This window comes from Dolichospermum sp. LEGE 00240 (assembly GCF_015207875.1).
GTDB lineage: Bacteria > Cyanobacteriota > Cyanobacteriia > Cyanobacteriales > Nostocaceae > Dolichospermum > Dolichospermum gracile.
In genome coordinates, this window is sequence record NZ_JADEVZ010000041.1 from 1 (window position 1) to 43,723 (window position 43,723).

A 43,723-nucleotide genomic window follows, 5' to 3' on the forward strand; every position below is an offset into this window, starting at 1 on the left:
CCCCTACCTCCCCCACATCCCCCACATTCTTCTCTCTATGTCCCCAGAAGTTTCGTCATCACCAACAAATAATAGCTTACCAACGCTTGTGTCCAAAGATAGGGAACTTTCCTGGCAGATTGCCTCTAATCTATTTGTTAGTTTTAAGTATGCTTGGGCTGGAATTACCTACGCTTTTCAGACTCAAAGGAATTTTCGGATTCATGTGGCTGTATGCGCCTTGGCTATTGGACTAAGTGTATTTTTACAGTTAAAAACAGTGGAAGTATCCATAATTTCTGTAACCAGCGGTTTAGTTTTAACCCTAGAGTTAGTGAACACTGCCATTGAGTCAATTGTAGATTTAACGGTCAAACAGTCTTATCATGAGTTGGCAAAAGTTGCTAAAGACTGTGCTGCCGGTGCTGTACTTGTTTCTGCCTTAGTAGCCTTATTGGTTGCTTCTACATTAATATTGCCTCCTTTAGCAACATTAATTCTATCTACTTTCTAAATGGTAGATTGTGAACAGTAGAGACGTTTTCAGGGAACATCTTGGATATTTTTAAATAAAATCAGGTAAAAATTGTGATATTAGTCATTGATAATTACGATAGTTTTACATATAATTTGGTACAATACTTGGGAGAATTAGCAGTAGATTTCCCAGTTGCTAATGACCTGCAAGTGGTACGAAACGATAAGATTACTATAGATGAAATTAGGGCATTAAACCCTGACGCAGTGGTAATTTCCCCAGGTCCTGGTCGTCCAGATGATGCGGGAGTTTCCCTGGGTGCGATCGCCCAATTAGGAGATAAACTACCGATTTTAGGCGTGTGCCTAGGACATCAAAGTATTGGTCAGGTTTTCGGTGGTAAAATTGTCTCCGCCCCAGAATTGATGCACGGAAAAACCTCTCAGGTCTCGCACACAGGCAGAGGAATTTTTCAAGGTTTAGAAAATCCTTTCACCGCTACCAGATATCATAGTTTAGTTATTGAACGGGAAACTTGCCCGGAAGTATTGGAAATTACAGCTTGGGTAGAAGATGGCACAATTATGGGCGTGAGACATCGGCAATATCCTCACATTCAAGGAGTCCAATTTCATCCAGAGAGTGTCCTAACTGCTTTGGGTAAGGAATTACTGAGAAATTTTTTGCGAACTTTGTAAAGCGAGTGTTCTTATGAAACGACGACAATTGATAGGCTATGCTGGAGTAGGTTTAGTAACGGCTATAGTTACCAATTTAGATGATCGAGTTCCAGCAAATGCCCAATCTAGTGGGGTATCAATTCAGTGGTTAGGCCATACTTGCTTTTTATTGATCGGTAATGGTATCAAAATTCTGATCAATCCCTTTAACAATTTGGGCTGTACGGCTAAATATCGTCCTCCAAAAGTTCCATCAGATTTGGTATTAATTAGTAGTCAATTATTAGATGAAGGGGCAATAGATAAAATATTGGGAAATCCCAAATTAGTTTATCAGCCAGGTGTCTATGAGTTTCGGGGCGTTAAATTTCAGGGAATTACCACAGATCATGATCGTAAGGGTGGAAAACAATTTGGGAAAAATATAGCCTGGAAATTGAACCAAGGCGGAATTAATCTGTTACATTTAGGGGGTGCTGCTGCACCGATTACCTTAGAACAAAAAATTCTCATGGGTCGTCCTGATGTATTATTTATTCCTGTTGGCGGCAGTGATAAAGCTTATAATCATCAAGAAGCAAAACAGGCAATTGATATCTTAAATCCTAAGTTAGTTATTCCTACCCATTATCGGACTCAAGCGGCTGAAAGTGGCAAGTGTGACATTACTCCAGTAGATGATTTTCTGAATTTGATGCAGAGTGCGAATATTAATGTCCGCCGCAGTAACAATGATTCTGTATTAATTAACTCTAAGAGTTTACCAGAAAAAACGGAGGTTCAACTTTTGAGTTATCAGTTTTGATTCCTTAATTCATTGTAGCGACTGTCTTGATTGTCAAGCGATGGTCAAATAAAAAGTTGAAGTCTAGGAAAAATGACCTAATTCTGGTAAGTCAGAAACTAAAGTAGTAGAAATAACTTGACCAATACCAGGAGTAGTTTTGAATAAGTGGGTGGTGGGTGAACACAATAAAACCAATCTGTGTAAAGAAAAGTAAAATTCCCCAAACCCTCTTCACTATTGCCTCTTGCCTTGCCATAAGGACGATTTTCAATGCTAACCTACTTAGATTGACTTTATCAATCCATTGTTGATTATTTTGGGTCATTGGGACGCTGAATAATTGTCTCTACTACCCGTCGTTTTGCTTGTGGGTCAATTCCTACCAAACGCACATATTCACCGCTATATTCAGATAAACAAGATTCTAAAGTAGAAATAGCATCGGAATGGGCATCAATATTAAAAGAACCACAACTTTGCCAAGAACCTGTCCGAAACCGTCTTTCATCAACGTGTTCAATGCCAATTTTACAACCTTGAGATAAAATTTGGCGAACTTGTTCTTGAGTTTCTAAACTTAGATGAGTAGGTTGATTAACCGTAGGTTTGCTAACTGGACTTTCGACAACAGCTAAACTTGCTTGAGAAGCTTTACCGCGATTTAAACGATTATATTCATCTACTAAATGAGAAGTTTCTACCCGTTTTTGTTCACTCACCATAAATTTGCCAGACTCAATTAAATGAGAGAGAGTAAAATCTGGCTTTTTAAATGCTGGTGGACCCTCCAAACTATTAACAACTCGTAAAGAGACATTTTCAAACCCAATTTGATGGATAAAACTACGAATTTGTTCATCATAAATCCGAGAACGCAAAGCACTAAAAAAGTCAATAGATTGATGGGGAAAAGTATCAACTAATTGGGTAATTTCTCGGTCTGAAAGTCCATCAGGTGCAAAAATTCCCCCCACAATTCCTATTTTATCATCACGGTTTGGTTCCCAATAAAATTTATCCATTCTCCCATCACGAATTAATGGTGCATAGAGAGTAGAAAAATCATTGCCGGTAACAATAATGGGGACACGACATAAAGGATTGGAATCATAACTTCCCGGTAGCTGCACATCTGTGGGATTATCAGCAATATTCATCAGTGTGGCATTTACCAACTGAGTATTTACTGTATATTGAGTTCCTTCGTCAAAACGTCCCGCACCGGCATCTAAATCATTAATCATCAGTACGCACATTTTCCCCCGCACTTTGATTAATTCTGCTGTTTCCCGATAACGTAATCGAATTAACCGTGCAGGATCTCCCGCGTCTGGACTTTCTAATTCTCCTCCAGATATTAAGGTGACTTCGATACCCATTTTTTCAAAGACTAATTCGCATTGAAAAGTTTTTCCCTCACCTTTGCGTCCATGAATACCTAAAATTAGAGGAACGCGAATTCCAGGAATATTTAAGAAGTTTTTGGTGATATGAACTGCAAGTTTATCAAGAAAACTAGGCGCAATGTAGTAACTCATAGAATGTATCCCTGGTTATGTTTTATTTGTTAGTTGTTAGTTGTTGGTTGTTAATTATCTAAGTCACTTTCGAGAACAGAGGCTAAAACTTGTTTTGTGTTAGTTTGAAATTCTGTAACATTGACTCGATTCAAAAACCAAATTGATATCAACATTCCCACAGCTTCTAATAGAAATACCATGCCATAAGCTAAGACTAAATCATCGGGTAAAAACTTGCGTCCTAAATCTAAAACAGTACCACCAATTACCGTAGCAATGCCTCTAGATAAAGACTGGGCAAGTCCCCAAGCACCAATAAATGTACCTGCGGCTTCAGCAATTGTTAAGTCTAACATTAAAGTAACGGCTGCGGTGGTGACAAAACCAGTAGATAAACCAAATAAAACTAAAGTTGATTTGAGGAGAGATGGATTTGCGGAAAATCCCGAAAAACCTATTAATAAAGCGGCAACTGCTACTAAGATACAACCTAACTTTATGGTCTTTTTTTTACCTAAACGGGGAACAATGAAAAAACCTGTGATTCCATAGGAAATTAATATCCCTGTACCGTAAAAAACGTTGAGTTTGGTACTTTCTGCTAAGGGCATTTTAAATACTTGCCCTGCATAGGGTTCTAAAATGGGATCTTGCATAAACAAGCTGATAGTCATCACTAATAAAAATGCGAAAAATAAGCCTGTTTGGGGACTAGCTGTTAAAATTTTCCAAGCACCTTTTAAGGTTATACCATCTTCCCGATTTCCTTTATTGGCACGATTCAAGAAACGGGAATATTTGTTTTCAACCCCTACAGTGGCCACAATTGCTAAACTAAAAACGATGCTGGGAACTATTATAAATAGACGATTAATTGCCGCTTGTAAAGTTTCTAGAGGTGCGTTTGCATCTAATTGTTTTAATAGGCTGGAACTGATGATTGCTCCCACTATAATCCCTACCATTAACATTGACCAAACAATACCCACAACTTGGGAACGGTTGTCTTCTTCGGAAATATCCACTAATAAAGCTGCAAATGCTGTACCACTGGCACAAATTGCTAAACCGTAAATTGCGAACACTAACCCTAAAACTGCTGTCCAACCGATGGTTTGGGTAGTCCATGTCCAGGTATCACCAATATTAGCGGCATTTAACTGCCACATTACTTGTACCGCTAAAAATGCTGCGATCGCAAATATTCCTGCTCCTCCCCATACATAAGCCGTGCGATGATAACCTAATAAGGGTTTAGCGTCGGACATTTGCCCAAATAAAATCCTGGTCGGTGCGATAAAATAGGGGATGGCTAATACTAAACTACCTATAGTTGCCGGAATTGCGATTTCCTGAATCATGACCCGGTTAAGCACTCCCAGAGTCAAGATAGACATCATACTCAACCCCATTTGAAACAATCCTAGCCGAAACATCGTCAAAATCTTGACCTTGGGGATAGATAAGGATTGATTTAGGGTGTCAAATGTATCATTCATTGCCATAGCTGCTTTTTATCTTGTTTTCTAAATAGTAGCACCCTGGGTATATTTCTAAAATCCAATATTATTCCTATATAATCTCAATTAAATGGTAAATTAATTTGAGAATCATCACATTTAATTTTCATTAGAATATAATTCTCTCTATGAATAACTCATCAATTACCATTACTCAGTTATTAGATACAGATTTGGGAGAACTCAGAAAAATCAGTCGAGAGATTTGGTATAGCCATTATCCGACAATTCTCAGCCATGCACAAATTGAATATATGCTCAATAAAATGTATGGAATAGGAGTAATTGAAGATGAAATTTATCACCAAGGCATATTTTATGATCAAGTTTTACATAATTCTGAATTGGTTGGTTATTTATCTTATAGTTCAGAAACGCTGAACAATATCAGTTATTTAAAATTACACAAATGTTACTTGTTACCATCATTACATGGTTTTGGCTATGGTCAAAAGATGTTATTTCATGTTTGCCAAAAAGCCCAAACAATGAACCTCAAACAAATAATCCTCAATGTCAATAAAAGAAATGAAAAAGGCATTAAAGCCTATTCCAGATTTGGATTTAAAATTATTGATAGTCAGGTAATAGATTTTGGAAGTGGCTTTGTACTGGATGATTACATCATGGGTTATGATATTTGAATAATTCAATAATTTGTGATTTACTCTATATCAATAAATTATCCAAATTACAAAAAAGGGAACAGGGAACAGATAAGAAACTAAAACAATACAATTGAGGGCGGGGAAACCCCTACGGCTTTTGGAATTTAATCATTACATCAGTTTGGCATCACTGAGAATGAGAAATTATTAATTGATTCTAAAGTTTTTTGATTCTCAAGATATTTCCTTGTACGGTTATCAACGCCAGAAATCTCTCCCTATTTCCACCCTAACCAAGAAAAGAGGCGGTAGATTAGAGATAGTGTCTTCTTCAAAACCGGGGAAGTGATCATAAAAATACAGTTGTCGCCATAAATGTGTTATGAGTAAAAAAATACAAGGATTCCTCAAACCCCTATTGAAAACCGTCTTTATCTTTAGCTTAGTGCTAACCTTAGCTTTCAGTCATGCTAATGATGCCTTAGCAGCCCGTAGTGGTGGCAGAATTGGTGGTGGTTCTTTTAGAATGCCTTCTAGCCGCACTTATGCACCCCGGACAAGTATGCCCGGTAATGGCGGCTACTATGCCCCTTATGGTGGTGGTTTTGGCTTTCCGTTTCTTTTACCCTTATGGGGTTTTGGCGGCGGTTTTGGTGGGTTGTTTGGGATTTTAATCTTTTTTGCAATGGCGAATTTTTTAGTCCAAACCTTTCGCCGTGTTACCAGTGGAGAAACCGAAGAAGTCAGCTATAGCAGCAATCCCTCGGTGTCTGTCACCCGGTTACAAGTTGGTTTATTAGCCCAAGCCAGAGATTTACAACCTGAACTAAATCGCATTGCGGAAACCGCTGATACCAATAGCCCAGAAGGAAGAACTGAAGTTTTACAAGAAGCTAGTTTGGCTTTATTGCGTCACCCTGAATACTGGGTATATGCGGGTGGTGGAACTCAACAAGCAAAACTAAATTCCGCAGAATCTCAATTTAATCGTCTATCTTTAGCCGAACGCAGTAAGTTTAGCGAAGAAACTCTCTCTAATGTCAATAATCAACTCAAGGCTGTTGCTAGTCGGGAAGCTTTAGCTGGTGAAGTGGATAACCCTACCCGCTTGATTAGCGAAGGACCAGGAGAATATATTATTGTCACCTTATTAGCAGCGACTTTGGGTAAATGTGAAATTCCGGCTATTAATAATGCTGATGATTTGCGTCAAGCTTTACGTCAAATTGGTAGTCTTCCCAGTGAACAACTGTTAGCAATTGAAGTTTTGTGGACTCCCCAAGCAGAAGGAGATACACTGACATCAGATGATTTGTTTGCGGAATATCCTGATTTGAAATTGGTTTAATTCGGGAATTGGGGATTAGGGACAACAGCCGTTGGAAATGACTTGTAATCGAAAATTGCGACATTCGTTTTAAGATTATTTATGTCACAATTGAGGAAACTACCATTTATAATCCTACTGCTGTACAAGCCCTAACCTGTCTGAGGGTTTGTGAAATGCTGTCTAACCGCCTTCTAGACATCCACCTAGTTCGATTTGATGAAATTGAGCGATATGTATACATTCTTGCAGGCGATGAAATGGAAATTTTAATCTTCCCTGAAGGAAATTGGAGGTTTAATGATGAAACCTAATTTTGTTCAAATGTCGAGGTCTGAGTTGAAAGACTATGTACGTAAACATCCCAAGGATTGGGAGGCTTTGAATATTCTAGTGAGTCGTCGTACTCCTGACTCGGAAGCTACATGGTATGCGCCAATGGTGACAGCAGAAGGTATACCAATAGAAGAAAATGTTCGATTAGCAGAAGAAGCTATTCAGGAACGGATTACCTTAGAGAAGCCAAAAAGAGTCTATTAGGAGTATAAGTGATTTCAAACTCTTACTCTCTGCGCCTCTGCGCCTCTGCGTGAAACAAATTCATTTAGGAAACTGTCCTTCGCGCACTTCCACAGCGTAATCTTGTACCGCTTTGGTAATTGTTTCTCGCAAATTTGTATAAACCTTAGCAAATGGTGGTTGTTTTTCCGAAAGTCCGAGAATGTCAGAAGTTACCAATACTTGACCATCACAGCTAGATCCTGCACCGATGCCAATAGTAGGAATACGGAGTTGTTGAGTAATTTGCAGTGCTAGTTTTGTGGGAATATGTTCTAATACTATCGCAAAAACCCCAGCTTGTTCGAGAGCGATCGCTTCATTGAAAATTCTCTCTCCTGCTTCCTGGGTTTTTCCCTGTTGTCGTAACCCTAATTGATGAATTGATTGAGGTGTTAAACCCACATGACCCATAACGGGAATTCCCGACTGCACCAACCGGGTAATAGTTTCCACCATTGCGGGATAACCACCTTCTAATTTTACCGCTTGCGCCCCCGTTTCCTTCAACACCCTACCGGCGGAGTGCATAGCTTGGGAAATACTTTCCTGATAGGTCAAAAATGGTAAATCCACCACAACTAGAGCGTTTTTGACCCCACGCCGCACAGCTTTAGCATGATGGATCATTTCATCCAAAGTTATTGGTAAAGTAGTTTCATAACCCAGGACAACGGCAAGAGAATCACCAACTAGGATCAAGTCTACACCAGCTAGATCCAAAAGTTGAGCGATCGCATAATCCCAGGCAGTTAACGCAACAATCGCCCGTCCCTGTTGTTTCCATTGAGTTAATTGTTGGGTAGTAACTGCCATAAAGAATTGATCATTGATAATTGTCAATTGTTAATTGTCAACTGATAATTGTCAATTAAGTAAGTAGGTGGGCGTTAAAAATTGTCGTTATGGTATGGTAAGGCAAGAGGCAATCATGCAAGAGGCAAAAGTCAAGAGGTCTTGGGGGATTTTACTTTTCTTCACACATTTTGGTTAGCTATCACCTTCTCAGAGGATGTTTGAAACGTTTTTAATGTATCAATAAACCCCTCTCCAAACCTCTCCCCGACGCGGGGAGAGGCTTTGAAACCCCCATTCCCTTGTAGGGAAGGGGGGAAGGGGGGTTAGGTTTCGGAGATTCTCGGTTTCATCTAATACTTTTCAAACAACCTCTCAGATTCGAGACTATTCTTATCTTCTTCTAATTCTTCCTCCTGACTCGGTGACTCCTATTTCACATACCGACCAAAACCAAAATGAGGTTGAGCCGTACCCACCGAAGGCATTAACCAAGCTAAACCCTCCGTTGTTCCCACCCATAACTTATTACCAATATCCGGAGCCAAAGTCAAAACTCGACTAGAAGGCAGTCCCGTAACTTGGTCTAATACTGCCCCTGTATATGGATTTAATCGCAGCAAACCATTATTAGTACCCACCCACACACTACCATCCTTGGCAAACCTCACCGATGTCACGTTGCGTCCACGCAAAGGAGTCACAGACCGTAACACAATACCATTTTTGGGGTTAATCACCAACAATTGATTTGGCATACCCGCCCAAATTAACCCCTGGGGACTAATAGCCAAAGTTTGGACAGTTCCCCCCGGTAGATTTTGGATTCTCTTCATCAGTAAAGCACTGGAAGTATTCACCTTAACAATTCCATCTAGCGTCCCCACCCACAACTGACCGTCAGCATCTAAAGTCATCGCATTAACACTGACACCGGGCATATTTTTAACCGTCGTCATAATTAAACCTTGGTCGGGACTAACCAAAGTTAACCCAGCATCAGTTCCCACCCATAAATAGCCGCGTTTGTCAAGTAACAGTGATAATACTCGTTTAGAGGGTAATAATAAATTCTGGGCTGTAATTTGACTGGTTTGGGGGTCTACTCTCGTTAACCCTTGATTATTTCCCACCCACAAACGCCCTACCTTATCTTGGACTAAAGCACTAATCGCAATATTTGGTAAACTCACACGGGAAATAACCCTGCCTGTATTGGGATTAATGCGTGATAATCCACGCCACGAACCTACCCACAGATTACCAGTGAAATCTCCCAATAAGTTACTAATGCGATAATCTACAGGTGTTTCTCCCTGTTGCAATTGTCTCTCATTGGGTAAGGGTTTAATTCGTTCTGGTGGTGGTGCGGCTGGATAGGTGGGGGTAGATTTAGGTTGATTCAGACTGGGATTTTTGTCTGTATTCTCAACCGTTTGGGCTGTAGCTGGTGTCACTGTGCTTGGGAAAGCTATTAATCCCAGCAAAGCGGACATTATTAATAATTTAGTATGCTTGTGAAATAAAGTCACGGTTATATTCCTGCTGATAGAAGTATCCAATTTTTTCCAACATCCGCTGAAAAATCAAAAATTTTGAATTATCCCCAATTCCCAATATCACCACAATTTGATACCCTAGCTTAAACAGTTTCGAGAAAAGTTAAAGCGTGGAAATTCAACTTGGGCGGGGAAAAGTGGCGCGTCGAGCCTATGGAATTGACGAAATTGCTTTAGTCCCTGGTAACAGAACTCTCGATCCGAGTTTAGCTGATACTAAGTGGCAAATCGGCAATATTGAGCGAGAAATTCCCATTATTGCCAGTGCAATGGATGGTGTGGTTGATGTGAAAATGGCTGTTCGCTTGTCCCAATTAGGGGCATTAGGAGTAATTAATTTAGAGGGTATCCAAACTCGCTATACTGACCCCGAACCGATTTTAGATCGGATTGCCTCCGTCGGCAAAGATGAATTTGTCAGCCTGATGCAAGAACTATATGCTGAACCAATAAAGCCGGAATTAATTGAAAAACGTATTCAGGAAATTAAACAACAAGGCGGCATTGTGGCAGTTAGCGCAACTCCAGCAGGTGCAAGCAAATATGGCGAAGTCGTAAGTAAAGCAGGAGCAGATTTATTTTTTATCCAAGCTACAGTAGTTTCTACTGATCACCTATCTCCAGAATCTATTACCCCCCTTGATTTGGCGGAATTTTGCCGTTCTATGCCCATCCCTGTGGCATTAGGAAATTGTGTTACATATCAAGTTGCCTTGGAATTGATGAAAGCTGGGGCATCGGCGGTATTGGTAGGTATTGGACCTGGTGCTGCTTGTACTTCTCGCGGAGTGTTGGGCGTGGGCGTACCTCAAGCTACTGCGATCGCTGATTGTACAGCCGCTAGAGACGATTATTATCGGGAAACCGGGAAATATATCCCCATCATCGCTGACGGTGGTTTAATCACCGGTGGAGACATCTGTAAATGTATCGCCTGTGGTGCAGATGGTGTCATGATTGGTTCTCCCTTTGCCAGAGCCGCTGAAGCCCCTGGGCGCGGTTATCACTGGGGTATGGCAACTCCTAGCCCAGTCTTACCTCGCGGGACCCGCATTCGCGTGGGTACAACTGGAACTCTAGAACAAATACTCAGGGGACCCGCTGGTTTGGATGATGGTACTCATAATCTTTTAGGAGCTTTAAAGACTAGTATGGGAACTTTAGGCGCTAAAAACATTAAGGAAATGCAGCAGGTTGAAGTTGTCATTGCTCCTTCTTTGCTCACCGAAGGCAAGGTTTACCAAAAAGCCCAACAGTTAGGTATGGGTAAATAACTCAAGGGGTCATTGGTCATTGGTCATTGGTTGGGGTTTTCTGCTAATACCTGACAACTGACAAGGAACAACTGACAACAACTTTGAGAATGACTGGAAAAATCACATATCTAGCCTACAATAGAGATGGCGGAGACAAAAGTTTCCGTTCACTCCTCACACCACACTCCGCCCGGACTAATGTTCGGGCGGTTCCTTATGTTGAGCATTCATTTTCTAATTTCTTGGAAATATACATCCTTTGCCTTTAAGACGACGTTTTTGCTATGGTAGAATTTTCACCAGGCTCAGAAATATCTTATGTGAGGGTTTTTAGGTATGTCAGCAGCAGCAGAAGTTAAAGATGATACGTTTAAGCAAGAAGTCCTCGACAGCGAAGTTCCCGTATTAGTTGATTTTTGGGCTCCTTGGTGTGGTCCGTGCCGCATGGTAGCTCCTGTTGTCGAAGAAATCGCTGTTCAATACGGAGAACAACTCAAGGTTGTCAAAGTTAACACGGATGAAAATCCTCAGATTGCTAGTCAGTACGGTATTCGCAGTATTCCTACATTAATGATTTTCAAAGATGGACAAAAAGTAGATATGGTGGTGGGTGCTGTACCTAAAACCACTTTATCTACTACTTTGGAAAAGTATCTTTAAGCTGAATAAACAATAAACTTAGCTTAAGTTATTCATTTACAGGATCAATTACAAAACGAAAATGGTGCTTCCCCTATCTTTTTTTAAGTCACAGAAAAAGTCTGGTGTCAGTACCACTTTCGGGCATTTTTGTTCTAATTGTTGGTCAACCAAAGATTAATTACTGAGAAGCCTATATTGTCATAATTACCATCAATATGGGAAATATCATGTAAAATAACGTCAGTTACTAGTACAGGAAGGCGAAAGTCAAAAAGCAAATGATATTAAGTCTTTTCGGGGTTTTTAATTATTGTTAGTTGAGTTACGCCCCATTGTACTAGTAACTTGAGTTAGAATATAATGCCATTATTGCGGCAGTAAGTATGACTTCTGAAGCGTCCTTTTCTTCATTGGATTCTCTCCAAGCGGATATTGCTGAACTAATAGACCGTTTACCGACACTAAAACATAGGCAATTTATTCAGCAATCACTCACCACAATTTTGCGTCTTGCTGATAGTGATATTGAACGTCTTGACTGGAAAATATTATCTGCCGCCTTAGCAGATATGGAATGTGGTTTCCAGTTGTTTTATAACTACCGCCATGTTCGGAAAATTACTATTTTTGGTTCCGCCCGCCTAGCACCACATACACCAGCATATCAAATGGCAGTTGCATTTAGTCGCGCTGTTTCTGCACTAGGATTTATGATTATGACAGGTGGTGGTGGTGGGATTATGCAAGCTGGTCAAGAAGGTGCTGGTAGGGAAAATTCTTTTGGTTTAAATATTCAGTTACCTTTTGAGCAACAAGCTAACCCAATTATTGAAGGTGATGCTAAACTAATTGATTTTAAATACTTTTTTACTCGCAAATTATTTCTTCTCAAAGAAAGTGATGCTGTGGCTTTATTTCCCGGTGGTTTTGGCACTCAAGATGAGGCTTTTGAATGTATGACATTGACCCAAACAGGTAAATTTGGTCCAGTTCCTTTGGTGTTAATTGATCAGCCAGGGGGTGATTATTGGCGTTCTTGGAGTCAATATATTGATGAGAAATTGGTAAAAACAGGGCTTGTTAGTCCAGATGATCAGAGTTTGTACACTATTACGGATAATCTTGAAGTTGCTTGTAGTGCCATTACTGGATTTTACCGAATTTATCATTCTAGTCGTTATGTTGGTGATCAATTGGTGATTCGCTTAAAAGAAGATTTATCCGATGCTCAAGTGGAATTACTCAATACTCATTTTAGTGATATTTTGCTGAGAGGTGAAATTGTTAAAAGTCAAGCATTACCCCAGGAAGAACAAGATGAAACGTCTAATTTACCTCGGTTAGTTTTAAATTTTAATCAACGAGATTTAGGGCGTTTATATCAAATGATTGGGGTAATTAATCAGGTGGGTGTTCCCACTCCAGAGGAATTGGCACATCCAGAAAGGAAGTAGCCTATACCAATTATTAATTAGCCAAAATATTTTATTCCTAATACACTAATACATAAAACTTGCACTATGGGAATAATAATTGATTATTCTCCTGTCATAATTCAGAGGGAACAGGGAACAGGGAACAGATTTTAGAGCTTCAATCAAAAAAAGATGTTTTTAAAAGTTGCGTATCCCTAAAAACAATGTCATTATTGCCGTCTCATGTTTACAAACATGAGTTTTTCTGTTCCCTCTGAATTTATTATGACTCAATACTGATAAATATAATCAGGCTCGTATATTGGTGTAAGTTGCTAGGAAAAGAGGGAATTAAAAGTTAAAAATAGTCTCACAATATAGTTGACGCTTAGGAAATTAAAGAAAACTCTTAGAGGATGTTTGAAAAGTTTTTAATGTATAAACAAACCCCTCTCCAAACCTCTCCCCGACGCGGGGAGAGGCTTTGAAACCCCCATTCCCTGGCAGGGAAGGGGGCTGGGGGGTTAGGTTTTTGGAGATTATCGGTTTCATCTAATACTTTCCAAACAACCTCTTACCAATTAACGAATAAAGGAATTTGAATATGCTGGAATTATTAGGATCAGGTTTGTTTTCTATGTGGTTAGAAATGGCTAAGGCGCAGATTCAACCGTTAGAAGCCTTGAGTGTCTTGGCTTGGCAAGGTAGTTCTAATTTGATTCTTGTCCCTGATCCAAGCCCAGCAGGTGCTATTACAGTCCACCAATATCTGAGTGAGTTAATTACATCAAAATTAATTGACAAAGATCTCATCTCTTCTCAGGGGATTTGGTTGCAGTCAGGACCAATGCTGATGGCTAATCATCAAGGTACTATACCTTTACCCGCTGCTTCTTTAACTAAGGTTGCTACTTCATTGGTGGCTTTGAAAGCTTGGGGTCCGAATCACCAATTTGAAACTTTAGTTAGTAGCACTGGACCGTTAGTAAATGGGGTGGTGCAGGGTGATTTAGTGATTACTGGTAGCGGTGATCCTATGTTTGTGGGGGAGGAAGCGATCGCTCTGGGAAATACTCTGAATAAAATGGGGATTAAGCAAGTTAAGGGCAATTTGGTAATTACTGGTAACTTTGCGATGAATTTCCAACGTCATCCCCTACTCGCCGGTCAATTACTCAAACAAGCACTAAATCACCGAACTTGGTCTCGTTCTGTGGTTTTCCAATACTCAGTTATGCCCAAGGGAACACCTAAACCTCAAGTGATTATTGCTGGTAATATTAAGGCGGACTCTCAGCCGAGAGTTGGACAGACTTTACTAATCCGTCATTTTTCCTTACCTTTGCAAAAAATCATTAAGGAAATGAATGTTTTTAGTAATAACGATATTGCGGAAATGTTAGCCGATTCTGTGGGCGGTGCAGATGTAGTTAGCACCACAGCATCCCAACTGGCTAGATTCCCAAAGTCAGAAATTCTCTTGATTAATGGTTCTGGTTTAGGGAAGGAAAATCGAATTTCTCCTAGGGGGGTTTGTGCTATGTTTATGGCATTGCAACGGGAAGCTAGTTTTTATCAGTTAACTTTAGCTGATTTATTTCCTACCTCTGGATTGGATCATAGAGGCACAATCCATTCTCGACATATGCCCAAAGCAACGGTAATGAAAACTGGTACTCTCAATGATGTGAGTGCTTTGGCTGGAGTTGTCCCCACACGCGATCGCGGTTTGGTTTGGTTTACAATTATTAATCGTGGTGGCAGTGTGTCAGCTTTTCGGGTTCAACAAGATAAACTTCTCCAAAATTTAGAAAAAGAATTAGAAGTATCTACTGACACTCCCGATCCTGTCACACCTCGATTAGATAATTCTTTACCAAATTTTGGTGCAGCTAATCGCAATCAAGTTTTGTATAAGCAATCGTAGGGGGAAGGAGTCAGGAGTTAGGAGTCAGGAGTTAGGAGTCGGAAGGAAGAAGGAAGAAAATAAATTTATACCCTGCTCCCCTGCTCCCCTGCTCCCCCTACCTACCTTCCTGGGGAATAATTTCTGTAACTACTCTGCTGTTGGCAGAATTACCACCTTTAACAACAATATTTTCTGTTTCTAAATTACCGACGGCTGTTTCTCCTTGAAAAGTTAGTTTTGGTTCAATTTGACGATAAATGATATTTCCTTGAGCTTCTAACAATTTTTTATCTAAATACCAAGTTAGTTGATTTGATTTTAAAGACTGACTGCGTTTTCCAACCGCATTCACATTACCAGTGAGATACACAGTGTTTTCTGGTATTTTCATTTTTCCCTGATTAGCAGTCACAGTCACATTCTCAGCAGATTGGAATATGCGAATAGGAGAATTTGTGGTAATATTTTCTTTATTAATATTCCAGGTGATAGAGTTACTAGTAACTTGCATTGGTGGAGCTATTAACTCTAATTTTGCCTGTGGTTTGAGAGTAGCAATTTGAGTTCTTAAATTAATTTCTGCGGCGTTACCCTGACCACGTGCAGTAATTTTGTTGTCTTTATATCTTTCTATTTGAATAGGGCGATCGCTAAATAATTTCTCCTCCTGAATATGCCACATTAAATGCTCAGTTCGCATTTGTAACTGTGGATCTGTGGATTTAGCAACTACTCCTTGTGAAAATTCTACCCGTTGTTCACGAGTTTTAATCTTGGCTTCTTGAGCTACAGCTTGTAATTGTTTATGACTACCATTTAACTGATTGCGAACAATTAATAAATCTTCTTGAGGTCGCCATTCTAACTCATTACCCTTGAAAACAATCCCATTACGGGGATCGGTAGCGACAATTTTACCTTGAAGAAATAGTTGTTTACCATCTTGCTTAATGTTAGCTTTTTCTGCTTTAATTTGGTAGACAACTTTTCCATCTTGGTAAAGTTCTCCTTCGGGCTTTTCCGCCTGACCTACCTGTTTATCTGTAGTATATTTTGCCTCTTTAGCTTTAACTTTCCAAATTGGTCTACCTACCTCATCAAATTGTTCAAAAACAATCCCAGAAAAAGTTATCTTAGTTTCATCATCTTTTGGAGATGAAGGATCAATTTTGGATTGGGTAGGTGATGGATTACCGCAACTCGACAAGCATAAACCTAAACATAATATCAAAGGTAGGTAAAACCAATTAGTTGGTAATGTTAACCCCAAAAATGAATAGAAGCGGGGAGAATGATTTTTAATTCCCCTCTGATGTTTTTCATCTTGTCTTCCATTCTCCCTAGCTTGTGAATATTGCATTATTCTGGAACTTCTAGATGTCTACTACTATCTCTAGGATCGTCTAAAAAGCCCATACTAGACAATGGCCGATATGGATAACTTTGACGGGGGGTTTTTTGGATATCTTCTTTGATGGCTTCTAAATCAATATAGCGATCGCTCACATTAATTAAACTATCACTAGTCATAGAACGCAAACTCACCACCTCTACCCTCACCCCACGATAGCTGACAGAATTGACAGCATAAGCCAAATCGCCGTCACCGCTGACTAAAACTGCGGTATCATAGGAATCGCACAATGCCATCATATCAACAGCTATTTCCACATCTAAGTTAGCTTTTTTAGAACCATCCGGTAATTGCACCAAGTCCTTAGCAATCACCCGATAACCGTTACGACGCATCCACAACAAAAAGCCCTGTTGCTTCTCATTTGTCCGATCCACTCCTGTATAGAAAAAAGCCCGCAATAGTCTTGATCCCCCAGTCAAACGGCACAATAACTTAGTATAATCAATTTCAATTCCTAGTTGGAGCGCCGCATAAAATAAGTTTGAGCCATCAATAAAGATAGCCACCCGACCCCGATTTTCCAAAACCTGTTCTGGGGTAAATATTGAGTCGTTTTCAAAATTGTTCAACATTGTTGTCATACCTTGTGTTGTTATCCCTGTTATGATAGAAAGTTCTAACTATCTACTTGTTAGAGTTGCTTATGATAAGAATTCGGGAGTATGGCTAACGCCACGCTTCGCTATCAGAAGGCAAGAGTTATTAATTTTTGGATTTTGGATTTTGGATTTTGGATTGTTTTTGTTATCTTCAATCTAAAATCTAAAATCTAAAATTTTCCTCCCTTTTCCCCGAATTCTTTGGTTTTTTAAGAAATTCGCAGTTCCCAAAATGAATCTTTTATTTTGATGTTTCTATCCGTTTAAAAACTGGTTTTGGTGTTCCCAATATTTGTTGATCGGATAATATTCCCCAGGTGGAGTGGGTACAAAAAGGAGCTAAAATTGCACTTTCCTTTTGTTCATTGAAATTAATCCCCCAGCCTAATTGCTGATAAATATCACTACTGATATTAGGAATAATTGGGGAGAGAAGATAAGCTGCTAGTCTGACAGATTCTAGAACCGCATATAGCACCATTTCCACTTCTGACTGTTTACCTTGTTTATATAATGACCAAGGAGCTTGATCATCAATAAATTTATTACTGGCTTGTACCAGAGATAAAACATAGTGACAGGCTTCATTAAAAGCTAATGCTGTGTATGCTTGTTTCACCCTTTCTCCCAACTGTAACCCCATTGCTTTCAAAGGATTTTCAATGGGAATAGCTGATTGGTTAATGGACGGTACTTGACTAGCACAGTATTTCTTCACCATGTTTAAAGTCCGATTTAACAAATTACCTAAATCATTCGCTAAATCTGCATTCAAAACATTAATGAACCTTATTTCATTAAAATCGCCATCCTTCCCAAATTCGATTTCCTTAAGGAAGTAATAACGAACGGCATCACTACCATAATTTTCCACTAAAGTAATAGGATCAAGGGTGTTACCTAAAGTCTTCCCCATTTTTTGACCATCTTTAGTTAGGAAACCATGTCCAAATACCCTGTCTGGTAAAGGTAAACCTGCGGACATCAACATTGCGGGCCAGTACACAGCATGAAAGCGTAAAATATCTTTACCAATCAAGTGCAGGTTAATCGGCCACCATGCTTGTAAAGCATTAGCTAAGGTTGGTTCTGCATCTGGTTCTAACAATGCTGTTACATAACCCAGCAAAGCATCAAACCATACATACAATGTATGTTGAGAATCCACAGGGACAGGAAAACCCCAATCCAGATTTACCCGGGAAATTGAAAAGTCCTGTAAACCTTGAGCGACAAAATTGAAAACTTCATTTCGTCTGCTGACAGGCTGGATAAAATCTGGGTGGGATTGGTAAAACTCCTCTAACTGGGTTTGATACTTAGATAAGCGGAAAAAATAGTTCTGCTCATCTCGCCACTCTACTTGTTTGTTAGTATGGATGGGACAGTGTTTGTCTGCAAGTAAATCCCGTTCTTCCTTAAACTCTTCACAGGAAACGCAGTACCAACCTTTTTGTTCTCCTTGGTAAATGTCGCCATTTTCCCAAACTCGCTGAAAAAACTCTTTAACTATCCCTTGGTGACGAGGCGCTGTAGTCCGACTAAAGCGATCATATTGAATGTCGAGTAAATCCCACAGGTTAATAAAACTGGGAACGATTTCATCACAGAAATCTTGTGGTGGTTTTCCTAAATTTGCTGCTGAACGCTGAATTTTTTGCCCGTGTTCATCCGTACCTGTAATTAGTAGCACTTGATGTCCCTGTAAGCGATTAAATCTGGCGACTACATCCGCTGCTATAGTTGTATAAGCACTGCCAATATGCGGAACATCGTTGACATAGTACAATGGTGTGGTCAGTGCAAAAGTCTTTTCTGTTTTATTCACAAGATTCATGGACTATAAAAGCAAATTATTAATCAGTTTTCTCTATTAATAATCTAGATGATTTAGACAAAACTACGTAATTATATAACATTGCTACTGTTTTTTTCAAACTCCTGGCGATGGATAACAAGTTTATGGACTGAAGAATTGTTTAATTACTTCTATAAATCCATCTGATTTTTAACTAAATCAGAGAAAGTATTTACTAATAATCATGGTAAAACCTGTTTCTTTCCTTAGTAGTTACAGAGAATACACTAACTGAAACTCTAGCAATATAACTAATTGCGTGGATAATTGACCAAACTGTTAGTTTCAATTTTGAATAATTTACTAGGTTGTTGTTGGAGAAGTTCCTAATTTAGTGAGCCTTATTTGAGAATTCTCAATTCGTTAATTATGAAAATAACTATTAAAAATTTACTCAAAGCATTTAGCTAATGTCTAGGGACTGAATGCTGAATCACATACTTATATATGATGAATACAAATTGCGATAAATTCTGTAATTATGGTTTCAGAGTGGATGATTTTTTATCTGGAAAGGTTGATTTTAGACAGATGACAAAAGATAAAAATTTCGTCACAATCTCTATCTGGATAAGGGAAAGGGTACAGTTAAAGATAGAGTAGATGAATAAAAATAAGTAAAATGCCAGCAGTTGATCCTCAACCTTGTTTTTTAACGCCAAATCCAGTACAATCAAACTCTCCCTTATTTGTCTATTTGCCAGGTATGGATGGGACTGGTGAGTTATTGCAATCTCAAATCCCAGGGTTAGCCTCTGGTTTAGATATTCGTTGCTTGTCCATACCCAAAAACTGTCTGGCCACTTGGGATGTTTTAGCGAAGAATGTTTTGGACTTGGTTCACGCTGAGTTGGAAAAAAGCTGTCAACGGACAATATATCTATGTGGTGAATCTTTTGGTGGTTGTTTAGCAATACAAGTCGCAATCCAGTCACCGCAGTTATTTAAGCGTATTATCTTAATTAATCCTGCTTCGGCTTTGCAGCAGCAATCTTGGTTTAATTGGATATCCCCGGCTACTCAGTTTGTGCCATCATTTCTATTTAATGTTGGTGCGTTGGGTTTGTTACCGTTTCTAGCATCATTAGAACGGATTTCTCCAAGCGATCGCCATACACTACTTACAGCTATGCGTTCCCTCCCATCAGAAACCGTAAATTGGCGCTTATCCCTACTGCGAGATTTCCAGGTTGATAGCAAAGAGCTACAACAGCTAACACAACCAATTTTACTCATTGGCAGTGGTAGCGATCGCTTATTACCCTCTGTGAGTGAAATCAACAGATTGGCAAATATTTTCCCCAATACCCAGTCGTTCATCCTACCACATAGTGGTCACGCCTGCTTACTAGAGAAAGATGTCAATCTCTATCAAATTCTCAAAGACAATGATTTTTTAGAAGTTAATATTAATGTACCAAAAATTATCAAATCAACGGACAGCCCTATCTTCACCAAGTCTATCTGAAACCTGGTCATATTCAGTATAGGGTCAAGATACAGCAAGTTTTACTCCTGATTCGGTGACTCCTGAATTTTGCTGTGTGTAGCTTGCTTCCGAAAGGGTCTTGCCCTTATAATGTGTGGTTCTACAGAGATATTCTAGGCCTATCTTCATCCTCTCACAGGTAACAGAAAATAGCAGCCTGAAATACCAAGATAGTGTCAGGAGATTATCGGTGAGTTTTCATACTTCCCACTGCATTCTGTAAGATCCGTTTACTCTTCGCAGATGAATGCTCAGTATCCTTAGAGTTTCGCATCGCCTCTTTAACAAGGGTAGCTAGTTCCTCTAACTGATTAATCGCTTCTGCACCCTCTAACTTCATTAACTCTCGATCATCACGCATTTCTGTCCAAGTAATCCCATAATCAGATACTAAAAACCGGATTAAATGATTATCGCCTAAGCTGACCATAAAAGATGCACTGTTCATTTGGTCGCCGCAAGTATAACAAGAAGCTGGATAACCATACCTCTCTAGTACAACTGCTAAAGCTTGCAAATTCATTACCAAATCTTGAACAAATTGTCTATGCTCGTTTGCTAATCTTAAAAACACTTGTCCCTCCAGACACCACAGTCATTTGAGTTTATTTTATATTTTCTTTAGATTTTCTCATGAACTGGTATTGTAGAATAGTTTTTACAATTTTTGGTGTTTCATGAGTTCGTTAGTTAGTTAACTCGTCCAGGTTAGTAGATAACGATTCTTAAAGAAGTATCAAACTATTCAATTTATCAGGTAGTTATCACAGACTTAGTTACTAAAATTCACATTTTGGCTTTCTCGGTCTGTCAGAACTATACTTGATAAAATTGAGACCTTATCAGCCTAACTTAAATTCGTTTATAGTCAAGTTCGTTAAACCTATATATGGCACTATTACAGGTGATGTAGAGCCACATTAAGATGATTTATTCAGTCTAACGCTTATTTTCGTTCCTTGTGTTTTTATCTCCATCTTAAATAAGCCTCAGATCATATAACATAGATTGAGATTAACACAAGTGTTGAATATACTTAATTAGGGGTTGCTGAAAAAGTTATCTGTGATAGCGCAGCGTGACGTGAGTCAGGAGTCAGGAGTCAGGAGGAAGAATTAGAAGAAGATCAGAATAGTCTTGAATTTGGTCAAGTGATAGGGTTTCGGTAGTTTCAACGCTTATTCCTTGCACTTGTTTCACCTTTTTTACCTTCCAACTCTTGATATATCTCAGTTCTAAGTTTATTCCGCAAACCCTAATTAATGTATAGTCTTGCATACATTTTGACACCTTCCCTAATACTGCTGTTAGCATTACGAAAGCTGATTTGATTATTTGAAGAACTATAGAAATTCTAAATTTTGCCAAAGCAAATATTGATTGTTTATAAATTTAGGTCATGTTGTCAGAATCAGGGTAACCATGATTAGAGGATTTACAGGATGGTTATTGCAAAATTTATTTAGTCCGTTTTAACGGACTTTAGCTATGAGACTGGGAATTTATTCCCAGGCGGGTGATGATGCTTCACGAAGCATAGTATTTTGTCAGAATCAGGATAACCAGGATTAGAGGATTTACAGGATGGTTATTTGATAGTTAATGGCTGTTGTTTTATCGTCCCCCATTATCAACTAACAAAAGGATTTTCAATCTTTAGTCCAGTAATTCCTTTAAAATCACCGACATTTCTTGTTACTAAAAATGCGTCTTGATTTATTGCTGTAGCGGCGATAATTGCATCAGGAAGTTTAATTTTATATTGTCGTTTGATTTGGATTGTCTGATTTTCAATTTCTCGTAACAATGAAACTGTGTTAAACTGGGATAGTAAATCTTCAATGGACTGTTGCTCTTCTTTTGATAAGCCGACAAAACTCAGTAATTCAATGCGGATAATTGGTGAAACTAGAATTTCGTGCAAATTCAAAAACTCTTCTGTAAACCATGAATTAACTGTTATATCATCGGCTAAATAGTAAATAAAAATATTGGTATCATAAACATATTTCATTCTTCCCATTCCTGACGCAGAGTATCTAAATGATCTAACATTGCTGCTTTTTTATGCTTTAAAATTCCTTTGGCTTGAATAATTTTTTCATAGTCTTTTTTCCAATGTAATAGCATGGATTCAGGTACATCTACTGTAATTGAATCTTCATCTTGAGATACAAGATAATGTCTTGGTATTTTGATTAATGGCATAGTTTTATGCTCCTGTTTCTCTCAATTCAGATTGTAACATATTGTCTGATAGCGTAGCGTAAGCCATATCAGGATAACCAGAATTATAAGATTTACAGGATAATTAATTGCATTCACAATATTTTTAGCTATTAATACTTTGAGGATGAATAATTGTAATTTCGGTAACATTCCTGAGATTGAGAATTTGCAAATCTAAGAACAATATTGGTATCCAGTAAATATCTTTTCATATTCCTCTCTCATCATAAATATTTTCTCGACGCAGTGCTTCATCTGATAGGGTAATACTACTTTGAGGAAATTGAGATAACCATTCTTGAAATTGTGCTACTTTTTCTGCTGATGTTAAATTTTGCTGTTCTGCTGAGGGAATTATATTTCTAGGACTTACGCATTGACAGGATCAACCAAATATGAGGTATGGGTTTTGGGCATTTTAACGTGATTTTTTGATTATTTTTGAGCGATAGCGAAGCGCTGCTGCAAGCAGTTCGCTATTGAACAGAAGTTAATCGCCTAAAGCCTGAAACGACGGATTTTCGTTCATTCACATCATGGTTAATTTGTATAGTGCGTAAGTCCTAATTATTTATGTCATTTACTAAGTTATAGGCAATATTACACTATATATTAATTATAAACTCTAAACTGCTAAATTATTTTAGTCCGTTTTAACGGACTTTCGCTATGAGACTGGGAATTTATTCCCAGGCGGGTAATGATGCTTCATGAAGTATAATATTTTGTCAGAATCAGGATACCCAGGATTATAAGCTGTTGTGCATTTAGTTTGTATAATTCTAGCGGGCAAGATGCCCGCACTACAAAGTTCAAGTAAATTATGGTTATCAAATTTAGCTGCGTAACAGCTTAGGATTTACAGGATTGTTATTTGATGGTTGATAGATGAGACTCATGTATTTATTCTTACATCTCACTTCATAAATATTCGTTTTTCTCTATACTAATCATCAACACCTAACCAATAATTAAACAATCACATCCTCTACATCCTCAAATCCTGGACATCCTGATTCTGACAACCACAACATTCACCACACAACAAAAAATTATCCAATCACATCCTGTACATCCTTAAATCCTGGACATCTTGATATGGCTTTACCAAATTTTAAAAATGCTGCACTTGCTAATTGTGCCTGTTCTACAGTAAAAGGTACAATAGTTATAGACAATGCTGCAATTAATAAACTCAAATTTTCTACACCTTGCTGACCATGTTTAGTACCTAAAACAATGGATGCTTCCACATAACCTGGAGAAGAAAGTAAACATTCTGCACTTTCGTTAATAAGTTCAATAAATATCAATTCTTCAGGTTCAGCATAAATAATTGCCATAATAGCAGAAGTATCAATAACCATTATTCTGGGATTCCAAACTCGTTATAACCAATAATTTCATCAGGAGTTCTGCTATCAAGAACTGGTAAATTTCTAATCTGATGACAAATACTCCGAACAAGATTAATATCAATTTTATTCTCTTGGCGATTTGGTAAGGAAATAGGATGAGCTTGATATAAAAGTTTTCCTGTTATTTCCATTCCGGCAAAATTTGGGGGAAGTTTCAGATATAAACAACCATTTTCATCTACACGAGCATCAAAATTAATTTGTTGCATTGTCTTTTCTGATCAATTTAATTACGGAATTTTTGATTTTACCTCTATTCCGATTGTAACATATTGTCTGAATCAGGATAACCAGGATTATAGGATTTACAGGATGGTTATTTGATGGTTAATGAGTATTAACTTAATATTTTGTCTGAATCAGGATAACCAGGATTAGAGGATTTACAGGATTGTTATTCGATGGTTAATGACTCAGTTTATAATATTTTGTCTGAATCAGGATAACCAGGATTAAAGGATTTACAGGATTGTTATTTGATGATTACTAGACGTGAATCATGTATTGATTATTACATTAATTTCATAAAAATTAACCTTTCTTCATACTAATCATCAACACCTAACCAATAATTAAACTTAACTTAAATGGACTAGGAAAAGAACAATTAATCAAAGCCTGTCAAGGATTAAGTCGGGCGAGAATTAGAAGAGTTTTAGCTGCCGCTTTAGCAGCAAAAGGACAAGTCAACGAAACAGATATTGATAGAGTTTTAGAAGAGAAGAAACAAGCGGTTAGACAAACAGGAATCTTAGAATTTTACACATATTATGAGTGTCAATAGTAAAACTCAAATAGCTAAAAGTCGTATATATCCTGATGATTTGAAAGAATTTCCCGTTAAAAATATTTCTTTAGAAGAACAACAGCCATTTATTGATTATGTTAATCATTTAATAGAATCGAATTTGAATTTATATACATTGACACAATTAGGACATAAAATTAAGTTCGATTATAGTGATAGTGATCCAACAATCGAAGTTAATTTTCGGCAAGTTTTTGAAAGTCTAAATTTACCTTGTTGGAATTTTTTAAACGCAGAACCGCACAGATTTGAAATTATCGGTGAACGTAATCAAAGTATCACGAAAATAAAAGTAAAAGATGATAAACTTTTAAATGGTCGTCAAGAATGCCTATCTTCAGAAAGTACAATGGTTTTAGAATTTCTGAAAATTTATCTTCAACAATATGAAAAACGGGGCTTAACTTGGACAGATTTAATCCAGGAAGGTAAAATACCTAAAACAGATGAATATATCCAGCAAATATTCGATGAATGTACTCGGTTACAAACAGCAATAACTGATACCATTTCTGATATTCGTTCAACTTATAAACAATTGGATGAGATGGTAAGTCAGTTATATGAACATTAGTGTTATTGCGGAATCAATACCCATAGCCATTAACAGTAACGGTTTAGTATTGCTAAACCCTACGAATAGACAGAATTTATTTTTTGCCCAAAATCCCCCCATCAGCTAAACTCAGAGATGCTGAGTTACTCCTAATCATGTCCGACTCCCAAGTAAGTGCTGCTGTTGCGAAACTCTACGATACCTACCCTTTCCCCCCCGAACCTATCCTCGACGAACCACCACCAGGTTACAATTGGCGTTGGAATTGGTTAGCTGCTTATAGCTTCTGCACAGGTAGAAAACCGCAAAGGCAAGATATCCACATTTTAGATGCTGGTTGTGGTTCAGGAGTCGGCACAGAATATTTAGTACATCTCAACCCCCAAGCGCAGGTAGTGGGCATAGATTTAAGTGCTGGTACATTAGAAGTCGCAAAAAAACGCTGTCAAAGTTCCGGTGCTGACCGTGTGGAATTTCATCACTTAAGTATCTATGATGTGGAACAAATTCCCGGACAATTTGATTTAATAAATTGTGTTGGGGTGCTTCATCATCTCCCAGATCCCATTCGTGGTATCCAAGCATTAGCGAAAAAACTCACTCCAGGTGGACTAATGCACATTTTTGTGTATGGAGAACTGGGAAGATGGGAAATACAACTTATGCAAAAGGCGATCGCTCTTCTTCAAGGTAACAAAAAAGGCGACTATCGTGATGGTGTCGAAGTCGGACGACAAATATTTGCTTCCCTACCAGAAAACAACCGCATTGTCAAGCGGGAAAAAGAAAGATGGTCAATGGAAAACCAGCGAGATGAATGTTTCGCCGATATGTACGTCCATCCCCAGGAAACAGACTACAATATTGATACATTGTTTAAATTCATAGACGCTTCCGAATTAGACTTTGTAGGTTTTTCCAATCCCGGATTTTGGCAACTAGAAAAGCTGCTAGAAAAAGCCCCAGAACTAATTGAACGAGCATCTGAACTCACAGAACGTCAACGTTACCGTTTGATAGAATTACTGAATCCTGAAGTAGCACATTACGAATTTTTCCTCAGTCGTCCTCCCCTACCCAAAACCGACTGGTCAGCAGATAACACATTATTAGCAGCCATACCTGAACTTAACCCTTGCATAGATGGGTTTCCCAGTCAATGCTTATTTAACTATGATTACCAAATAGTTAACTTATCAACAGCCGAATTTGAGTTTATGCAAAAATGTGATGGTAAATCTACCGTAGCAGAGATTTTAACCACAGTGCAGTTTGATTTACATGGAGTCAGAAGTCTTTTGCAACAACAAATGATCTTACTGACACCCGATTAATTAGAAGAGAACCAAACTTCGGGAAGTTCATCTACATCTTCCACCAAAAAATCTCGATACACCCAGATTCGAGAAGCATTGTAGAGATCATTAAGAATAGGTTTTAATACCCCATTTTTATCCCAAGGTTGAAGATCAGAATCTAGTTCACAAAAACCTACCCATGAATGTCCTTGTTGCTGCAAATCCTCAGCCCTGACAAGGATTGCAGCCAATACAGCCATATCATAAGGTTTTAGGGAAGTATCCATTGCCCCAATAGAAACTTGCCGTTCTAGCATAGACTCTGAAAGAGGAAAAACATTCAAATTTGGATGCTGGGCTAATTCTCTCAATCTTTCTGGGACTTTTGTTAATTCATTTGTAACTAATCCATCAAACTTATCAAAGACTCGAAACGCTGCATTAGCGTCTTCTGTAGTCAGTTTCCCTTGTCTTTTAGCCCATTGGACAAATTTACGTAGATCGTTAGAATCATTACGTGGAGTAAATCGTCGGGGTATAGTTTCACGTGCTTCTGTGAGGCAGATAGCAGGTAAATGTAACTCAAACTCTCCAGCTTCCGCAAGTTCAAGTAATTGAGCCGCTTGGGGAGTCTGTAAATGTTCAGGTTTAAGAATATCTACAACCCAGTTTGTTTCGACAAAAACCGCTTGAGGCTTCATTTTGCAACTTTGCTCCACCTTGGTCCACCAGCCCTGACTTCACCAAGTCGTAGAAGATTGATTATCCGTCCGCCAAACAAATTTCTCAAATCATCTGGTAAACTGTCTATACTAGTTTGCAATTTCAATTTCTCTAGCCATCGCTGAACTTGTGATTCAAACTCAAGGTAAGGGTTTCCCCTCCATTGCTCATCTACTGGTGGTAATAAGTAATTTGGAAGTCTTGCTTCACCAACTACGCGAATTGATGAACCCTGAGAATCATCAAAAGAATCTCGTAGGACAATAACACGCTCTCCCGCCACAAGCAAACCAAGAGAGCAACCAAGCTCAATCATGTAGCGTTTTAGCTGATTCATAGCATATTGACCTTGCTCTCTGACATCATTGAGTTTTACTTCAACAATCATCAAATATTCTCCATCTGGGCTGGTGACGATAATATCTGGATGTGATGTTTTCATAGAAATATCGAAATATTGAACTTGAGTTCATGAACAAATATGATTGTTCTGCCATATTGACTAACATTCTAGCCCAAGTCGAGCTAGACTTAGACGCAGTAAGACACCTCCTCAAACAACAACAACTCTTACTAAACCCCACCGAGAGGGAGTAACAGCAAAGGGAAAAATTAATTCTTTCTCCTGAACTCCTGAACTCCTGACTCCTGACTCCTGACTCCTCAAAAAATAAGTTAATTGTTTTTTTCTAAAGTAGTGTTACCGGATCGTGATATGATTCAACTGACTGAATGTGCAGTCATCTCATATTAGCTGTACTGGTTTCAAGTCTCGTGAGCTTGTCAGAAGAATCAATTGCACCGACTCAGACAACACAACAAGATGAGGAATCTGGTTTTGCTCAAACAGAACCAGTAAACTCTTCCATGCAAGAGTTCTATCAACTCTATCAGAAGTTGCTAGTAATCACACTTGTGTTGACGGGGATTATTTTTATCTCTGTGTGGATTTTTTATTCCTTAAACATAGCCCTAAATTATTTGATTGGGGCGTGTACAGGTGTGGTTTACTTAAAAATGCTGGCTAACGATGTCGAGAGACTTGGTGGTGAAAAACAAAGTTTGAGTAAAAATCGTTTTGCTCTGATCATGATACCGATTATATTGGCGAGTCAATGGCATCAGCTACATATCCTGCCGATATTCTTGGGATTTCTCACCTACAAAGCTACCCTCCTCATCTATATGGTGCAAACTGCATTCATTCCTGAAGCTTAAAGGGTGTAGGGGTAAAGTACAGTGCTAAACCTCTACAGACTACAGACAATCCTCCAATCCTCGATTTTTGGGGAAAAACCTTGAAGAACGCCCATGCTTAGTGTATTAAACGCTTTTAACGCTTTTCCCCTCGCCGAATTAGAAGTAGGTCATCACTTCTTGTGGCAACTGGGCAGTCTCAAAATACATGGGCAAGTATTTCTCACCTCATGGTTTGTGATTGCTATCCTAGTAATAGCATCACTAGCTGCCACCAGAAACGTCCAAAAAATTCCTAGAGGCATCCAAAATTTGATGGAATATGCCCTAGAATTTATTCGGGATCTAGCGAAAAACCAACTCGGAGAGAAAGAGTATCGCCCCTGGGTACCATTTATTGGTACGCTATTCTTGTTTATCTTCGTATCAAATTGGTCAGGAGCATTAATTCCCTGGAAGCTAATTAAATTGCCTTCTGGTGAACTAGCAGCCCCTACCAACGACATCAATACAACAGTCGCATTGGCATTGTTAACCTCTTTAGCGTATTTTTACGCTGGATTTAGCAAGAAAGGTTTAGGCTACTTTAAGAAATATATTGAGCCAACACCAGTTTTATTGCCAATTGCTATTCTCGAAGATTTCACCAAACCCCTCTCCCTAAGCTTCCGTCTATTTGGAAATATATTGGCGGATGAATTAGTAGTGGCGGTATTGGTATTGCTTGTGCCTCTCTTTGTGCCTTTGCCAGTAATGGCGTTGGGTTTGTTTACTAGTGCCATTCAAGCCCTAGTATTTGCTACCCTAGCCGGGGCGTATATTCATGAAGCCTTAGAGGGACACGGCGAAGAAGGACATGAGGAGCATTAACGCCCTCAGTTGATCGCACAGTATGGCTTGCGCCACTTTGCACTATCAGACGAGCAGACTTGCTCAAAATATCGCTTAGGCGACTTAAGAAGCTAGTGTAGTGTAAAAACACAAATCTAGTTCGTTACGTACATTTGTAATTTTTGTAGTTAAAGCAAGGAAAATCGTCATGGATCCATTAGTACAAGCTGCCTCAGTTCTAGCTGCTGCTCTCGCTATCGGTTTAGCTGCAATTGGACCTGGTATTGGTCAAGGTAATGCAGCAGGTCAAGCAGTAGAAGGTATTGCACGTCAGCCCGAAGCAGAAGGCAAAATTCGCGGCACACTACTTTTAACATTAGCCTTCATGGAATCCTTGACAATTTACGGTTTGGTAATTGCCTTGGTATTGCTATTCGCTAACCCTTTTGCCTAAGACCGAAAAAGTTTTGTTAGTGTAGAGACGTGAAAGATGTCACACGATTTTGGATTTTAGATTTACGATTTTGGATTTACGTTAGCGAAGCGTACGCAGCGCAGCGAGTATGTTTCCGTCTTGAAGGACAGGGTTTATACCAAATTTTTTGAATCTAAAATCTAAAATTCCCTGTTACAGACAGCGAAAAGCTAGACATCTACACGCCTCTACAAACTGGCAACTTATTGATCATTGGTGAGAACGGGATTCGTAAAATTATCACAGGCTGGATCATCTTACTAGCCAAGAAAATTAGTATTCCAGCCAAAGAGGAGAGAAATGTTTGATTTCGATGCTACCTTGCCATTGATGGCATTGCAATTCCTGTTGTTGGCAGCTTTGTTGAATGCAATTTTCTACAAGCCTATGACTAAGGTATTGGATGATCGGGATAATTATGTCCGTACCAATAACCTTGATGCTCGCGATCGCTTGGCTAAAGCTGAAACCTTAGCAAAAGAGTATGAGCAGCAACTGTCATCTGCGCGTAAGCAGTCTCAGTTGACTATAGAAGCTGCCCAGAATGAAGCTAAGAAAATTACGGCAGAAAAAATAGCCCAAGCCCAACAGGAAGCACAAGCTCAACGCGAACAAGCTGCTAGGGAAATAGAGCAACAAAAGCAAGCAGCTATGGCTACCCTAGAAACGCAAGTTGATGCCCTCAGCAACCAGATTCTAGAAAAACTATTAGGACCTGCTTTGGCGAAATAATATAGCAGGAGTCAGGAGTCAGAAGTCGGGAGTCAGGAGTAAAACCCGTTTGTGGTCAGAGTTCCATGATGAGTTGATTTTCTTGCTACCTGGGCGATGGTTATATGACCAAATTGGTGCTACGAAAGCATAAACACTTAAGGGTATTTGCCTAGAAAGTGGTGAAATTTAGGTGTCCAAAAAATTGGCACTTTTTTCCCTATCGGGAAAAATTAAGGAATTACCAAGCGAGCAGCGCACTTGTAGATGGGTAACATGGGCAATATTTTATTACTTGCCGCAGAAGCTGTTCACTCTGAAATGGCAGAAGGCGGTTTCGGTCTAAACCTAGACATCCTGGAAACCAATCTAATTAACTTAGTAATTCTGATTGGCATACTATTCTACTTTGGACGCAAAGTTTTAACTAATATCTTGAATGAAAGACGCTCTAATATTGAAAGCGTTATTCAAGATGCGGAAGGACGCTTGCGGGAGGCTCAAACTTCTTTGGCTAAAGCCCAAGGACAGTTAACCCAAGCACAGCAAGAAGCACAGAGAATCACTCAAGTAGCTGAACAAAATGCTCAAGCTGCTAAAGAGGCTATTTTAGCTAAGGCGAATCTGGATGTAGCCCGGTTGAAAGAAACCGCAGCATCGGATTTGAATGCAGAACTAGAAAAAGCGATCGCCCAACTTCGACAAAAAGTAGTTGTACAAGCACTGCAAAAAGTGGAAGGACAACTCAAGGGTGGTATTAGCGCAGATGCTCAACAAACTTTAATTGATCGTAGCATCGCACAACTGGGAGGCGAGATATGAAAAGTGATGCAGCTACCGCTGAAATATCTCAGCCTTATGCACAGGCATTGTTATCCATTGCTCAATCTCAAAACTTAACAGAAGAAGTTGGGGGAGACGCACGGACATTTATTGGCTTATTAACAGGGAGTCAAGAACTCACTAACTTTTTAAGCAATCCCTTTGTGAAGCCAGAGAACAAGAAAACTGTTCTCAGACAATTACTTGGGGAAGGTGTAAACCCCTGCCTACGTAACTTTTTACTGCTGTTAGTTGACAGAAGACGCATTGCTTTCTTAGAACCAATTTTAGAGCAGTATTTGGCGCTCTTACGCCAGCTAAATCAAACTGTATTGGCTGAAATTACTTCTGCGGTTCCCCTCACAGAAACCCAACAGCAAGCAATTACAGAAAAGGTAATTACTCTGACCAAAGCTGTAAGAGTGGAATTAGCCACCAAAATAGACAGCGATTTAATTGGTGGTGTAATTATCAAAGTTGGTTCTCAAGTAATTGACGCTAGTTTGCGTGGTCAACTACGTCGTCTCTCTTTGCGTTTAAGCAGTAACTAGGAAGTTCTGATAAATGTCAGTAGTCAATAAAAACAAATGACAACTGACAAATGACAACTGACAACTGACAACTAACAACTGACAAATGAGCATTTCCATTAGACCTGACGAAATCAGCAGCATCATCCAACAACAAATCGAGCAATATGACCAAGAGGTTAAAGTTGCTAACGTTGGTACAGTGCTACAAGTAGGTGACGGTATTGCCCGGATTTATGGCTTGGAAAAAGCTATGGCTGGGGAACTCCTAGAATTTGAAGATGGCACAATTGGTATCGCCCAAAACTTAGAAGAAGATAACGTTGGTGCGGTATTGATGGGCGAAGGTCGGAGTATTCAAGAAGGTAGCTCTGTAACCGCTACTGGTAGAATTGCCCAAGTAGGCGTAGGTGACGCTCTCATTGGTCGCGTTGTTGATGCTTTGGGTCGTCCTATTGATGGTAAAGGTGATCCTAAAACTACTGAAACTCGGTTAATTGAATCCCCAGCCCCTGGGATTATTGCCCGTCGGTCTGTACATGAACCGATGCAAACAGGGATTACCGCTATTGACTCCATGATTCCTGTAGGCCGTGGTCAACGGGAATTAATCATTGGCGATCGCCAAACAGGTAAAACAGCGATCGCTATTGACACCATCATCAACCAAAAAGGTGAAGATGTAGTTTGCGTTTACGTTGCTGTGGGACAAAAAGCTTCCACCGTTGCTAACGTAGTCCAAACCCTACAAGAAAAAGGCGCGATGGATTACACAGTAGTTGTTGCTGCTAACGCCAGTGACCCAGCTACCTTGCAATTCCTCGCTCCCTACACAGGCGCTAGTATTGCTGAGTATTTCATGTACAAAGGCAAAGCGACCTTAATCATCTATGATGACCTTTCCAAGCAAGCTCAGGCTTATCGCCAAATGTCCTTGCTCCTCCGTCGTCCACCCGGTCGGGAAGCTTATCCTGGAGACGTATTCTACATTCACTCTCGCTTGTTGGAACGTGCTGCTAAACTCAGCGATGAATTAGGTAAAGGTAGCATGACTGCATTACCTATCATTGAAACCCAAGCTGGTGACGTATCCGCATACATTCCTACCAACGTAATTTCCATTACCGACGGTCAGATTTTCTTGTCTTCTGACTTGTTTAACTCTGGTATCCGTCCCGCTGTAAACCCTGGTATCTCAGTATCCCGTGTAGGTTCTGCGGCCCAAACCAAGGCAATGAAAAAAGTTGCCGGTAAGATTAAATTGGAATTGGCGCAATTTGACGACTTACAAGCTTTCGCTCAATTCGCTTCTGATTTAGATAAAGCCACCCAAGATCAGTTGGCGCGTGGTGTGCGTTTACGGGAACTCTTAAAACAGCCCCAAAACGATCCTCTCTCCGTAGCTGAACAAGTAGCGGTTCTTTACGCTGGTATTAATGGTTATTTAGATGACATCGCCGTTAATCAAGTAACTACCTTTGCTAAGGGTTTACGTGATTACTTGAAAAATGTTAACACCGCTTATTACCAAGCAGTACAAGGTACAAAAGTCCTCGGTGATGCAGAAGAAGTTTCTTTGAAAGCAGCACTAACCGAGTTCAAAAAGACCTTCCAAGCAGCAGCGTAGGGGAGAGTACAGGTAACAGGTAATAGGTAGTGGGTAATAGGTAATAGCAATAACTTTTACCCAATTACCAATTACCAATTACCAATTACCAATTACCAATGACCTAAAAATTATGGCTAATCTCAAATCAATACGCGATCGCATCCAGTCGGTCAAAAACACCAAAAAAATCACGGAAGCCATGCGGCTTGTAGCAGCGGCGAGAGTCCGTCGCGCTCAAGAACAAGTAATTGCTACCCGTCCCTTTGCGGACCGTTTGGCGCAAGTATTGTATGGCTTGCAAACCAGACTGCGGTTTGAAGATGTTAACCTCCCCCTACTGAAAAAACGTGAAGTTAAAACAGTAGGTTTGTTGGTAATTTCTGGCGATCGGGGTTTGTGTGGTGGTTACAACGGTAACGTCATCCGTCGTGCCGAAAATCGTGCCAAGGAACTCCAAGCTGAAGGCGTAAACTATACTTATGTATTGGTTGGTCGCAAAGCTACTCAATACTTCCAACGACGGAATCAGCCTATTGATGCTACCTACAGCGGTTTAGAACAAATTCCTACCGCCGCAGAAGCGACAAATATTGCTGATGAACTACTTTCTCTCTTCCTTTCGGAAAAAGTAGACCGGATTGAGCTAGTTTATACAAAATTTGTCTCCTTGGTTAGTTCCCGTCCCGTCATCCAAACCCTTCTACCTTTGGATACCCAAGGTTTAGAAGCAGCGGATGATGAAGTTTTCCGTTTAACTACCCGTGGTGGTCAATTCCAAGTAGAACGGGAAAAGGTAGCTAGTACAGTGACAGCCTTACCTAGTGACATGATTTTTGAACAAGATCCAGTGCAAATTCTGGATTCTTTGTTGCCATTATATCTGAGCAATCAGCTATTAAGAGCGTTACAAGAATCAGCAGCTAGTGAATTAGCCGCACGGATGACAGCAATGAGTAACGCCAGCGATAACGCCGGTGAATTGATTAAAAGTCTATCTTTGTCTTACAACAAAGCCCGTCAAGCCGCAATTACCCAGGAACTTCTGGAAGTTGTCGGTGGTGCGGAAGCGTTGACTTAATTTGGTGATTGGTGGTTGGTGATTGGTAGAATTAACCATAGCCAATCATCAGTTATTAATAATAATGTGATAATTTATGATATTTTTCTTCATATTTTTCACGAGCATCTACAAATCAGGATAAATGTTTAACATTGGTAGTAGCAACAATTACTTGATTTCCATTTAATTCTTCTATTTTTGCTTGTGCTGCTAAAATAACAAATTTTATCTGTGTCGTTGATAAAGTGAAGATTCACCATGGGATGGAATACTGGTATTGTATGGTGCGTTAATGAAATGTAACGCACCACTCTTATAATTACTTTGTTGCGATCTCACTTCCTACATCTCCAAAATGCGATCGCAAACCACACTAACAAAAAATTTCAAAAGGCCAGCAGTTGGATTTGAACCTACGACCTTCCGATTACAAGTCGGATGCACTACCACTGTGCTATGCTGGCGGTTTGGGTAAGAACGTTTTTCATTGTCCCACCGATTCCATATTATAGCATAGGCATATTATTTGTCTAGAGGGTAAACAAAATATTTTTCCAGTTGCCAAGAATCGCTAAAACTAGCTGTCGTGCTGTAGATTGATGCAAAAATATTTGGTACAGTGCAATTGGAGTATTCCTGGTGACACGGCTATACCAAAGCGCAGGAACATTTGTTCTTTATAGATAATCAAGCATGGCAGCATTGATAGGCAGAGATTTATTAAGTCTAGCGGATCTGAGTTCTGAGGAACTGCAAGAACTTCTGGAATTGGCTACTCAACTCAAGTCAGAAAAACTCAAGTTGCATTGTAACAAGGTTCTAGGTTTGTTATTTTCCAAAGCTTCAACACGCACTAGAGTCAGTTTTACAGTCGCAATGTACCAACTGGGCGGACAGGTAATTGATCTCCATCCTAATGTCACTCAGGTGAGTCGAGGAGAACCTATCCAGGATACTGCTAGGGTGTTAGATCGTTATTTAGATGTTTTAGCAATTCGTACCTTTGCTCAACAGGAGTTGGAAACTTTTGCCAAATATGCGAAAATTCCTGTAATTAATGCCCTCACGGATTTAGAACACCCCTGCCAGATATTGGCAGATTTACTCACCATTCAAGAAAAATTTGGCAGTTTGGCAGGTTTAACATTAACCTATGTCGGTGATGGGAATAATGTCGCTAATTCCCTGATGTTGGGTTGTGCTTTGGTGGGAATGAATGTCAGAATCGCTTTTCCGTCAGGATATGCCCCAGATGCAGAAATTGTGGAAAAAACTAGGGAAATAGCTAATAAAAAAACTGAAGTTATCTTGACTCACGATCCTGAAGCAGCAGCAAAAGGTGCATCCGTACTTTATACTGACGTTTGGGCAAGCATGGGGCAAGAAACACAAGCCAATAATCGCTTCCCTGTTTTTCAACCTTATCAAATTTCACAACAATTATTAAGTCTTGCAGATCCAGAAGCAATTGTTTTACACTGCTTACCAGCCCATCGCGGTGAAGAAATTACTGAAGAGGTAATTGAAGGTTCACAATCACGGGTTTGGGATCAGGCAGAAAATCGCCTCCACGCTCAAAAAGCTTTACTTGCAAGTATTCTTGGGGCAAAATAACAGTATTGGTAATGGGTAATTGGTAATTGGTAATGGGTAATTGGTGAAATTCTTATCTGTTCCCTGTTCCCTGTTCCCTATTCCCTGTTCCCCGTTCCTTCCTGTTCCCTATTCCCTATTAGTTACTAATTACCATGAATTTTTAATAAAAACTTGTTAAGGGAAGAATTTTGTAGTACCAATGTTCTAGGGACATTTATTATTTACTTCCCAAAAAAATTATGGAACGTCTCACAGAACCCCAAAAAGAACTATACGAATGGTTGGTAGAATATATCAGGTTGAATCAACATTCTCCATCAATTCGCCAAATGATGGAAGGGATGAATTTGAAATCTCCCGCACCCATTCAAAGTCGGTTAGAACATTTACGCAATAAGGGCTATATTGGCTGGAATGAAGGCAGGGCAAGAACTTTGCGGATAGTTCATCCTGTTAAACAAGGTATACCAATTTTAGGAACTATTGCCGCTGGTGGTTTAATTGAACCGTTCACTGATGCGGTGGAACATTTAGATTTGGCTAATTTATCATTACCTCCTCAAAGCTATGCCTTAAGAGTCGCGGGGGATAGTATGATTGAGGATTTAATAGCAGATGGTGATGTCGTATTTTTGCGCCCTGTAGCCGAACCAAATCAATTAAAAAATGGAACTATCGTCGCGGCGAGGGTGGAAGGACATGGAACAACTTTAAAACGATTTTATCGCCATGATGATCTTGTCACTCTTAAACCTGCAAATCGTAATTATCACCCGATAGAAGTATCAGCAATGCAAGTAGAGGTACAAGGTTCTTTGGTGGGTATTTGGCGTAATTATAACTAAAGAGGGTAATGGGTAATGGGTCATAAATTCTTACCACCAATTACCAGTCACCAATTACCAATCACCAATCACCAATTTGCAAATTTATGTACCTAACGCGAAATGTAGTACCGAAATTGCCTACTTTTAAGCTCAAGTTACCTTATGCGGGGGAGAAAAAGGGCAGTTATCAAGTTAAGAAATCATTACCGGGATGTCCAAAAATGCCTTTATCTCTGCAATTGCGGGGATATCAACGCCAAGCAGTGACCAGCTGGTTTGCTAATCATGGTAGGGGGACATTAAAAATGGCTACTGGTAGTGGTAAGACTATTACTGCATTAGCGATCGCTTGCGAATTGTACCAGCAAATTGGTTTACAAGTCCTGTTGGTGGTGTGTCCCTATCGTCATCTTGTTACCCAATGGGGCAGAGAATGTGGGAAATTTAACTTACAGCCGATTTTAGCATTTGATAATTTACGCAGTTGGCAAAGTCAACTTTCTACACAAATCTATAATTTGTCTTCTGGTTCTCAAGATTTCGTCACGGTAATTACCACTAACTCGACTTTAATTAGTGATGGTTTGCAGACACAACTTAAATATTTTCCGCCAAAAACTTTGATTATTGGTGATGAAGCCCATAATTTAGGCGCACCAAAGTTAGAAGAAAGTTTACCCCGCAATGTCGGGTTACGTCTAGCTTTATCCGCCACACCAGAAAGATATTTTGATGATGATGGCACAGAATCTTTATTAGATTATTTTGGCAATATTCTTCAACCTGAATTTAGCTTACAGGATGCCATTTCTCAAGGTGCATTAGTTCATTATATCTATAACCCTGTATTAGTAGAATTAACAGAAAATGAGAGTATCGCTTATTTAAAATTAACCAAAAAAATTGGGCGTTCTCTGCTTTATCGAGATCGAGATATGGGAGAAATAGGAGATTTTGAAGACAACGAAGATATCAAATCATTATTAATGCAAAGGGCGCGATTAATTGGCACAGCGGAAAATAAATTAATCGCCTTAAAAGAATTAATGTCAACTCGTCGAGAAACTACTCACACACTATTTTATTGTAGTGATGGTTCTCAAGAAATCGGACAACGTTATTCTCTACGCCAACTCAAAGCCGTTTCTCAACTTTTGGGAGGAGAATTAGGTTATAAAGTCAGCACCTACACAGCAAATACTTCTTTAGAAGAAAGGGAAACTTTACGTCGTCAATTTGAAAGTGGAGAATTACAAGGTTTAGTCGCAATTCGCTGTTTAGATGAAGGTGTAGATATTCCCGCAATTCAAACCGCAGTCATTTTATCAAGTTCAGGAAATCCCCGCCAATTTATCCAACGTCGAGGACGGGTTTTACGTCCTCACCCTGGCAAGGAACGGGCAACGATTTTTGATATGATTGTGTTACCACCAGATTTGGATAGAGAAACTATTGAAGTGGAACGGAATTTATTAAAGAAGGAATTAAAGAGGTTTGTGGAATTTGCTGATTTAGCGGATAATGCTGGGGAAGCGAGGATGAAGTTATTAGCTTTGCAAAAACGATATGGGTTATTAGATATTTAATTTTGTGGAAATTTATCAATAGTTATTGACTTTATGTACCAGAAAAAGGTAAGATACTGTTTAGTAAATACTGTTGAGGAGAAAAGGTAATGAAAACAATAGAAACAGTTGTGAATGTTACCCCAGAGCGGCAAATTATAGTGCAATTACCTCCAGATATCCCCGCAGGTGAATATCAAGTAGTTATAGTTCTTAATGAAAGTGTTAAATCAGATCAATTAGTAGTGAAAAATCAAGCAAAAAGGTTTGAATATTCAGATTATCCTGTGGGTTTAGTTGCTGATAATTTCACGTTTCGTAGAGAAGATTTATATGATAGATAAAGCGGTTTTTATAGATACAAATATTCTGATTTATAGCAATTTAGCTTTATCACCATTTCACACACAAGCAATACAAAAATTACAATATTTTGCTGATCAAGATATGGAGATGTGGATTAGTCGGCAAACTTTGCGAGAATATTTATCAGGAATGACAAGACGTAGTGATTTAACTGGAACAATTCCTATTACTTCTTTAGTGGCTGATGTTAAATATTTTAGTAGTTATTTTCATGTTGCTGAAAATACTGCTTTAGTAACTGAAAGATTATTGAAATTAATGACAGAAATCAACATTGGTGGTAAGCAGGTACATGATGCTAATATAGTTGCCACAATGTTAGTCTATGGCATTCCTCGGTTGCTGACCCACAATATAGGCGATTTTGCTAGATTTTCTGAATTAATTACTATCTTATCGTTAGAAAATTAATAAATGAAAATAAATTTTCCAGTCATTACTAATAAACTTACTCATCCTCTAATTGCACACCTTCAATTAGTTTATGAGCAGCTTCAGACATTTCTGTTGTATAAGGTTGTAGTGTATTATCTTTCAATGCTTCTGTGGTAGCAAAATCAAGAAACAGCCGCATTAATAGCGAGTCTTCTGCATCTTCATCATCATGCAATTGAGGAACAATATATTTACCAGCATCACCCCCACCAATCATCATATAACTTTCATCATCAACTTCTAAACTAACTAAAGTTTTAGTATTACCATCTAAATCACAAATAGCTGTTTTAAAATGTAGATGATTTTTAGATGGACAGTTAGCTATTGATCATCCTGTCATCCTTAACAAGCAACTGCACTAAGTATATCTATACTTATTTGAGCCGCTTCTCTAACATCAGGATGGGGGTCTTTTTCCATTTCAACGGGACAATTACCGATTCAAAATTCCCAACTCTGTACGCATAATGTTTTGCTCTCAAGAGCCTCCCATTTCTGGGGTAATGTTAGCTGATGCCTACGGCACGCCGCGCGAACGACCAGTTATCAGAGCTTTTTAGACTTGCAACACTGTTTCTGTTACCTTAAAACTGTTTAATTGCAAATGACAGAGCAGGGAACTAGTGAAGCAGCGCGGTCTTGGGGGTTTCCCCCATGAGCGACTGCTGAACCCCGGAGGGGCTTCGCATTCCGGGGTGTCGTGACTCAAATAACGGCTACCATGAGAGTAAACTCAGGGTGGTCTGGTCAGTATGGCTTGCTTGATTTCTCTTACAAGCCCAGTCCCTTTAGGGCTGGGTTACTGACTAATCTTATATCAATTATCTCTAACTTGGGACTATTGACAGAATTGCTTCTATCTTAACTTGTGACCAATGGTGTGGCATCTAGGTTCGCCCTGGGTGCTTATTCAGCAAGCCCTACTTAAAGGGGATATACGGATGTAAAGACGCAGGTTATTAGCTCCTGGCCTTATCTAACTCAGAGGTGGGACTCTCCGGTCAACTTTCGGTCTGCCCGACCGTAGTTGCATGACTGCAAGTCCTATTGAGGATGAAAATTTTTTGTTTCAAAATTCTGATTCGTCTAGTGCCTATAAATCTCTTACCTACTGCTTGTTGAAACTAGAACAATGCAGTAGAACCCCATAGATTTAATTGTCAAGGTACAGACTACCGTTAGGCAGTTAGGTTTTTATACAGGTTGATTACTTTTCCTGTCAATTGAGATTATAACATCAAATATAATCAACTTATCACTGGGGATAAATCCCCTCTTACAGCTTTCATCCCCGGATGAAAAGACATTGACCCCTAAAAATTTTGGGGATTTTTAGGGATCAATTCCGGGGTTTTTAGCCTATCTTCTTATAAGTTAAGGATGGAGATGACTGACAAATTGACTCTCAAAGGTTGCTTCCAGCATTCTCATGCCTAATCACCGCACCTGAAGTTGATAAAATTCCCCCCTGTTGGGTAGTTTGTGTAAGGATACAATCACTGCTGAGGCGTGGTATTTCACCTTGACATTTCGCAAAAATTAACCCAACTTAACTATTTAGCTGCATAGCTATTATTCTTTTAAATTTCCATGTCAACTCTCGTTATCGTCGAATCTCCCACAAAAGCTCGTACCATTCGCAACTACCTACCAAAAGACTATCTGGTAGAAGCTTCAATGGGTCATGTCCGTGACCTTCCCCAGTCGGCCAGTGAAATTCCCGCAGCCGTTAAAGGGGAAAAATGGGCGCAGCTTGGGGTCAATGTAGAAGCCGACTTTGAACCGATTTATGTAGTTCCCAAAGACAAAAAGAAAATTGTCACTCAGCTTAAAGAAGCCCTCAAAGGTGTAACTGAACTGATTTTAGCAACTGACGAAGACCGGGAAGGTGAAAGCATTAGTTGGCATTTATACCAATTGCTCAAGCCCAAAGTGCCAACAAAGCGCATGGTCTTTCATGAAATTACCAAGGAAGCCATTCAAAAAGCTTTGAAAGACTGCCGTAATATTGATGAGCAAGTAGTTCGCGCTCAAGAAACTCGAAGAATTTTAGACCGGTTAGTAGGATATACCCTATCACCGCTACTGTGGAAAAAAATTGCCTGGGGATTATCCGCTGGGCGAGTGCAATCTGTAGCAGTGCGACTATTAGTGATTAAAGAACGCCAACGTCGGGCTTTCCATGAAGGAACATACTGGGATTTAAAAGCTAGTTTAGAACAGGAAAAAAGTCCATTTAGCGCGGTTCTGGTGACTCTTGGCGGCACGAAAGTTGCCACAGGCAGCGATTTTGACTCAACAACGGGCAGAATTACCGCAGGCCGCAATGTCATTTTACTTAATGAAGAGCAAGCGGAAGCTCTGAAAGCCCGCATAGAAGGGAAAATCTGGACAGTGACGGATATGGAAGAACGTCCTGTCACCCGCAAACCTGCGCCACCGTTCACTACTTCTACACTGCAACAAGAATCTAACCGCAAGTTACGCTTATCGGCACGGGATACGATGCGGGTGGCTCAGAATTTGTATGAGCAAGGGTATATTACCTATATGCGGACAGATTCAGTACATTTGTCCGACCAAGCGATTACCGCTGCCCGTGCTTGTGTGGAGCAAAAATACGGAAAAGAATACCTCAGTCCCCAGCCTCGACAATACACAACTAAGTCTAAAGGCGCACAAGAAGCTCACGAAGCCATTCGTCCCGCTGGTAGTAGTTTCCGCACACCCCAAGACACAGGTTTAGCTGGACGAGAATTTGCTGTTTATGATTTGATTTGGAAGCGCACCGTCGCCTGTCAAATGGCTGACTCTCGCCAAACTCAGGTTACTGTACAAATCCAAGTGGAGGACGCTGGTTTTCGTTCCTCTGGTAAGCGGATAGATTTTCCTGGCTACCTCCGCGCTTATGTGGAAGGTTCGGATGATCCTGAAGCCGCTTTAGAAGATCAAGAAGTAATTTTACCTGCACTGAAGGTTGGTGATCATCCCCAATGTCATGAACTGGCGGCGGTAGACCATGAAACCCAACCTCCTGCCCGTTACACTGAAGCAACTTTGGTGAAAACCTTAGAAAGTGAAGGCATTGGTCGTCCTAGTACCTACGCCAGCATTATTGGCACAATCATTGATAAAGATTATGCTCAGTTATTGAATAATGCTCTAATTCCTACTTTCACGGCTTTTGCTGTGACTGATTTACTGGAAAAACATTTTCCAGATATTGTTGACCCTAGTTTTACTTCTAAAATGGAGCAAACCTTGGATGAAATTTCCACGGGTGAAGCTCAATGGCTACCCTACTTAAAGAAATTCTATCTTGGTGAACAAGGTTTAGAAACTTTGGTGAGGGAAAGAGAAACAGAAATTGATGCCGGCAAAGCTAGAACTGTAGAACTAGAAAATTTAGATGCTAAAGTCCGTATTGGTAAATATGGCCCTTACATTGAAGTTACCAATGGTGAGGAAGTAATTACCGCTTCTATTCCTAAAAACCTGACTCCGGCTGACCTTGATCCTAAACAGGTGGAAATTCTCCTCAAACAAAAAATTGTGGGACCTGACCAAGTTGGTCGTCACCCAGAAACTGGAGAACCTATTTATATCAAGATTGGTACTTATGGACCTTATGTGCAGCTAGGCGATAAGACCGAGGAAAATCCTAAACCCAAACAAGCTTCTTTCCCCAAGGGTGTGACACCGGAAACACTCACTTTGGATATGGCTGTTGGTTTGTTATCTCTTCCCCGCGCTTTGGGAACTCACCCGGAAACTGGTGGCAAAGTCCAAGCGAGTTTAGGAAGATTTGGTCCCTATGTTGTCCATGATCAAGGAAAAGAGGGAAAAGATTATCGTTCTCTCAAATCTACTGATAATGTCTTGACAATTTCTTTAAATCGTGCTTTAGAATTATTGGCAGAGCCGAAAAAGGGTCGGGCTGCTGCTAAGGGTAAGTCTAAGGAAGCTTTACGGGAGTTGGGTACACATCCAGAAGATGATGCACCAGTTAATATCTATGATGGTCCTTATGGTCCTTATATTAAACATGGGAAAACTAATGCCAGTATTCCTGAAGGTGAGTCAGTGGAAAATATAACTTTGTCTACAGCTATTGAATTACTTTCAGCTAAAGCATCTACAAAATCTACAAGGAAAACTACTAAATCAACCACTACTAAGTCAACTACTACTAAATCAACAAAGACGAGAGCGAAAAAGACAGACGCAGCAAGTTAGGGCAGGGAGCAGGGGGCAGGGGGGCAGGGAGC

42 protein-coding genes and 1 tRNA gene are annotated in these 43,723 nt (G+C 39.5%); 27 read left to right on the forward strand and 16 right to left on the reverse strand.

Translation table 11 applies throughout. From position 1 onward, the window contains the following. Positions 1-37: 37 nt before the first annotated feature. The 3 genes from IQ226_RS14475 to IQ226_RS14485 all read left to right on the forward strand — a co-directional run bounded on the left by IQ226_RS14475 (position 38) and on the right by IQ226_RS14485 (position 1,942). Positions 38-493 (forward strand): diacylglycerol kinase family protein, encoded by a 456-nt coding sequence (locus IQ226_RS14475; protein WP_193896494.1) that lies wholly within the window; start codon positions 38-40, stop codon positions 491-493. 74 nt (positions 494-567) lie between these two features. After that, positions 568-1,155 (forward strand): aminodeoxychorismate/anthranilate synthase component II, encoded by a 588-nt coding sequence (locus IQ226_RS14480; RefSeq protein ID WP_193896431.1) that lies wholly within the window; start codon positions 568-570, stop codon positions 1,153-1,155. A 13-nt stretch (positions 1,156-1,168) separates the two neighbouring features. Next, positions 1,169-1,942, forward strand: a complete 774-nt coding sequence (locus tag IQ226_RS14485) for an MBL fold metallo-hydrolase (protein ID WP_193896433.1) — start codon at positions 1,169-1,171, stop codon at positions 1,940-1,942. Between the two features lie 293 nt (positions 1,943-2,235). Here IQ226_RS14485 and IQ226_RS14490 read toward each other — a convergent pair whose 3' ends face one another. Together IQ226_RS14490 and IQ226_RS14495 are read right to left on the reverse strand one after the other, a co-directional pair. Then, on the reverse strand, positions 2,236-3,462 hold the full coding sequence (locus tag IQ226_RS14490; RefSeq protein ID WP_193896435.1) for a ribulose bisphosphate carboxylase small subunit: 1,227 nt from the start codon (positions 3,460-3,462) through the stop codon (positions 2,236-2,238). Between the two features lie 50 nt (positions 3,463-3,512). Then, a complete protein-coding gene (locus tag IQ226_RS14495) occupies positions 3,513-4,949 on the reverse strand; it encodes a BCD family MFS transporter (protein WP_193896437.1) in 1,437 nt (478 codons plus the stop codon). A 143-nt stretch (positions 4,950-5,092) separates the two neighbouring features. Between IQ226_RS14495 and IQ226_RS14500 the strand changes: the two genes are divergently transcribed. The 3 genes from IQ226_RS14500 to IQ226_RS14510 all read left to right on the forward strand — a co-directional run bounded on the left by IQ226_RS14500 (position 5,093) and on the right by IQ226_RS14510 (position 7,439). Continuing rightward, on the forward strand, positions 5,093-5,608 hold the full coding sequence (locus IQ226_RS14500) for a GNAT family N-acetyltransferase (protein WP_193896439.1): 516 nt from the start codon (positions 5,093-5,095) through the stop codon (positions 5,606-5,608). Between the two features lie 346 nt (positions 5,609-5,954). Beyond that, on the forward strand, positions 5,955-6,920 hold the full coding sequence (locus IQ226_RS14505; protein WP_193896441.1) for a DUF1517 domain-containing protein: 966 nt from the start codon (positions 5,955-5,957) through the stop codon (positions 6,918-6,920). A gap of 279 nt (positions 6,921-7,199) precedes the next feature. Next, complete coding sequence (locus tag IQ226_RS14510; protein ID WP_228039451.1) at positions 7,200-7,439, forward strand: hypothetical protein; 240 nt, start codon at positions 7,200-7,202, stop codon at positions 7,437-7,439. A 60-nt stretch (positions 7,440-7,499) separates the two neighbouring features. Here IQ226_RS14510 and panB read toward each other — a convergent pair whose 3' ends face one another. After that, a complete protein-coding gene (gene panB / locus IQ226_RS14515) occupies positions 7,500-8,273 on the reverse strand; it encodes a 3-methyl-2-oxobutanoate hydroxymethyltransferase (protein WP_193896443.1) in 774 nt (257 codons plus the stop codon). A 410-nt stretch (positions 8,274-8,683) separates the two neighbouring features. After that, the gene (locus IQ226_RS14520; protein ID WP_193896498.1) at positions 8,684-9,748 is read right to left on the reverse strand and encodes a two-component regulator propeller domain-containing protein; all 1,065 of its coding nucleotides are present in this window, start codon (positions 9,746-9,748) and stop codon (positions 8,684-8,686) included. A gap of 173 nt (positions 9,749-9,921) precedes the next feature. Between IQ226_RS14520 and IQ226_RS14525 the strand changes: the two genes are divergently transcribed. The 4 genes from IQ226_RS14525 (at position 9,922) to IQ226_RS14540 (ending at position 15,051) form a co-directional block, all read left to right on the forward strand. Further along, complete coding sequence (locus IQ226_RS14525) at positions 9,922-11,085, forward strand: GuaB3 family IMP dehydrogenase-related protein (RefSeq protein ID WP_193896445.1); 1,164 nt, start codon at positions 9,922-9,924, stop codon at positions 11,083-11,085. Between the two features lie 318 nt (positions 11,086-11,403). After that, positions 11,404-11,727 carry a thioredoxin gene (gene trxA, locus IQ226_RS14530; protein WP_193896447.1) on the forward strand — a complete coding sequence of 108 codons (324 nt, stop codon included), beginning with the start codon at positions 11,404-11,406 and terminating at the stop codon, positions 11,725-11,727. A 365-nt stretch (positions 11,728-12,092) separates the two neighbouring features. After that, positions 12,093-13,163: an LOG family protein gene (locus tag IQ226_RS14535; RefSeq protein ID WP_193896449.1), complete on the forward strand. Its 1,071-nt coding sequence runs from the start codon at positions 12,093-12,095 to the stop codon at positions 13,161-13,163. A gap of 565 nt (positions 13,164-13,728) precedes the next feature. Next, the gene (locus IQ226_RS14540) at positions 13,729-15,051 is read left to right on the forward strand and encodes a D-alanyl-D-alanine carboxypeptidase (RefSeq protein ID WP_193896451.1); all 1,323 of its coding nucleotides are present in this window, start codon (positions 13,729-13,731) and stop codon (positions 15,049-15,051) included. A 97-nt stretch (positions 15,052-15,148) separates the two neighbouring features. On the opposite strand, the gene lptC is transcribed toward IQ226_RS14540, so the two are convergent. The 3 genes from lptC to metG all read right to left on the reverse strand — a co-directional run bounded on the left by lptC (position 15,149) and on the right by metG (position 18,886). Then, entirely contained in the window at positions 15,149-16,393 is a 1,245-nt protein-coding gene (lptC, locus tag IQ226_RS14545) for an LPS export ABC transporter periplasmic protein LptC (RefSeq protein WP_193896453.1), read from the reverse strand. Further along, a complete protein-coding gene (locus tag IQ226_RS14550) occupies positions 16,393-17,022 on the reverse strand; it encodes an NYN domain-containing protein (RefSeq protein ID WP_096664423.1) in 630 nt (209 codons plus the stop codon). Before IQ226_RS14550 ends, lptC begins: the two co-directional genes overlap by 1 nt. 268 nt (positions 17,023-17,290) lie before the next feature. After that, positions 17,291-18,886, reverse strand: coding sequence for a methionine--tRNA ligase (metG, locus tag IQ226_RS14555; protein WP_193896455.1), 1,596 nt, complete (start codon positions 18,884-18,886; stop codon positions 17,291-17,293). Between the two features lie 643 nt (positions 18,887-19,529). On the opposite strand from metG, the gene IQ226_RS14560 reads away from it, so the two are divergent. Then, entirely contained in the window at positions 19,530-20,375 is an 846-nt protein-coding gene (locus IQ226_RS14560; RefSeq protein ID WP_193896457.1) for an alpha/beta fold hydrolase, read from the forward strand. A gap of 205 nt (positions 20,376-20,580) precedes the next feature. On the opposite strand, the gene IQ226_RS14565 is transcribed toward IQ226_RS14560, so the two are convergent. The 5 genes from IQ226_RS14565 to IQ226_RS14585 form a co-directional block, all read right to left on the reverse strand. Then, positions 20,581-20,970 (reverse strand): DUF1815 family protein, encoded by a 390-nt coding sequence (locus IQ226_RS14565; RefSeq protein ID WP_193896459.1) that lies wholly within the window; start codon positions 20,968-20,970, stop codon positions 20,581-20,583. Positions 20,971-22,026: 1,056 nt separating this feature from the next. Further along, positions 22,027-22,410: a type II toxin-antitoxin system VapC family toxin gene (locus tag IQ226_RS14570; protein ID WP_193896461.1), complete on the reverse strand. Its 384-nt coding sequence runs from the start codon at positions 22,408-22,410 to the stop codon at positions 22,027-22,029. Beyond that, positions 22,407-22,604 (reverse strand): hypothetical protein, encoded by a 198-nt coding sequence (locus IQ226_RS14575; protein WP_193896463.1) that lies wholly within the window; start codon positions 22,602-22,604, stop codon positions 22,407-22,409. The genes IQ226_RS14570 and IQ226_RS14575 overlap by 4 nt, the downstream gene beginning before the upstream one ends. 1,073 nt (positions 22,605-23,677) lie before the next feature. Beyond that, the gene (locus IQ226_RS14580; RefSeq protein WP_228039452.1) at positions 23,678-23,992 is read right to left on the reverse strand and encodes a type II toxin-antitoxin system VapC family toxin; all 315 of its coding nucleotides are present in this window, start codon (positions 23,990-23,992) and stop codon (positions 23,678-23,680) included. After that, complete coding sequence (locus IQ226_RS14585; protein ID WP_193896465.1) at positions 23,992-24,252, reverse strand: hypothetical protein; 261 nt, start codon at positions 24,250-24,252, stop codon at positions 23,992-23,994. The genes IQ226_RS14580 and IQ226_RS14585 overlap by 1 nt, the downstream gene beginning before the upstream one ends. 561 nt (positions 24,253-24,813) lie before the next feature. Here IQ226_RS14585 and IQ226_RS14590 point away from each other — a divergent pair. Both IQ226_RS14590 and IQ226_RS14595 read left to right on the forward strand, forming a co-directional pair. Next, on the forward strand, positions 24,814-25,425 hold the full coding sequence (locus tag IQ226_RS14590) for a hypothetical protein (RefSeq protein WP_193896467.1): 612 nt from the start codon (positions 24,814-24,816) through the stop codon (positions 25,423-25,425). A gap of 137 nt (positions 25,426-25,562) precedes the next feature. Then, positions 25,563-26,741, forward strand: a complete 1,179-nt coding sequence (locus tag IQ226_RS14595; RefSeq protein WP_193896499.1) for a bifunctional 2-polyprenyl-6-hydroxyphenol methylase/3-demethylubiquinol 3-O-methyltransferase UbiG — start codon at positions 25,563-25,565, stop codon at positions 26,739-26,741. On the opposite strand, the gene IQ226_RS14600 is transcribed toward IQ226_RS14595, so the two are convergent. Both IQ226_RS14600 and IQ226_RS14605 read right to left on the reverse strand, forming a co-directional pair. Next, a complete protein-coding gene (locus IQ226_RS14600) occupies positions 26,738-27,406 on the reverse strand; it encodes a hypothetical protein (protein WP_228039453.1) in 669 nt (222 codons plus the stop codon). The two genes, IQ226_RS14595 and IQ226_RS14600, sit on opposite strands and share 4 nt — an antisense overlap. Then, positions 27,403-27,870: a type I restriction enzyme HsdR N-terminal domain-containing protein gene (locus IQ226_RS14605; protein ID WP_193896471.1), complete on the reverse strand. Its 468-nt coding sequence runs from the start codon at positions 27,868-27,870 to the stop codon at positions 27,403-27,405. Before IQ226_RS14605 ends, IQ226_RS14600 begins: the two co-directional genes overlap by 4 nt. 290 nt (positions 27,871-28,160) lie before the next feature. On the opposite strand from IQ226_RS14605, the gene IQ226_RS14610 reads away from it, so the two are divergent. The 8 genes from IQ226_RS14610 to IQ226_RS14645 all read left to right on the forward strand — a co-directional run bounded on the left by IQ226_RS14610 (position 28,161) and on the right by IQ226_RS14645 (position 34,681). Beyond that, on the forward strand, positions 28,161-28,646 hold the full coding sequence (locus IQ226_RS14610; protein WP_193896473.1) for an ATP synthase subunit I: 486 nt from the start codon (positions 28,161-28,163) through the stop codon (positions 28,644-28,646). A gap of 93 nt (positions 28,647-28,739) precedes the next feature. Beyond that, complete coding sequence (atpB, locus tag IQ226_RS14615) at positions 28,740-29,495, forward strand: F0F1 ATP synthase subunit A (RefSeq protein ID WP_193896474.1); 756 nt, start codon at positions 28,740-28,742, stop codon at positions 29,493-29,495. Between the two features lie 169 nt (positions 29,496-29,664). Further along, entirely contained in the window at positions 29,665-29,910 is a 246-nt protein-coding gene (atpE, locus tag IQ226_RS14620; RefSeq protein WP_013192016.1) for an ATP synthase F0 subunit C, read from the forward strand. 321 nt (positions 29,911-30,231) lie between these two features. After that, on the forward strand, positions 30,232-30,663 hold the full coding sequence (locus IQ226_RS14625; RefSeq protein ID WP_193896476.1) for a F0F1 ATP synthase subunit B': 432 nt from the start codon (positions 30,232-30,234) through the stop codon (positions 30,661-30,663). A 246-nt stretch (positions 30,664-30,909) separates the two neighbouring features. Next, complete coding sequence (locus tag IQ226_RS14630; protein WP_193896478.1) at positions 30,910-31,464, forward strand: F0F1 ATP synthase subunit B; 555 nt, start codon at positions 30,910-30,912, stop codon at positions 31,462-31,464. Further along, a complete protein-coding gene (gene atpH, locus IQ226_RS14635; RefSeq protein ID WP_193896480.1) occupies positions 31,461-32,015 on the forward strand; it encodes an ATP synthase F1 subunit delta in 555 nt (184 codons plus the stop codon). Before IQ226_RS14630 ends, atpH begins: the two co-directional genes overlap by 4 nt. Positions 32,016-32,100: 85 nt before the next feature. After that, positions 32,101-33,621 (forward strand): F0F1 ATP synthase subunit alpha, encoded by a 1,521-nt coding sequence (gene atpA / locus IQ226_RS14640; RefSeq protein WP_193896482.1) that lies wholly within the window; start codon positions 32,101-32,103, stop codon positions 33,619-33,621. A 112-nt stretch (positions 33,622-33,733) separates the two neighbouring features. Further along, on the forward strand, positions 33,734-34,681 hold the full coding sequence (locus IQ226_RS14645; protein WP_193896484.1) for a F0F1 ATP synthase subunit gamma: 948 nt from the start codon (positions 33,734-33,736) through the stop codon (positions 34,679-34,681). 374 nt (positions 34,682-35,055) lie between these two features. On the opposite strand, the gene IQ226_RS14650 is transcribed toward IQ226_RS14645, so the two are convergent. Further along, a tRNA-Thr gene (locus IQ226_RS14650) sits at positions 35,056-35,127 on the reverse strand. 229 nt (positions 35,128-35,356) lie between these two features. Here IQ226_RS14650 and argF point away from each other — a divergent pair. The 5 genes from argF to IQ226_RS14675 all read left to right on the forward strand — a co-directional run bounded on the left by argF (position 35,357) and on the right by IQ226_RS14675 (position 39,428). Continuing rightward, positions 35,357-36,277, forward strand: a complete 921-nt coding sequence (gene argF, locus IQ226_RS14655; protein WP_027403744.1) for an ornithine carbamoyltransferase — start codon at positions 35,357-35,359, stop codon at positions 36,275-36,277. 221 nt (positions 36,278-36,498) lie between these two features. Beyond that, on the forward strand, positions 36,499-37,104 hold the full coding sequence (gene lexA, locus IQ226_RS14660) for a transcriptional repressor LexA (RefSeq protein ID WP_027403745.1): 606 nt from the start codon (positions 36,499-36,501) through the stop codon (positions 37,102-37,104). 86 nt (positions 37,105-37,190) lie between these two features. Then, complete coding sequence (locus IQ226_RS14665) at positions 37,191-38,672, forward strand: DNA phosphorothioation system restriction enzyme (RefSeq protein ID WP_193896486.1); 1,482 nt, start codon at positions 37,191-37,193, stop codon at positions 38,670-38,672. Positions 38,673-38,761: 89 nt separating this feature from the next. Then, positions 38,762-38,995, forward strand: a complete 234-nt coding sequence (locus IQ226_RS14670) for a hypothetical protein (RefSeq protein ID WP_193896488.1) — start codon at positions 38,762-38,764, stop codon at positions 38,993-38,995. Further along, positions 38,985-39,428: a PIN domain-containing protein gene (locus IQ226_RS14675; RefSeq protein WP_193896489.1), complete on the forward strand. Its 444-nt coding sequence runs from the start codon at positions 38,985-38,987 to the stop codon at positions 39,426-39,428. The genes IQ226_RS14670 and IQ226_RS14675 overlap by 11 nt, the downstream gene beginning before the upstream one ends. Before the next feature lie 37 nt (positions 39,429-39,465). Here IQ226_RS14675 and IQ226_RS14680 read toward each other — a convergent pair whose 3' ends face one another. Further along, complete coding sequence (locus IQ226_RS14680) at positions 39,466-39,672, reverse strand: hypothetical protein (protein ID WP_193896501.1); 207 nt, start codon at positions 39,670-39,672, stop codon at positions 39,466-39,468. A 1,373-nt stretch (positions 39,673-41,045) separates the two neighbouring features. On the opposite strand from IQ226_RS14680, the gene topA reads away from it, so the two are divergent. Next, positions 41,046-43,691, forward strand: coding sequence for a type I DNA topoisomerase (gene topA / locus IQ226_RS14685; RefSeq protein WP_193896492.1), 2,646 nt, complete (start codon positions 41,046-41,048; stop codon positions 43,689-43,691). Positions 43,692-43,723 lie beyond the last annotated feature (32 nt).

Coding starts and splice junctions, on each gene's coding strand:
- metG (WP_193896455.1), bottom strand. CDS start 18,886: ATGAATCTTGTGAATAAAACAGAAAAGACTTTTGCACTGACCACACCA.
- IQ226_RS14535 (WP_193896449.1), top strand. CDS start 12,093: ATGACTTCTGAAGCGTCCTTTTCTTCATTGGATTCTCTCCAAGCGGAT.
- argF (WP_027403744.1), top strand. CDS start 35,357: ATGGCAGCATTGATAGGCAGAGATTTATTAAGTCTAGCGGATCTGAGT.
- IQ226_RS14560 (WP_193896457.1), top strand. CDS start 19,530: ATGCCAGCAGTTGATCCTCAACCTTGTTTTTTAACGCCAAATCCAGTA.
- IQ226_RS14500 (WP_193896439.1), top strand. CDS start 5,093: ATGAATAACTCATCAATTACCATTACTCAGTTATTAGATACAGATTTG.
- IQ226_RS14505 (WP_193896441.1), top strand. CDS start 5,955: ATGAGTAAAAAAATACAAGGATTCCTCAAACCCCTATTGAAAACCGTC.
- IQ226_RS14675 (WP_193896489.1), top strand. CDS start 38,985: ATGATAGATAAAGCGGTTTTTATAGATACAAATATTCTGATTTATAGC.
- topA (WP_193896492.1), top strand. CDS start 41,046: ATGTCAACTCTCGTTATCGTCGAATCTCCCACAAAAGCTCGTACCATT.
- IQ226_RS14495 (WP_193896437.1), bottom strand. CDS start 4,949: ATGGCAATGAATGATACATTTGACACCCTAAATCAATCCTTATCTATC.
- IQ226_RS14665 (WP_193896486.1), top strand. CDS start 37,191: ATGTACCTAACGCGAAATGTAGTACCGAAATTGCCTACTTTTAAGCTC.
- IQ226_RS14575 (WP_193896463.1), bottom strand. CDS start 22,604: ATGCCATTAATCAAAATACCAAGACATTATCTTGTATCTCAAGATGAA.
- lexA (WP_027403745.1), top strand. CDS start 36,499: ATGGAACGTCTCACAGAACCCCAAAAAGAACTATACGAATGGTTGGTA.
- IQ226_RS14485 (WP_193896433.1), top strand. CDS start 1,169: ATGAAACGACGACAATTGATAGGCTATGCTGGAGTAGGTTTAGTAACG.
- IQ226_RS14570 (WP_193896461.1), bottom strand. CDS start 22,410: ATGAAATATGTTTATGATACCAATATTTTTATTTACTATTTAGCCGAT.
- IQ226_RS14510 (WP_228039451.1), top strand. CDS start 7,200: ATGATGAAACCTAATTTTGTTCAAATGTCGAGGTCTGAGTTGAAAGAC.
- IQ226_RS14680 (WP_193896501.1), bottom strand. CDS start 39,672: ATGATGATTGGTGGGGGTGATGCTGGTAAATATATTGTTCCTCAATTG.
- IQ226_RS14490 (WP_193896435.1), bottom strand. CDS start 3,462: ATGAGTTACTACATTGCGCCTAGTTTTCTTGATAAACTTGCAGTTCAT.
- atpA (WP_193896482.1), top strand. CDS start 32,101: ATGAGCATTTCCATTAGACCTGACGAAATCAGCAGCATCATCCAACAA.
- IQ226_RS14630 (WP_193896478.1), top strand. CDS start 30,910: ATGGGTAACATGGGCAATATTTTATTACTTGCCGCAGAAGCTGTTCAC.
- IQ226_RS14605 (WP_193896471.1), bottom strand. CDS start 27,870: ATGAAAACATCACATCCAGATATTATCGTCACCAGCCCAGATGGAGAA.
- IQ226_RS14580 (WP_228039452.1), bottom strand. CDS start 23,992: ATGGTTATTGATACTTCTGCTATTATGGCAATTATTTATGCTGAACCT.
- atpB (WP_193896474.1), top strand. CDS start 28,740: ATGCTTAGTGTATTAAACGCTTTTAACGCTTTTCCCCTCGCCGAATTA.
- IQ226_RS14595 (WP_193896499.1), top strand. CDS start 25,563: ATGTCCGACTCCCAAGTAAGTGCTGCTGTTGCGAAACTCTACGATACC.
- lptC (WP_193896453.1), bottom strand. CDS start 16,393: ATGCAATATTCACAAGCTAGGGAGAATGGAAGACAAGATGAAAAACAT.
- IQ226_RS14540 (WP_193896451.1), top strand. CDS start 13,729: ATGCTGGAATTATTAGGATCAGGTTTGTTTTCTATGTGGTTAGAAATG.
- atpE (WP_013192016.1), top strand. CDS start 29,665: ATGGATCCATTAGTACAAGCTGCCTCAGTTCTAGCTGCTGCTCTCGCT.
- atpH (WP_193896480.1), top strand. CDS start 31,461: ATGAAAAGTGATGCAGCTACCGCTGAAATATCTCAGCCTTATGCACAG.
- IQ226_RS14585 (WP_193896465.1), bottom strand. CDS start 24,252: ATGCAACAAATTAATTTTGATGCTCGTGTAGATGAAAATGGTTGTTTA.
- IQ226_RS14590 (WP_193896467.1), top strand. CDS start 24,814: ATGAGTGTCAATAGTAAAACTCAAATAGCTAAAAGTCGTATATATCCT.
- IQ226_RS14475 (WP_193896494.1), top strand. CDS start 38: ATGTCCCCAGAAGTTTCGTCATCACCAACAAATAATAGCTTACCAACG.
- panB (WP_193896443.1), bottom strand. CDS start 8,273: ATGGCAGTTACTACCCAACAATTAACTCAATGGAAACAACAGGGACGG.
- IQ226_RS14520 (WP_193896498.1), bottom strand. CDS start 9,748: ATGTCCGCTTTGCTGGGATTAATAGCTTTCCCAAGCACAGTGACACCA.
- IQ226_RS14645 (WP_193896484.1), top strand. CDS start 33,734: ATGGCTAATCTCAAATCAATACGCGATCGCATCCAGTCGGTCAAAAAC.
- IQ226_RS14625 (WP_193896476.1), top strand. CDS start 30,232: ATGTTTGATTTCGATGCTACCTTGCCATTGATGGCATTGCAATTCCTG.
- IQ226_RS14610 (WP_193896473.1), top strand. CDS start 28,161: ATGTGCAGTCATCTCATATTAGCTGTACTGGTTTCAAGTCTCGTGAGC.
- trxA (WP_193896447.1), top strand. CDS start 11,404: ATGTCAGCAGCAGCAGAAGTTAAAGATGATACGTTTAAGCAAGAAGTC.
- IQ226_RS14600 (WP_228039453.1), bottom strand. CDS start 27,406: ATGAAGCCTCAAGCGGTTTTTGTCGAAACAAACTGGGTTGTAGATATT.
- IQ226_RS14670 (WP_193896488.1), top strand. CDS start 38,762: ATGAAAACAATAGAAACAGTTGTGAATGTTACCCCAGAGCGGCAAATT.
- IQ226_RS14550 (WP_096664423.1), bottom strand. CDS start 17,022: ATGTTGAACAATTTTGAAAACGACTCAATATTTACCCCAGAACAGGTT.